Origin of the sequence: Scytonema sp. HK-05, assembly GCF_963872035.1 — a bacterium.
Lineage (GTDB): Bacteria > Cyanobacteriota > Cyanobacteriia > Cyanobacteriales > Nostocaceae > Kalymmatonema.
On the sequence record NZ_CAWMYC010000068.1, the window covers coordinates 65,094 to 122,764 of the forward strand.

43 protein-coding genes, 1 tRNA gene and 3 pseudogenes (1 of these 47 only partly in view) are annotated in these 57,671 nt (G+C 43.3%); 33 read left to right on the plus strand and 14 right to left on the minus strand.

All coding sequences use genetic code 11. From position 1 onward, the window contains the following. A partial coding sequence (locus AACT52_RS09970; RefSeq protein WP_233153901.1) for an NACHT domain-containing protein occupies window positions 1-2,825 on the minus strand: 2,825 nt, incomplete at its 3' end. 490 nt (window positions 2,826-3,315) lie between these two features. On the opposite strand from AACT52_RS09970, the gene AACT52_RS09975 reads away from it, so the two are divergent. Continuing rightward, a complete protein-coding gene (locus AACT52_RS09975) occupies window positions 3,316-3,861 on the plus strand; it encodes a hypothetical protein (protein ID WP_073630520.1) in 546 nt (181 codons plus the stop codon). Window positions 3,862-4,086: 225 nt separating this feature from the next. Here the strand turns inward: AACT52_RS09975 and AACT52_RS09980 are convergent. After that, window positions 4,087-4,245, minus strand: a pseudogene (locus AACT52_RS09980) (RNA-guided endonuclease TnpB family protein); the annotation flags it as partial. Window positions 4,246-4,349: 104 nt separating this feature from the next. Next, window positions 4,350-4,658, minus strand: a complete 309-nt coding sequence (locus AACT52_RS09985; protein ID WP_073630524.1) for a TIGR03792 family protein — start codon at window positions 4,656-4,658, stop codon at window positions 4,350-4,352. Window positions 4,659-4,787: 129 nt separating this feature from the next. On the opposite strand from AACT52_RS09985, the gene AACT52_RS09990 reads away from it, so the two are divergent. Together AACT52_RS09990 and AACT52_RS09995 are read left to right on the plus strand one after the other, a co-directional pair. Then, window positions 4,788-5,111, plus strand: a complete 324-nt coding sequence (locus tag AACT52_RS09990) for a phasin family protein (protein WP_073630526.1) — start codon at window positions 4,788-4,790, stop codon at window positions 5,109-5,111. 76 nt (window positions 5,112-5,187) lie between these two features. Next, window positions 5,188-5,712: an FKBP-type peptidyl-prolyl cis-trans isomerase gene (locus tag AACT52_RS09995; protein ID WP_073630528.1), complete on the plus strand. Its 525-nt coding sequence runs from the start codon at window positions 5,188-5,190 to the stop codon at window positions 5,710-5,712. 119 nt (window positions 5,713-5,831) lie between these two features. On the opposite strand, the gene dnaB is transcribed toward AACT52_RS09995, so the two are convergent. Further along, window positions 5,832-8,555, minus strand: coding sequence for a replicative DNA helicase (gene dnaB, locus AACT52_RS10000; RefSeq protein ID WP_073630530.1), 2,724 nt, complete (start codon window positions 8,553-8,555; stop codon window positions 5,832-5,834). A 133-nt stretch (window positions 8,556-8,688) separates the two neighbouring features. Next, window positions 8,689-9,102 carry a PPC domain-containing DNA-binding protein gene (locus AACT52_RS10005; RefSeq protein WP_073630532.1) on the minus strand — a complete coding sequence of 138 codons (414 nt, stop codon included), beginning with the start codon at window positions 9,100-9,102 and terminating at the stop codon, window positions 8,689-8,691. Window positions 9,103-9,935: 833 nt separating this feature from the next. Between AACT52_RS10005 and AACT52_RS10010 the strand changes: the two genes are divergently transcribed. Both AACT52_RS10010 and AACT52_RS10015 read left to right on the plus strand, forming a co-directional pair. Further along, on the plus strand, window positions 9,936-10,499 hold the full coding sequence (locus tag AACT52_RS10010) for a KGK domain-containing protein (RefSeq protein ID WP_073630534.1): 564 nt from the start codon (window positions 9,936-9,938) through the stop codon (window positions 10,497-10,499). A 1-nt stretch (window position 10,500) separates the two neighbouring features. After that, the gene (locus AACT52_RS10015; protein WP_158054600.1) at window positions 10,501-10,638 is read left to right on the plus strand and encodes a hypothetical protein; all 138 of its coding nucleotides are present in this window, start codon (window positions 10,501-10,503) and stop codon (window positions 10,636-10,638) included. Between the two features lie 96 nt (window positions 10,639-10,734). Here AACT52_RS10015 and AACT52_RS10020 read toward each other — a convergent pair whose 3' ends face one another. Continuing rightward, window positions 10,735-13,470, minus strand: coding sequence for a DUF3536 domain-containing protein (locus tag AACT52_RS10020; protein ID WP_073630536.1), 2,736 nt, complete (start codon window positions 13,468-13,470; stop codon window positions 10,735-10,737). A gap of 570 nt (window positions 13,471-14,040) precedes the next feature. On the opposite strand from AACT52_RS10020, the gene cax reads away from it, so the two are divergent. The 5 genes from cax (at window position 14,041) to AACT52_RS10045 (ending at window position 19,413) form a co-directional block, all read left to right on the plus strand. Further along, a complete protein-coding gene (gene cax, locus AACT52_RS10025) occupies window positions 14,041-15,132 on the plus strand; it encodes a calcium/proton exchanger (RefSeq protein ID WP_073630538.1) in 1,092 nt (363 codons plus the stop codon). A 551-nt stretch (window positions 15,133-15,683) separates the two neighbouring features. Then, window positions 15,684-16,916: a tyrosinase family protein gene (locus AACT52_RS10030; protein WP_339374976.1), complete on the plus strand. Its 1,233-nt coding sequence runs from the start codon at window positions 15,684-15,686 to the stop codon at window positions 16,914-16,916. Window positions 16,917-17,468: 552 nt separating this feature from the next. Beyond that, the gene (locus tag AACT52_RS10035) at window positions 17,469-17,843 is read left to right on the plus strand and encodes a peptidoglycan-binding domain-containing protein (protein ID WP_073630540.1); all 375 of its coding nucleotides are present in this window, start codon (window positions 17,469-17,471) and stop codon (window positions 17,841-17,843) included. Between the two features lie 114 nt (window positions 17,844-17,957). Next, window positions 17,958-18,263: a hypothetical protein gene (locus AACT52_RS10040; protein WP_143172765.1), complete on the plus strand. Its 306-nt coding sequence runs from the start codon at window positions 17,958-17,960 to the stop codon at window positions 18,261-18,263. A gap of 349 nt (window positions 18,264-18,612) precedes the next feature. Further along, window positions 18,613-19,413, plus strand: coding sequence for a peptidoglycan-binding domain-containing protein (locus tag AACT52_RS10045; RefSeq protein WP_073630544.1), 801 nt, complete (start codon window positions 18,613-18,615; stop codon window positions 19,411-19,413). Window positions 19,414-19,459: 46 nt separating this feature from the next. On the opposite strand, the gene AACT52_RS10050 is transcribed toward AACT52_RS10045, so the two are convergent. Beyond that, complete coding sequence (locus tag AACT52_RS10050) at window positions 19,460-21,880, minus strand: sucrose synthase (RefSeq protein WP_073630635.1); 2,421 nt, start codon at window positions 21,878-21,880, stop codon at window positions 19,460-19,462. Between the two features lie 847 nt (window positions 21,881-22,727). Next, entirely contained in the window at window positions 22,728-24,107 is a 1,380-nt protein-coding gene (locus AACT52_RS10055) for an RNA-guided endonuclease InsQ/TnpB family protein (protein WP_073630546.1), read from the minus strand. 55 nt (window positions 24,108-24,162) lie between these two features. On the opposite strand from AACT52_RS10055, the gene AACT52_RS10060 reads away from it, so the two are divergent. Beyond that, on the plus strand, window positions 24,163-24,354 hold the full coding sequence (locus AACT52_RS10060) for a hypothetical protein (protein WP_073630548.1): 192 nt from the start codon (window positions 24,163-24,165) through the stop codon (window positions 24,352-24,354). Window positions 24,355-24,689: 335 nt separating this feature from the next. On the opposite strand, the gene AACT52_RS10065 is transcribed toward AACT52_RS10060, so the two are convergent. After that, window positions 24,690-24,762 (minus strand) — tRNA-His (locus AACT52_RS10065). A gap of 112 nt (window positions 24,763-24,874) precedes the next feature. On the opposite strand from AACT52_RS10065, the gene AACT52_RS10070 reads away from it, so the two are divergent. From AACT52_RS10070 to cobA, 4 genes are all read left to right on the plus strand, one after another. Beyond that, window positions 24,875-25,255 (plus strand): DUF4359 domain-containing protein, encoded by a 381-nt coding sequence (locus AACT52_RS10070; protein ID WP_073630565.1) that lies wholly within the window; start codon window positions 24,875-24,877, stop codon window positions 25,253-25,255. A gap of 196 nt (window positions 25,256-25,451) precedes the next feature. Next, a complete protein-coding gene (locus AACT52_RS10075; protein WP_073630567.1) occupies window positions 25,452-26,135 on the plus strand; it encodes a manganese catalase family protein in 684 nt (227 codons plus the stop codon). A 162-nt stretch (window positions 26,136-26,297) separates the two neighbouring features. Then, a complete protein-coding gene (locus AACT52_RS10080; protein ID WP_073630569.1) occupies window positions 26,298-27,056 on the plus strand; it encodes a sirohydrochlorin chelatase in 759 nt (252 codons plus the stop codon). Continuing rightward, a complete protein-coding gene (gene cobA / locus AACT52_RS10085; protein WP_073630571.1) occupies window positions 27,053-27,847 on the plus strand; it encodes a uroporphyrinogen-III C-methyltransferase in 795 nt (264 codons plus the stop codon). Before AACT52_RS10080 ends, cobA begins: the two co-directional genes overlap by 4 nt. Window positions 27,848-28,069: 222 nt before the next feature. Here cobA and AACT52_RS10090 read toward each other — a convergent pair. The 3 genes and pseudogenes from AACT52_RS10090 to AACT52_RS10100 form a co-directional block, all read right to left on the minus strand. Further along, window positions 28,070-28,831, minus strand: a pseudogene (locus tag AACT52_RS10090) (Hpt domain-containing protein); the annotation flags it as partial. Between the two features lie 566 nt (window positions 28,832-29,397). Continuing rightward, window positions 29,398-29,622 (minus strand): hypothetical protein, encoded by a 225-nt coding sequence (locus AACT52_RS10095; protein WP_083630233.1) that lies wholly within the window; start codon window positions 29,620-29,622, stop codon window positions 29,398-29,400. 1,211 nt (window positions 29,623-30,833) lie between these two features. Beyond that, window positions 30,834-31,904 (minus strand): response regulator, encoded by a 1,071-nt coding sequence (locus AACT52_RS10100; RefSeq protein WP_073630573.1) that lies wholly within the window; start codon window positions 31,902-31,904, stop codon window positions 30,834-30,836. Window positions 31,905-34,123: 2,219 nt separating this feature from the next. Here AACT52_RS10100 and AACT52_RS10105 point away from each other — a divergent pair. From AACT52_RS10105 to AACT52_RS10175, 15 genes and pseudogenes are all read left to right on the plus strand, one after another. Next, window positions 34,124-38,125, plus strand: coding sequence for a tetratricopeptide repeat protein (locus tag AACT52_RS10105; protein WP_073630575.1), 4,002 nt, complete (start codon window positions 34,124-34,126; stop codon window positions 38,123-38,125). Between the two features lie 862 nt (window positions 38,126-38,987). Then, window positions 38,988-39,380 carry a hypothetical protein gene (locus AACT52_RS10110; RefSeq protein ID WP_073630579.1) on the plus strand — a complete coding sequence of 131 codons (393 nt, stop codon included), beginning with the start codon at window positions 38,988-38,990 and terminating at the stop codon, window positions 39,378-39,380. Then, window positions 39,380-40,666, plus strand: a complete 1,287-nt coding sequence (locus AACT52_RS10115) for a hypothetical protein (RefSeq protein ID WP_073630581.1) — start codon at window positions 39,380-39,382, stop codon at window positions 40,664-40,666. The genes AACT52_RS10110 and AACT52_RS10115 overlap by 1 nt, the downstream gene beginning before the upstream one ends. Before the next feature lie 66 nt (window positions 40,667-40,732). Next, entirely contained in the window at window positions 40,733-41,428 is a 696-nt protein-coding gene (locus tag AACT52_RS10120) for a Uma2 family endonuclease (protein ID WP_073630583.1), read from the plus strand. Continuing rightward, window positions 41,425-42,360: an RluA family pseudouridine synthase gene (locus AACT52_RS10125; protein WP_073630585.1), complete on the plus strand. Its 936-nt coding sequence runs from the start codon at window positions 41,425-41,427 to the stop codon at window positions 42,358-42,360. Before AACT52_RS10120 ends, AACT52_RS10125 begins: the two co-directional genes overlap by 4 nt. Window positions 42,361-42,714: 354 nt before the next feature. Further along, a pseudogene (locus AACT52_RS10130) lies at window positions 42,715-42,969 on the plus strand (HEAT repeat domain-containing protein); the annotation flags it as partial. Between the two features lie 696 nt (window positions 42,970-43,665). Beyond that, window positions 43,666-44,187 carry a phycocyanin subunit beta gene (locus AACT52_RS10135; RefSeq protein ID WP_073630587.1) on the plus strand — a complete coding sequence of 174 codons (522 nt, stop codon included), beginning with the start codon at window positions 43,666-43,668 and terminating at the stop codon, window positions 44,185-44,187. Window positions 44,188-44,267: 80 nt separating this feature from the next. Further along, a complete protein-coding gene (gene cpcA, locus AACT52_RS10140) occupies window positions 44,268-44,759 on the plus strand; it encodes a phycocyanin subunit alpha (protein WP_073630589.1) in 492 nt (163 codons plus the stop codon). A 162-nt stretch (window positions 44,760-44,921) separates the two neighbouring features. Beyond that, the gene (locus tag AACT52_RS10145) at window positions 44,922-45,782 is read left to right on the plus strand and encodes a phycobilisome linker polypeptide (protein WP_073630591.1); all 861 of its coding nucleotides are present in this window, start codon (window positions 44,922-44,924) and stop codon (window positions 45,780-45,782) included. A gap of 108 nt (window positions 45,783-45,890) precedes the next feature. Beyond that, window positions 45,891-46,145, plus strand: coding sequence for a phycobilisome linker polypeptide (locus AACT52_RS10150; RefSeq protein WP_073630593.1), 255 nt, complete (start codon window positions 45,891-45,893; stop codon window positions 46,143-46,145). A 10-nt stretch (window positions 46,146-46,155) separates the two neighbouring features. Beyond that, the gene (locus tag AACT52_RS10155) at window positions 46,156-46,986 is read left to right on the plus strand and encodes a HEAT repeat domain-containing protein (RefSeq protein WP_073630595.1); all 831 of its coding nucleotides are present in this window, start codon (window positions 46,156-46,158) and stop codon (window positions 46,984-46,986) included. 127 nt (window positions 46,987-47,113) lie between these two features. Further along, window positions 47,114-47,761, plus strand: a complete 648-nt coding sequence (locus AACT52_RS10160; RefSeq protein ID WP_073630598.1) for a HEAT repeat domain-containing protein — start codon at window positions 47,114-47,116, stop codon at window positions 47,759-47,761. 18 nt (window positions 47,762-47,779) lie between these two features. After that, window positions 47,780-48,619 (plus strand): phycobilisome rod-core linker polypeptide, encoded by an 840-nt coding sequence (locus tag AACT52_RS10165; protein ID WP_073630600.1) that lies wholly within the window; start codon window positions 47,780-47,782, stop codon window positions 48,617-48,619. Between the two features lie 116 nt (window positions 48,620-48,735). Further along, entirely contained in the window at window positions 48,736-49,479 is a 744-nt protein-coding gene (locus AACT52_RS10170) for a phycobilisome rod-core linker polypeptide (protein WP_073630602.1), read from the plus strand. Window positions 49,480-49,600: 121 nt separating this feature from the next. Continuing rightward, complete coding sequence (locus AACT52_RS10175; protein WP_073630604.1) at window positions 49,601-50,365, plus strand: phycobilisome rod-core linker polypeptide; 765 nt, start codon at window positions 49,601-49,603, stop codon at window positions 50,363-50,365. Between the two features lie 752 nt (window positions 50,366-51,117). On the opposite strand, the gene AACT52_RS10180 is transcribed toward AACT52_RS10175, so the two are convergent. Together AACT52_RS10180 and AACT52_RS10185 are read right to left on the minus strand one after the other, a co-directional pair. Next, on the minus strand, window positions 51,118-52,989 hold the full coding sequence (locus AACT52_RS10180; protein ID WP_073630606.1) for an iron uptake porin: 1,872 nt from the start codon (window positions 52,987-52,989) through the stop codon (window positions 51,118-51,120). A gap of 485 nt (window positions 52,990-53,474) precedes the next feature. Continuing rightward, window positions 53,475-53,765: a hypothetical protein gene (locus tag AACT52_RS10185; RefSeq protein WP_143172766.1), complete on the minus strand. Its 291-nt coding sequence runs from the start codon at window positions 53,763-53,765 to the stop codon at window positions 53,475-53,477. 360 nt (window positions 53,766-54,125) lie between these two features. On the opposite strand from AACT52_RS10185, the gene AACT52_RS10190 reads away from it, so the two are divergent. The 3 genes from AACT52_RS10190 to ldpA form a co-directional block, all read left to right on the plus strand. Next, entirely contained in the window at window positions 54,126-55,082 is a 957-nt protein-coding gene (locus AACT52_RS10190; protein ID WP_073630608.1) for a peptidoglycan-binding domain-containing protein, read from the plus strand. Window positions 55,083-55,417: 335 nt separating this feature from the next. Beyond that, complete coding sequence (locus AACT52_RS10195; RefSeq protein ID WP_073630610.1) at window positions 55,418-56,860, plus strand: hybrid sensor histidine kinase/response regulator; 1,443 nt, start codon at window positions 55,418-55,420, stop codon at window positions 56,858-56,860. 203 nt (window positions 56,861-57,063) lie between these two features. Then, window positions 57,064-57,671, plus strand: partial view of a circadian clock protein LdpA gene (gene ldpA, locus AACT52_RS10200; protein ID WP_083630239.1) — the 5' portion only. The gene runs 556 nt beyond the window's last position; 608 of the gene's 1,164 nt are visible here — the first part of the coding sequence; its start codon is at window positions 57,064-57,066; its stop codon lies beyond the right edge, outside the window.

Below are 57,671 nucleotides of genomic sequence, written 5' to 3' on the forward strand. Positions count from 1 at the left end.
GGGAGGGTATCTTTGTCATCTTTGAAGTGGCTGGCTAATGCTTTGACTGCTGCACGTCGCACATTCCAAAAATCATCAGCAGTGGCGCGTTCTTTAAGGATGGGGAGGGTATCTTTGTCATCTTTGAAGTTGCTGGCTAATGCTTCGACTGCTGTACCTCGCACATACCAATAATCATCAGCAGTGGCGCGTTCTTTGAGGATGGCGAGGGTACCTTTGTCATCTTTGAAGTTGCTGGCTAATGCTTGGACTGCTGCACCTCGCACATCCGAATTATCATCAGCAGTGGCGCGACCTTTGAGCCAGGCTAGGGTATCTTTGTCATCTTTGAAGTTGCTGGCTAATGCTTGGACTGCTGCACCTCGCACATCCGAATTATCATCAGCAGTGGCGCGACCTTTGAGCCAGGCTAGGGTATCTTTGTCATCTTTGAAGTTGCTGGCTAATGCTTCGACTGCTGCACCTCGCACATCCGAATTATCATCAGCAGTGGCGCGACCTTTGAGCCAGAGGAGGGTTGCGGGGTCATCTTTCCAAGTCGTTGCAACTGCTGTAACTGCTTGGGTACGAATTTTCCGAGCTAGAATTTTCTTCAGGGAATCACTCGTGGAGTTGTAATAGTAATTTAAGTCGTATTTGGTTAAGTCTTTAAAGCGGCTCAGTAATTGCTGAGCAGTTTTTGCAATTACCGTCCTATTCCTCACATCAGAAAGACACTTAGCCGCCAAAAACAAGTTACTAAATTTCTCCGCCTCGCCATTTTGCGCCATTAAATAATCAAGAATTTCGCCAACAAATTTTGGCTCAATCATTCCTGCAACCAGCCGTAAAACTTCATGCCAAGTTTCATCCCGCCAGTGTTTGCCAAAAACTTCTCTCTTGAGTTCTTCAATTTCCAGCGTACGCGATTCTTTAAACTGCCAAACAAACTCCCAAGCACAGAAATATTCCAAAAACGTCCGATGGACAAAGGCATAGTAATCTGCACCCAGGAAACATAACATAAAGTTGCGAGTCCGTAGTTGCTCCCTCATCACCCTCGCAGCTTCTCTGGCTTTATCAACTTCTATGGTTTTTAGATACTCAGTCAAAATCCTTTCTAAATCATTCGCACTTATCAAATTGCCTGCCAAACCTTTTTCACTGGTTTGCATATGGTAAGCAACTTGACGCAACATTGCTTGCTTATCTTTATAATCAATTGTTTTCGGGTCTAACCTCTTATCTTCCACCAAAGCACGTTCCACATCCCATTGATGAAGCAGCACCCGCGATGCTTGATTGTAAAGTTCTGGTCTATCTCTTGGCAGTTCTTGGTTACGATTGAGAATTGCCATCATTGTCAGCAGCAGGGGATTTCCTGCGAGTTCTGCAATCGATTTTGATGAGTCAATTGCTCTTTGCAGCCGCTCTTTTTTTCTATCTCCATCAACCTTATCTGTAAAAGTGTCAGAATGCCAACGATTGATGAAATCCTGAATTTGTTCAGGTTCCAAATCTTGCAGCATGAAATGCTTAAATTCAGCATCTCGCAGCCGTTGTGCTTTGTAGCCAATCACGCGAGAAGTCACGATAACCTGCACATTGGGGTAGTCATTAGTAAAGCGATGAATATCAGTAATAACATCTTCTCGCCTACCAGGGTCAAAAACTTCATCCAAACCATCAAACATTACCAAGGCATTACCAGCCTTGAGTTGTTCCTGCAATTGATGCTGATTGAGGTGAGCGATCGCACCGCTACATTTATGGAAAAATTCCAGAAAGTTATTGCATTCTTTATCTTCCCGTCGCCGCATATAAGCACGTAATTCAATCAGCAACGGAATCGGCAGATGATTTTTCTTCTCAAGCTGATCAAGTGTTTGTTCTACCCAATCTAATGCTAGGTACTGCAATAATGTAGATTTCCCGGAACCAGGATCGCCCAAAACCACGATATATTTATAATTATGCTTGTCCTCGACAATCTCTTTGACAGAACGCACAGTTTGTTCAAAATAATCTCGCTTGTGGCGTTCTAACTCTTCTTGTAAAATTTCTTCTGCTTCTAGTTGGTCACTTTCTCGCAGTCGTCGGAAATGTTCTTTTGGTAGTTCGTGAACTTGTGGCAAAACTTGGTGAACTTGCCGCACATTTTGAGGGATAAACATTAGCCATAACCGCAATTCGTTATAGGCGTAACCACTGGTGTCTAGGCTATCTAGTTTGAGATTGGCGTAGCGCTCCCGAATGGCTTTTTGATATTTGGGTAAGTTAAAATCGGGAATGATCCCAGCAGTCTCTGTAGTGTTTTCTGCAATTTTTTCAAGATTTTTGGAATCCAGAATAGCTCTTAGTTCCGATGAGTCCTGAATAATCGCTTTGACTTTTTTGACGTAACGCTTGCCCAGCTTACTCCAATCAAATTCGTCTGGAAGAGATGATAAATTCAGTTCGTGCCAAATATGTTGTAAAGTGTTCGTATCTAAAGCTTGACACTCATCATGAAAAGGAGTTCCTAGTATTTCTTGAACTCTTTTATCATTGAGAAATTTATGTAGTGGTTTGTTATAATCTCTAACTTGGTTATCAGGAATATCAGCATCTTGTAATTCTTGCTGCACCAGTGCTAAAAATTCTTTGAGTGCTTTGCCAGCAGCAATGTCTATGTCTTCCTTTTTTAATCGCTGTAAAACTTGGCTGGGAATAGCTTTCAATACATCTTTGAGGACATCTTTTAATAAATCTTTGCCTACATCTTGGGCAAATTGTTTCATCACTGGTTGGAAGAGAAACCCAACAGCAGTACTAACTCCCCAAGCCGTTAAGAAGTCTATAGGCATAATACTTGTGTCTGCTCAGCTTTTGACTACAAGTATATACATCCGCCCCAGTCATGTTTCCTGATTTTAGAGTGATTTCAAAAATATCACACTCAGAGGAATGCGATGATTCACATCCTGTACTATCTATTGACAAAATATAATCATTATGGATAATGCATAGCCAAACACTCAGATTCCCGACTTCTTGAAGAAGTCGGGAATCTTGTTGTTCAAGAGAAAAATCTTGAGGATCTTCAGAAAATCCTCAGATTCTTTTTTTATGATTACTTATGTATTAACGTTCAGATAATTTAAATACCTTATATTTAAAGTGTAAATACACATCTGAGCGTTATCAAATGTGTTCTCTACATCACTAGGGTTCTAGAGTCAGTTCTCCATCATGAGTTGTGCTGCTAATATTACAAGTCCCATTGATGACGGGGCTTTGTTGGTCTAACAATAATCTTTGCAAGGAGACGCAGTGATTTTAATTGATTGGACTAATATGGCTCAATCGGTACTACATGAGAATTGGAAGAATTGGTTGCAACAGCATGGATATACCCTTGTCTTCAGCGAATATGTTGAGGATATAGAAATTCAAATGTTTGCGTCTAATCAAACCATATGTTTTGCTGTGTATGCTCCCATCAGTTTTGGCTTAATCTACATTAATATCCCTACTGCTCAAGACGCACTCATGTTGATAGCAAGGCTGAGACAGTTGCTATTGCTACCGTGGGATACAGTTCAAGATGACGGTTCTTCTCCCGACAAGGAAAGCCGTTCTGAAACCTTTCTAACTATAGGAGGTGGAACAATGCAAGAAAAAATTGACACACCAAAAGCCCAAATCTCTCCACAAGAGATGCAACAGGAAGAGGTCATTGACCAACCAACCGTGCTTCAACTTCAAAAAGATACTGCTATTCTAATCGCCTCCCTCAAACAGATGGCGGAACGTAATATTTGCCCAAAAATTGCGTGGCGAGCAATCAAACTGCTCACTCAGTATCAAAAAATTCTCGATCGCCTGCTGGCGCAGTTATAACGTCTAGCTTTACATACAGGAGCATCGCTCCCTAAGATAGTTTTACGCTAAATATTTTAGGAACATTTCAGGAACGCGCTTACTTTAAGCAAAAGTGTCTGGATCTATCCCTAACTCGCGCAATTTCTCTGCCAACCATTGCGCGCGTTGTTCTGCTGCTCTAATGCGTTCTTCTGGTATGGGTTGACATTCTCCCCACGGCTAAAAGCCGGTGGATTCTAAGAATCACTTCTTAGATTTCCTCTTTCTGTGAGTTGACTTGCTTGAAGGAGTTTCCTCACTCAAGTATTGGTCAGTCTCTCCAGAGGCGTTAGTTCCGACGTGACCCGCCGTACGTAGTGCCTTTTCTAATATGTTCCGTGCAGCGTTCCAATCCCTATCTTCAAAAATTTGGGTCTGAAACCCCGTGCTTGTAGCACGGCTTTGCATTTGAATGCTGGTTTTTAAAGTGAATTAAACTTCAAGGAATCGGTTTTGTTGAGCCTCAACTACTTTTGTGGAAATTTCCGGACTTGATACTCGCCTGACTCCACAATGGGGTAGGATTTTCCCATCGCTGCGGTGAACTTTCGCTCAATAGCTTCTAATTCGGCTTGGGGTATAGCTTTCCAATCCTCCTTCGTCGCCCAGTGAATGACCAAAACCACTTCTGTCGCATCGTTGGGATTAATCCAAACTTCTTTACCAAGAAATCCTGGATGTTTAGCCAGCGCCGCTGTCCAAATTTCGGCATCTTTCTGGATATATTTTTCTCTTTGTTCGGGCGGAATTTTCACCTTAAGTAGTTCGATTATCACACTTTTTATTCCCTGTTCGTTTGTCAGAATAGAGCTGTAACCTATATTAATTATCCTTCCACGATAGGTCTATAGAATAGATTTATGAGAAAGGGTCATTTGATTTGAAAAAAGTGATAGAAAGGGATTATGGACAACAACAACTGGATGAAGCAGTTATTAATGCTTGGTATTGGCACAACGTCCGTAGTTGCAGACAAAGTGCGAGAAGTAAGCGACCAACTTGTTAAAGATGGCAAGCTTGATCCCGAGCAAGCCAAGGCGGTTATGGATGATATGGTACAACAGTTGAAGTCGGAGCAGGGAAGCTGGGAAGGCAACATGCAACGACAAATGCGAAATATGTTGCAGGATTTGGGTGTGGCTCGTCAGTCGGAAGTGGACGAACTGCGCGGTAGAATTGACCGATTGGAGCGTCAACTACGCGATTTAGAAAATAAGCTTTGGCGTTAGGGCGTCGTCTGATTTACACTAAGTTTTGTCCTAGTAGTTATCTCATTCCTAGACTACTAAGTAGAGAGGACTGATTTTGAAAGCGATTTTACTCAGCATCGGCTTCATGCTGGTTTGTGTTTTGGTTTTAGTATTGGCGCAAATTGGCGGTAACAAACAGGATATCGCCGTTGCTGCCCAGTTAAGCGAAACGACTCCAGCACCCATCCAGGTACAAGAAAACAAGACCCTAATTGCGAGCAAAACTATGTCTGAAAATAATGTCGTCACCACGCCCTCTGGGCTTAAGTACATTGAGTTAAAAGAGGGGACTGGGGCGACTCCCAAAACTGGACAGACGGTTGAGGTTCACTACACTGGTACTCTCGAAAATGGTACCAAGTTCGATAGTTCACGCGATCGCAACCAGCCATTTAAATTTAAACTTGGTGTTGGACAAGTCATCAAAGGCTGGGACGAAGGACTGAGTACTATGAAAGTAGGCGGACGTCGTCAGTTAATCATACCCCCAGAGTTAGGTTATGGCGCTCGTGGTGCTGGTGGTGTCATCCCACCCAACGCCACCCTAAATTTTGATGTGGAATTGCTCGGAGTTAAGTGATAGCTAATATAGCAATCCTACTTGATTTGTGTGAAAGTGCCTGCGCTAAGCGCATAAATTGAAACGCTTAGATTCCCGACTTCGTAAAAGTTGTCGGGAATCTTGTTGTTCACTCAGTTTCAATAATTGTTCGGTTTGGCTAAATTTTTAAACTTGGTAAATTGTGGGTCAAACAAGAGTCTAACATTACCTGTGGGACCGTTGCGGTGTTTAGCTACTATGACCTCGGCAATTCCTCTCTCAGGGCTATCGCTGTTATAGTAATCATCTCTGTACAGCATTAACACTAAATCTGCGTCCTGTTCGATACTTCCACTTTCTCTCAAATCGGATAACATGGGACGCTTGTTAGTGCGTGATTCTACTCCTCGACTCAACTGAGATAGAGCAATCACTGGGACAGATAATTCACGCGCTAAACCTTTAATACTTCGGGTAATTCTTGATATTTCTTGCACACGATTATCCCCCGCTCCTTCCATCAATTGCAAGTAATCTATGATAATTAGTCCCAGTTCTGTACCCAATTCCGCTTGCAAGCGCCGCGCCTGACTCCGCATTTCTGTGACTGTAATATTCGGCGTATCGTCAATAAAAATTGGCATTTCCGAGAGCATACCAATAGCGCGGCTTAAAGGTTCCCATTGAGTTTGACTGATGCGTCCACTCCGCAAATAACCACTTTCAATTCCCGCTTCACTCGCCAACAGCCGCTGCACCAGTTGTTCTTTTGACATTTCCAAGCTGAAAACAGCAACTGGTAATTTATAGGAAGCTGCAATATTATGAGCGATATTCAAACAAAAAGCGGTGTTGTGAACACAAATATCATTGGCAACAAAATTGTGGGTAACAGGAATTGTCAAGTCATACACTTGTTTGTATCCCACTGATTCTATAGAAACGATTTCATCCCAATAGACATCTCCTGTGGCTAATTGTTGTAAGGATAAATCTTCTAATGTATTTGCCATCAAAAAATGTTCTCGTGATAAAGCTTGTTTGTCCACATGAATATCTGTGTGTGCTTTAATTTCTGCCCGACGCGCTAAAACTGTCCACGGTTCTTTACCTTTGGCTGCTGTTATCTCCTGGGATGTTTCTACTGCAATGAGATCATACAGCTCTTTGTATTTAAATGGAGTACACCCCTCCCCAACCCTCCCCTTGGTAAGGGGAGGGTGCGCGACAGCGCGGGTGGGGTATCTGTGTACTTCACTAACTTGCAATCTGCTGTAATTAGTTTGATATTTTTTATCAATTAAAGCTGCTTGTACGTGCAACAGGGCAGTTTCTTTGCCAAAGATACCAATTTCTGAGAGAAAAGTTTTAATAGATTGGGCATCAGTTATATCTAGTTGCCAAGCTTGTCTACGAGTGTCTTTGTATTTAACAGACCGCTTGTTCAAAGTCGCAATGATGCCAAACCTCAGCAGCAGATGTTGTACCTGTCTTGCCAGTTTCTCGCTAACAGTGCAATACCCTAATTGTGCCTGACCACTTGCAAGCACCGTAGCCCAACCATCTGTGGCAAACAGGCGATTGAGGAATAAAGAAACTTGCGATCGCTCTAGTTGAAAGATACAAGCAGGAATTCTTTTTTCATCAGCTTTTTTGCCCCATAGCGCCTGATTCTCCAGCCACTCAGTGAGAGGATTGTTTCCCCCTTCACATATAGCAGCATACAGTATTGAGGAACGCTCAGGGCGAGTTTCTATGCAAACTTTCAGTTGAGGAGAAAAGCTGATAACAGCATTTTGGAAATCTTCCTGAATCAAAGGGTTTATATTTGTCAATTCAGGTGTTGTGTCTCTCAAACAACCATCTGCTATAAAGTAGGCAAGTAGTTTGACTTCACATTCACGAATTGTTTTTGTACCAAATACATTTATTCTGCGAGGTACAGCAATTTTATCACCTACTTTCAGTTCTGAAAGTGGACGCCATCCATCAAGAGTCAAATAAGGATGAGTCATGGTAGTTTCAACATATCGCCCCAGTCGAGTTGTGACGCCTAAAACTGGTTTGATACCGTCATCGACAAATGCAGATGGTTGAGCAATCTCTAATTTCCAATCATTTGTTAAGGTTAGTAGATCTGCTTGACGACGATGATAAATTTCTTCGATAGTAGAAATGGAACCATCTGCTAGAAGAATTTCTGTGTTATGTGCTATACATTTCCCCATTGATGGGCGACCAGCAACAATAATCAAATCAGAACGCTGAAAACCACTGGTCATTCCATCTAAATCGTAAAAGCCGCAGGGAATTCCTGGTAAGGCGACACCTTGATGGCGAGTTTCAATATCTTGAAAAGTATTAATTAGGGTGTCAGAAATGTGAACCAGACCAACTTGAGGGCGTTCTTGAGTGACGTTGAACACTTTTTGTTCTGCTTGGTCTAAAACTATTGGTAATTCGGTTTCTGTCTGGTAGCCCAAATGCACTATTTCATTACCAGCTTTGATTAACCGACGCCGCAGGTATTTTTCCATCACCAACTCGGCTAAAGCGTCGATGTTGACGGCTGACACTGTGCGGTCTACTAGTGTTGCTAATTTATTTCTACCGCCAACACGCGTTAGAATATCGTGGTCGTTTAGCCAATTTATCACCGCAAGCAAGTCTGTGGGCTTACCTTCACTGTGTAGGCGTTGCGCTGCTTTATAGATATCTTTATGAGCGTTGATGTAAAAAGCTTCTGGAATCAGGCGATCGTTCACTCTGCTGATTGCTTCCGGATCTAGCAAAATCCCCCCCAGTATCGCTTCTTCCGCCTCAATGTTTTGGGGAGGGAGGCGATCCATACCATTACCTTGAAAGTTTAGTTCTTCAGACATAAATGAATTTAGATTTTAAATTTTAGATTAGGTTCAACTATTATCCTTATAGACCAAAATCTACATTAAGTGTGCAAGAAAGCGCATACGCAGGGTTCCCCAGCTTTTAAAAAGTGTCCAACACAAAGCAGGTTTAAGAAGGAGATAAAGAGAGATTTGGAATAATTTCCAGTTCTTTATAACCTGTTTGTTGGTCTGGCGTTCTGAGAAAGGTGTATTCTTCGCTGATACCGATGACTATTTCGGCGGTTGTGTAGATAATGCATCCATCGTCGAGATGTCCGCCGATGGTTTTTCCTTGTTTGTCAGAAATTGCAATGTGAAGATGAACGCCAGTGGTGGCTATTGTACCGTTAAGAGAAAGAATTTCAAATTTGTCAGATAAGACTGTACTTGTGTCTTGATTGGCAAAGCGAATTGTTGCCACCTTTAAGCTGCCAATCGCAGTTAATATAAACCCTGCTTTAATATTTTCCTGCAAGGTAAAATTCTTTAAACTTTGTTTTAAATCTTCGTCTGGTTTGAGTCTAAAAGCAAATATTTTCATTGGATATTATGGATTCCGGCATTAAATAAATATTAAATTCTAAATGACAATACGCTGGTGAGCCGCATCCTGGCAATATAATTTCTTTATCAATTAGATAAAATTATATGTTTAATTTATGACCGAGTCAATACAGAGAACCTATGTAAGAACACGGTTTCTCAAATATGCTGTTAATACTATACTGTGTGTTTGAGGAGTTTGAATATGTTAGGATGAGTGCTTCAATGCAAAAGTTTGAAAGAACAAGTTGAGTTGATATGACAATTTTGAGAAAAAAAATCGTCATGACGTTTATACGATGTGACTTGCAAAAATCTCTTACATTTGTTAAATAATTTCCCCAAAGTTTAGGATTATGTTTACAGGTGCATTTAGTGGAGTAGATTTATATCAACACGCTTATAGAACGAGAGTAGTTTCTAGTATCAATAACTGTTTATGACCTATAGCAATTATATAATTATCTCTTGTTTGTCATTGGATAATCTGATATAAAAATTCCTAATTGAACTCCTTTTGACAACAATTTAGTCGAGTCAAATGGTGTAGTAAAATCTGGAAAATTGTAGTTTTCAACACGAAATATACATAGACAAATAAAGTACATTAGTTGTCTACTTTAGTCTGTGTACCCTACCCTACGGAAAGCTGTTGCGCTTTCTCGCACGCTGCACGTAATTCGTAGCTCCGACCCAAGACACACGCGTCTACGGAGTCTACGGAAAGTCGTTCTCTAAATGTATGTATTGTTTGTGACAACAATTCAGTGGCTTGGCATAGATTGTAGGACAATCTAAAGAACTCGGGATTAGTACGGAGGATATTTTAATATGTTGCCTAATCAATTAAAACGATTGGAGCGAGAAGATGATGTGATTTTGTTAGAAAATAAAATATTTAATGCGGTTCAAATTGTCAATCAAGTGCTTCAAGATTTTGAACCCAAGGGAAATGATTTAAATTTCTGTTGTAAAGATAAATTTCTTAAGAAATATTTCAAGAAAAGGAATGTCCAAGGCATATTTAATAGAGTAGAATGGCAATTTTCACTCAGACGAGGAATCCAATGTGAACTCCTCCTACCTGGTAATAATGGTAGACAAAAAGGCAAACTTGAGATTAGGATCACTTTAGACTTTTCTCCATCAAAAAAACAATTTTCATCCATGAGTGATGGTGAGAGTATGTCTGACTCTCTATCAATTACAGATAGTAAGAGTTCCAAGAATTTTGAGATAAAAGTTTCGTTAGACTTTTGTCCTGACGAAATGATTTCAACAGAAATGCATGACCAAAACTCCTTGCATTTCTATTCCTCTAACAGTGAGGAAATATATGTTCCCATGCGACCAATATTAATGCCAAATCTGTGGGAAAACTCCAGTAGAAACTAACGTGACTATCGACTATATTATCCTGCTGGCTGTTGGTGGTACCAACGACATTAGTCACTTACAACTTATTCAAGGTAAGACAGCCCTGCAATTAATTGCAGGGCTATTAAGTGAAATACAGGTTATTGTAGGGGCGTAGCGCAAGCATTGCTGCTTTGTAAGAGCCACGCCCGACATCGAAAATCGCTATCTAGTCCCTAAGGGGTAGGTACTTGAGCGTTTTGGCGTGAGATTGCTATCCCAATTGACTTAGCCAAGGACTGACATCTACCGCTAACTTTTGCCCCAGCTTCAACAACTGACGGCACTGAGCGATATCCTGACATGCAGCAGTTTTGGCAACAAAGACTGGCACAATCTGACTGTACAGACAGCTATAGTACAGTTCTTGAGAGCGCTCAAGGGAGACGCCAAGATTTAACTGATTTGCCAGATCAATTAACCGCTCTAGGCGTTGCAAATCTGCATCAAAACTGCCGTTGGGATCATGCAACAATTGCCAGAGACAACGCAATATCAACTGCTCTAAGATCTGCTTACCTTCGGGAATATTCAGATGACAGTGCAGGTGCTTGGCTTCTGTGGCGATCGCCTCTAACTCGACTATGTGATTCCAACTTGATGACGGTTCAGCAATGTCTTGCTCAAGCAAGCGTAAACTCATCATGCACCGATACCCCAAGGCAATTTCCGCTGCAACCTGCAACTCTTGTGGCGCAGGTAGTCCATCGCGGTGGAATGCCATCAACACCCCGTAATTATCACGATATGCTTGGGTATAAAGTTGGTCTAAACGTGACAGGGTTTCTTGACTCAACAGGTGCATGAGTCGGTGGCGTTCTTCAGCAAAGAGATTTTGTAAGCTAAAAGACTCTTCGCCAAATAGCTGCGTCATCACTAGGATCATGTGAGCTGCACTAGCCTGTTGCAGCGCTCCAAACAGCTTTTCTTTTAACTGAGTGTAGGCACGTCGTCCCTGGAAGGGTTGAATGCAACAGTGGAAATCCCAGCCACCAAGATGCAGAACAGCAAACACCAACTCTTCGCTTTCCCAGGTAATTTCTGACACTAGGCTCAAATTTCCCACTGCCAGAGTCAATGATCCCATCCGTTGCAATTGGTAATCTACCTCGTTAGCGGTGTAGCAATAAACCCGCTTTTGGTATGGATGAGAATGTTTGATGGAACAACTGTGTCCATTTTGTAGAGATGTTGGATGCAACGCCTCTACAGGCTTATGATTGGCAAACAGTGAAGTCAGGGCGTACTGGGCTGCAACTTGTTTAAAGCTGACTTGAGCTGTTAGTACCAACTGGCGATACACTTCGCCACCGTGTTTGAACAAATCAACATTACTAGCTGCTTGGTTTAGGCGTTTGACAAAGCCTTTTTCCAATTGCACGCCAGCCACATCCCCTGCAAGTTCTAAAGCACGGGCAGCGTAACGCAGAATTTGCGTTCCTTCTGGACGCGAAAGTTCTTCAAAAAACCATCCGCAACTGGTGAACATCAGCAAAGCATGACGTTGCATTTCCAGTAGGCGTAGGGCGTCTACTTGTTCAGCAGATGAGAGTTTATGAGTTTGGTGACGCGAGAGGAACTTACTCACGTTTTCTGGAGAGCGATCGCGTATCACCTGGATATACTCATCGCGTGCTTGCCAGGGATCGCGGAAAAACAGTTTGCCATGTTCTTCATACACCAGAATCAGGCGATCGCGCAGCCAATTCAAGGCATCCCGCAAGGGGCGACGCCATTTTTGGTGCCATGTGCCACCACCACCGCAACCACAATCATCCTGCCATCTATCGACACCGTGGGCGCAACTCCACGCTGTGACTGGCTTTAATTCCACTTCCCATGTGGGAGTATTCAAGCTGAGGTAGTGGGCAAAGTTGGTGACTGTCCAACCCCAATGAGGAAACTCTTTTGTAAAGGCGTAGGCTAATGTTTTCTCTGTTCCTCCCTTATGATGTCCAAACGTTTCCCCATCTGTGCCAACAGAAATTAACTGTGCAGGGCGATGATCCCCACGCACTGCCGAACCAATGCGTCCTGCTAAGTGACTGGAATTGAACAGGACATCACTAAAACCCATATCCCGCGAGATGGGACCATCGTAGAAGAAGATATCAATATAGGGTCTGTCCTTTGTCATTTGTCCCTTGTCATTTGTCCTTTTTCCTTCGTCTGATAAAGGATCAATGACGAATGACGAATCACTCTCTTTCAAGAAGCAGCGATAAGGACGTGTGGGATCAATCTGATTTCCGCCAACTTCGTGCCACTCAGGGTTGGGATTATCCTTGGTGGGCAACAGACGGCAACGTTGTGCTTGCGATGGTGCAAGGACAATAAAGCGAATTCCTTCGTCCACTAATGCTTGCAAAGTTGCATAGTCTACAGCAGTCTCTGCCAGCCACATTCCTTCGGGATCGCGTCCAAAGCGGGATCGGAAGTCTTCTTTGCCCCAGCGGATTTGAGTGTATTTGTCGCGATCGTTCGCTAGGGGCATGATGATGTGGTTGTATACTTGCGCGATCGCATTGCCATGCCCGTTGAGGCGATCGCTACTCTTGCGATCCGCTTCCAAAATTCGCTGATAAACCTCTACATCGTGGCGTTCTAGCCACGACATCAGGGTCGGTCCAATATTAAAGCTCAAATACTCATAGTTATTTACGATCCCCACCACTTCGCTTCGGTCATTTAATACCCTGGCAAAGGCATTGGGACGATAGCATTCGTGGTGAATTCGTTCGTTCCAATTATGGAAAGGCGCTGCACCCGCTTGACGTTCAATCGAGTCTAGATAAGGGTTTTCGCGTGGTGGCTGGTAAAAGTGCCCATGAACAGTGACGTAAACACCTGTAGCTTGTCTCAGGGGATCAAGCATTTTGGTGTTTTTGATATTTTCAGGTGGCGTCAAATTTGAACCAGCACTAGCTGGCAGTTCAGCAGCAGAAGTCATGGAGTATTTCCAAAAGAATAAACAGTCCTTGCAGTTGCGTCCAAGATAATGCTTACAAACCTTCCTACAGCGGCATTCCAACAACAATTGGTACAGACAACAACTATGAGATAGAACCAAATTTCGAGGTAGCGGTTTTCGTGTTGGGGGTAATCTGCATTATCCAGCAGTCATTTGCCCTGTGCAATCAACCATCGACCAAACCCATATTAAGGGTTTTGTCGTTGGTGCTGCCAAAAATTTAATCGTCTTTTAATATATTAAACCGCATCCTTGGTGTAGAATTTTGGGTTTATTGGAAACTTTTGCAACAAAAGATTGCAAATTCTACTCATACCGCAATCTTATTTTACAAATCTCGCTCTAGAAAGCAAACAGTACAATCTTGAAACCGCTCAAAGAGAGGGTTGGGAGTATTCTAGAGTCTGGTCTACACAAGTGCTGAGTGCTAAGTACTGAGTGCTAAGTGTATATTGTTTGTTACTTAACACTTCTTACTCATGACTCAGAACTAGTTGAGGACTACCTCCTCACGCAACTGTCTCTAATACTTTCAGCTCAAAATAACAAATGTCAGGTAAAAACATTGTATTTTTGGTTCTGTTACTGTTTATTCCGGTTTCCATCGCGGCTCATTACTTGAAGTGGGGAGACCTAACAGTTTTCATCACAGCGAGTTTAGCCATTTTGCCTTTAGCAGCTTGGATGGGCGCAGCCACAGAAGAAATTGCTGTCGTGGTTGGTCCATCGCTGGGGGGGTTGTTAAACGCCACTTTTGGCAATGCTACGGAACTGATTATTGCCCTAGTTGCCCTAAATGCGGGACTGGTGGATGTGGTCAAAGCCAGTATCACGGGATCAATTATCGGCAACTTACTACTGGTGATGGGTCTTTCGATGCTTTTGGGCGGACTGCGCTACAAAGAACAGACATTTCAGCCGATAGTGGCGCGGGTAAACGCTTCTTCGATGAATCTGGCGGTGATTGCGATTTTACTGCCTACAGCGATGAAATTTAGCGCTCAGGGAATTAGCCAAAACACACTGCAAAATCTGTCCCTTGCTGTTGCTGTGGTACTGATTCTCGTCTATGCTCTAACTCTGTTATTTTCCATGAAAACCCACTCTTATCTTTACGAAGTGGGGATCGTAGAAACAGTGGAAGACGAAACCCATCACGGCAAGCCAAATATTTGGTTGTGGACTGGGGTGTTGCTAATATGTACCCTTTTAGTGGCATTGGAATCAGAATTGCTTGTCAATTCTTTAGAAGTCGCCACATCCCAGTTGGGTTTGACGGCGCTGTTTACAGGGGTCATCCTTGTGCCGATTATTGGTAACGCTGCTGAACACGCGACAGCTGTGACTGTGGCAATGAAGGATAAGATGGATCTTTCCGTTTCCGTGGCGGTGGGATCAAGTATGCAGATTGCCCTGTTTGTTGCTCCCTTTTTAGTTTTAGCAGGGTGGGCATTAGGTCAACCGATGGATTTGAATTTCAACCCGTTTGAATTGGTGGCTGTGGCTGTAGCGGTGTTGATTGCTAATAGTATTAGTTCCGATGGTAAGTCAAACTGGTTAGAAGGCACATTACTATTAGCGGCATATACAGTATTGGGGTTTGCTTTCTACTTCCTTCCAGTTGTTGATAGTCTGGGGTAGTTGTCACGCCGAAGCGTATCAGCAGCATTTTTTCAAATGTTTGCGACAGATAATCCCCCCGCCCCCTAGTTGAGGCTTTGGGGGGATTGCTTTTGTCAAGTGGAGTATTTCAGTTGTTCAACAAAAGCCGTTTGCCAATGTTTTTCTAGTCATGGAATGTATGCATTTGTAAAAATTTCATTCACAAAGCAACTCCAAACATAATAATATTGATAGCTTTTTGTCAATGCGTAAGTTTTAGCCGTTATCAGCAAGCTTTCGCTGATTGCTTTTGCGATTCAGCCTATGAGTGATTTGCTTACATTCTTTTCCATTTCTATCTCAAAAGTGCATAAGTAGATTTTTCTTACATCTATATAAAACGGGAACTCTGCGAACTTAATTTCCCTTCAGCAACTCTAGTTGGGCTTTTGCACATAATCGAACTTCTGGTGTAAGCCCTAATGAAAACTAAAATTGACACTTTTGTTAACACAGACAGTGGAAAAGGTCATATGTTGAAACTACATTTTAAACGAGCAGACAAGACAAAGAAGCTTATGCAAACAATCATGACAACATTAGGTGTTGCCATGATTATTATTGTGATGACTATGTGGCAAACTCCAGCAATGGATGCCACCTTAGTCAGAAAAAACGTTGTTGACTTGACTCCACAAGAAAAAGCCGACTTTGTGAATGCTGTTAAAACATTAAAAAACACAATCCCACCAGGCAGTAATGTCAGTCTCTATGACCAGTTTATTGCAGTCCATCTGGGAGCTATGACATTCTCGTCAATGCTTCCCGGAGGCATCGATGTACAGAACCAAGATATGACCTTACAAGCCTCCGGATCTGCAGCAGGAGCTGATGCGGCTCATGGAAATGCGGGATTTCTGCCTTGGCATCGAGAATATTTAAGACGATTTGAAATCGCTTTGCAGTCAGTCAATCCTAGTGTCACCATCCCCTACTGGGATTGGACAGATCCTAAAGCCCTAGACGTTATCTTTCAACCCGATTTTTTAGGAACGAATGGCTCAGAAGTCACAATCAACGTTCCAGGTCAAGGTAGTTTTGAAGGTGGTGCTGTGCAGTCGGGTAATTTTTCCGAAGCTAATGGCTGGGTTCTCAACGAGGACTTACATATTAACGTATTTACAAACGAAACTTTGGGCAAGTCACTCTTACGCTTTCTACAAGTACCTCCTTTTGAGAAGTATCCCCTACCGCAGGCAGAAATAAATACGTTGCTCAACATCAATGACTATATTACGTTTCGCCGCGCCCTAGAAGGAGAGATTGCCCTTAATCAAAACAGTAATTATACTTTTGAAGTATTTGCAGATCCATTCGGTAATCAATTTGGATTAGTCACTCATAACTACATTCATTCATTAATCGGTGGGGCTCTTTCTGACTTAACTCAATCTCCGCCGGCTTTAATTGCACCATTAGGTACCATGAGCCAGATTCCTAGTTCGCCGTATGATCCAGTTTTCTGGCTGCTTCATGCTAACGTAGATCGTCTTTGGGCTGAATGGCAAAAGAAAGGTCACAAAGGTAGCGATTTTTACCCATCAGCTAATCAGCCTTACGGGCACAATCTCAACGACCGAATGTGGCCTTGGGACGGAGGTCAATCCACTCCAAGAAATTTAGGTCGGGTGGACGTAAAACTCTACTTACCAGCTTTTGCACCTGATGATATTGTTACACCAAGAGACACTCTCAGTGTCCGGAAGTACGGCTACACTTATGACACTCTTGTAAAAAAATTTCCAAATCAAGTTCAACATTAGGTCTTTTTGGTTTGGGTGCTTTGGGTGCAGCTTTTCTATGGCGGTGCAAATGGTCATATTAAGGCAATTCATTCCATAGAAAGAGCTATTCTCTTTATAGAGAAGTGAACAGCGCTACAGGCATCCCCCTAGCGGGTGAGCCAATAGAGGCAAAAATCTAGCCAAGGGAGTAGGGAGAGAAAATTCTTTTCCTACCTCCCCATATTTCTCATATAAACTTAGTGCGATTTCGGTATATGAGAATATGATGGTTTTGCGGTGTAGCGGAATTATTATCCGTTACCTTCTTACCTACTGAGATACTACCCCAACAGGGTACTGCCAAAGCGAGTCCGTTAACATTACCCTAGAAACGTGGAAACAAAGTTCATGAGCATGAATAATATCCGTAGAATATTACCGAGCAACTCATGAGTGTTTATGTGGGTATGGACTGCCACAAGAGCTAAAACAACCCGATTGGGTAAGTTAATTCTTTGGCAATCCAAATACGGTTGAAATGTGTAAAAAATAGTTTTATAAATTATAAAAATAGTTTTATAAATTAATTGTATGGAAGAATCTAAAAATCAACCAAAACCTGAAGAGCAACGTAAGGCACAACCTGAGGCAAAGCCTAAATCACAATCTGAGGCACAACCTGAGGCAAAACCTAAATTACAACCTGAGGCAAAACCTGAATTACACTCTCTAATCAAGCCGACTGCCATCAGTTCTGGTTCTGGTCTGCCAACTCTACGGTTTGGTGACAGAGGTGATTCTGTAAAAGCCCTACAGCGACTTTTAGTGTCTAATGGCTACTTTGTTAAAATCGATGGAGTTTACGGTGCGCTCACAGAGGCTGCTGTTAAAGCCTTTCAAAGTGGGCGTGGTCTCAGGGCGGACGGAGTTGTTGGTCCAAGAACTTGGGGCATTTTGACAGCCTAGTACCGCTGCCTTGGAATTCATGCATTCAAAAAGCTTACATCATAAGCTTTTCGCTTCCTTTGTGTAGACGCACAGCGGTGAGACAGCGAGCAGTTCTGAGGAGGAGCCAGCGCTATGCAGGAGGGTTTCCCTCATGTGCCACTTCCGTGCGGGGGTTCCCCCCGCCCTTGGAAAGTGGCGTCAGGCGACTGGCGTTGGTTTCCCTCCGGGAGAAACTGCGGTGCTACAGGAGGGCTTCGCCGTGAGCCTCGCCGAACTCCGAACGGTTTCCCGAACTCACAGCGACTGCGTAAGCGCAAAGCGCAGGCGCAGGCAACGCGTAGCGTGTCCGTGCCTCCTCCTCCCTTCGGGAGAGCAACGCTTACGGAGGAGCAACGCTTACGGCGCAGCCGTGCCGCACCGCGAGGGACTCACCCGTAAGCGCAAAGCGCTTACGGGTATAGTAGCTTTCTTGCCGCCCGACGTACTAGTCAGAAAATGAGTCAATCTATTGTCAGTTATGAATTATGAAAGTTTTTATAACTCATAATTCATAATTTTTTATCAGTTCTACTTCACAATCTTTAAGAAAACTTTGCTAATTTGTAAATGATTTATATTTCATGCTTTTTGTTTACACCTTTAGGAAGGATAAATACTTAAGTATTCTATTTCACTGATTCTTTGAAAAGTATTTATTAGATTTTTTTATTTTTAAGTACTGTCTATTCCGGAATCGCAGCAATTTTTCCTGTCAAAGGAAACATGGGTGTTAGTAAAATGAAATACAATGACAGATATTGCCCTGCTGATGACGGGCGTGTTAACAACAGGACAACCATCCCCGCCCATTGCACCGGAACTTCCACTCGTTCAGCGAGACAGTGATCACAAGAAGTCAACACAATGGCAGCTATCTCAGATAGTTCCAACTGCTCAAATTACACCACCTGAATTTATGCAGCCTGAAGCGACTGCCCAAGCTGCCGCGTCAATAATAACTATAAAAAATGAAAGTACACTTAATCCAATAGAAATAAATATTCTCTCTGAAATCTCTTGCCTAGTTGGCTCTAGGAATTTTCAGGTTTTAAGGAAGGACAATAAACATGTCATTGCACCTTTGAGCTTTCATGTGTGTCCACCAGAAATGCTTTTGTCTAGTGAGCCTATCCCGAAATTGGTAGCCCAGTGGGGAAACACTGTCCGAAGTTTTCAAAAAAGCCCGCTTAAAGAAAGTAAGAAGATTATGCTTGCTTCTACTTATTTTGTCGGATTCCAACTAGCATCGGACAATCTCCCGACCACGGTTCCTTCTCGGCGCGCGCAAAGACCTACTGGCAAACAAGGTAGTGATCAGATCAGGACTCAAATGTATGATAGCCAATCTTTGCCCGCTTTGGGTTTTGGTGACTCGGGTGTTGCTGTCAGAGTCCTGCAACGACTGTTATTGTCTAGTGGTTATAGTGTTCGAGTTGATGGAATGTTTGGTGCCCTAACGGAGGCTGCTGTCAAAGCCTTCCAAAACAAGCGGAATTTAGTAGTGGATGGCATCGTTGGTCAAAGAACTTGGTACGAGTTGACAAGATAGTCATTAGTCATTAGTCATTAGCAAATGGCTAATGACTAATGACTACTTAACGATACTTATGCTGCTCCAATAGTTGTTGCGCTCTTGGCTTGTAAATTAAATAGAACAAAGCCTCGATATAACGCAGCAAATCTTCCCGGTTTTCTCTGGAAATAAAGTTCCAGAACCCATAAATTCGCGCCAAAGATAACAGCTTGGAAGTATGAATTTTCCATGTATAGGTACTGTAAACTCGGTCAATGGCTCGCTGGGAAATTTCATACCAATAGTTGGGATTTTGTTCGCACTTGTCGAGAAAAACAACAATTTTTTCTGCTGTTTCTTCTAAGTTGGTTGGGTTGATGTAGAAGCCATTGACTTGATCTTGAATAATTTCTAAAGGACCACCAAATTGCGTCGCAAAATTTGGCAATCCCGAAATCATCGATTCTAAAATTGTCAAACCAAAAGCTTCAAACAAAGCTGGTTGCACAAATATTCCCTGGTGGTCAGCAATCACCCGATAAATTTCTCCAGAGTCAGATTTGGTCAAACGCACACCTAACCAACGAATCTTGCCGTGGAGATTGTACTCCTCTATAATCCGGTACAGTTTGACAATTTCATCACGTTCTTCGTTGTCACCTGATTCTTCTGTTCGCAATTTACCGGCTACCAAAATGAGGTTGCATCGCTCCTGCAATTGTTTACTCCGACCAAAGCATTCCGCTAAACCAGTGAGGTTCTTAATGCGGTCAAGACGCGCCATTGAGAAAAGCGGACGCTTGCTTGGGTCATCGAGGGTACCAAAAATTTGGGTTTCGTCTTCCAGAGTGAAGAGCATTTCTTCTAATCTGGTGCGATCGCTCTCAACTCTGTCTTGCGTACGTGTATAAGGAAAATACGCTTTCTCATTCACCCCAGGCGGTACCACGTTAAACTTGGGACTAAACAGTTCAATCCCATTGACGACGTGGTAGAGTTCCGGCATGGTGAAGCACTTGAGAGATTCGTACTGTCCTATACTATCCGGCGTTCCCACAATTTCTTGATAGGTGCTGCTGATGATGAAATTGGCAGCATTCATCGCCAACAAATCAGCAGTGAATTGTAAGGAAAAATGATATTTATCCTCCAAATCTTGCCAGTAGAGGTTACTGAACAAGTATTTGGACTTTTCTAAAGCGTGGGCAATGTTACATTGCGTTACGCCAAGGCGGCGTGACAGCAAAAATGCTACCAAATTTCCATCAGTATAGTTGCCAACAATTAAATCTGGTCTACCTTGAAATTCTGCCAGCAGTTCCTTTTCAGCATCAATGGCGAAGGTTTCCAGATAAGGCCAAAATTCAAACCGCGAAATCCAGTTTTGTGTCAGATTGGGATTGAATTCCCGCAAAGGCACTCGCAAAATCCAGGCATTCTCAGTATCGTAGACTTTTTCTAGGCGCTGGTTACAAAGGGTGCCATCACTGTTAGGGATGAGGCGGGTGAGAATAATCACCTTCGGCTGGACATTCAGTCCCCCTAAACCAGCCAATGTGGCATCTTCTTGCAGCTGCTTTTCCAGATTCTTCGCTTGGTCGAGGACGTAAACCACTTGACCGCCAGTGTCCGGACGCCCCAAAACTCCCTCTTGCCCAAACCAACCATGAGCAGAGACCAAGAGGATTCTAAAAATCATTGGAATGCGAGAGATGAAGGCTTCCAGAGTCTGAGGATCGGGAGAGTCAACCAATTCATCCAGAATGCTCAAGGTTTCTTGAACTTTCTCGACGGTGTTCCCCCAACCCGGTTCAAAGCCCATTGTTTGCAGGTCAAAACGAAATTCTTCGTAGGGTTGCTCACTTGGGCGAGAACTCACGAAAGTTATGGCTTTTTTGACTTGTTCAGAGAGTTGCTGCTGTGACTTAATACGCTCGTTGATCAGCAATTGTACGCCATTGTACTGGTGTAGGCGCAAGAAGTTAAACAAGGTTTCTAGCCATTGCTTGGGGTCAGCAAACAGCTTGCTGGATAGATAGCGGTTGAGAAACTGCACACCCTTGCCAATGTTTTTCGGGTCACGAATCACCGGGGTGTAGTCATAAAATGGACCAAAGTCCAACTCCAAGAGGTCGCCTTCGTTGGGGTTATATCGGTTGACAAAGCGATCGCGCAAATCCAACAGTTCCTGAACCGTCATCGACTCAATACTCAAGTCGCCTGTCAGTCGGTAAACTTCTTCACTGGCAATCTTTGGGCGGATAATGAAGCAGAGGCTTGATTCCTCTTGAATAATTTCTTGAGTGTAGTAAATAAGTTTGCCTAAAGCAGAGGCAGTGTAAAACGTCTCAGGCTTTTCGTACTTAGAGCAGTATGCACTATACAGGTTGAGTATATCGTTCCGCAGCAAATACTTTTTTTCTTGCTGCCGTAACTCACTAATTAAGGAACGCAAATCACTTTTCTCTTCACTATCCAGAACGGCTTGAAGTAATTCAGACATGGCAATCTTGAGATAATTATAGATTTCGGATTCAGCGTTTGACTGGGCAATAGCTAATACCCAACTGCCCATCGCTAATAGTAAAAACAACTACTAGCAATTAGCAATTAGCAATTATTACTACTGTTACTACCCTTAAACCTCTCTACCTTTTTACGCTAATCTTATCTATGAGTATTTTGCACTCTAACTAAGGGCGTACTCTTTTTTTATTTTTGTTACAAGAAAAATAGCCAACATCAAACTAGTCTGATATTTATTGTAACTATAAACACCTAGAGCCATTCTCCAAAAAGCTTATCTAAATGAAGAAGGCAGAGGGTGACTAGCTTTGAAGCTTATGATTTTAGGGGTTTCAGTTTCCTGAGCGCCTTTTACTATGGGCAATAGAAAATAAAATTTAATAATATACTTAGTACCAAGACTGTTGCGCGTGTTGCCGTGGGCAATGTGTCGAGAGTAGCTACCAAGCGTCTTTTTGACCCCTACAGTTTCAATACTTTTCGGATAATACTTGATCCCCCCGAGCAAGCCTTAAAAAGGGGGGGAACTATCTGCCCCCAAGGGATCGGGGGTTGGGGAATCTGATACAGCGGAAACATCACTAACCGAAATGTATTGCCTACAGTTTCATCGTGGCAATGACTGAAACAAAAGTTTATTTTTTGCTTTTTTAGTCACCCATGAAGATAAACTTAATTGAATTAAAATCAAGCTTCTTATTATACCAATCAAAATATTTATCCAGCTATTTATAATTTCACCAGAGTCTTGAAAACAAGGTGGTTTTATATGGCTGAACATCCACAACAAGCAACAGTTCAAGACCACAGTATAGGCAACATTATTATTGTGCAATACAAAACTTACACAAAACGCTCAAATCATATAACTCGAACACTTTGAAGTTTGCGGGACTGCTTCTACCAGGGGAGTCGGCTCCTAACCTGTCCACAGGCGTTAATTCCGCGCTTGCCCTCCGGGTATGTCTTCGACACGCCTCCGGCGAACGCAGTCGCTTCAAGCCGGGGAACCCGTCCAACGCGCTGCTCACCGCACGTACTCTATTATTAGGGCAATTCTTTAAGTTAACAGCAGCGTTCTCGTCTCGGTCTTGAGTATGCCCACACTTTTGACACCCATACACGCGTTCAGACAAAGGCATTGGTTGTACATGACCACAACAGGAGCAAGTCTTAGATGAAGGATACCATCTGTCTACTATTTCTACCTTGGTTCCAAAGAAAACTTCTTTGTAAGTCAACATTGCCCGAAACTCGTAAAAACCTAGGCTTGAAATAGCTTCCGACAGCTTGTTGTTAGCAATCATGGCGGACACATTCAAATCCTCAATCCTCATCCGATAGTATTTGCGACTAATCTCGGTTGTGGTTTTTTGCAAAAAGTCTTTTCTGACGTTGGCAATGTGTGCGTGTCTTCTAGCTAGCTTTTTGAGATATTTCTTACCATTGTTGGATGTTTTGACACCTTGAGGACGATTGCCAAAGCACTTATTTCGGTTGCGCCACTGTTCCTTACTGAGCTTGGTTTTCGCTATTTTGAGTGAGGGTGGCGCAATAAGCCTAGAACCGTCAGATAAGGTGGCAAAGCATTTAACGCCCAGATCAATACCTACGGATTCAACTTCATGAACACTCGTCGGAATCTTTTGTGCGTCTAGCATAAAAGAAATATACCACTTATCTGCTGTTCTAGAAATGGTGAATGTTTGACTAGAACAGGTAAAAGGTATGGGTTGCCGTAATTTAAATTCTCCTAGCCCAGGAATAGTGATACGTTTTCCAGGGAAAAGAACTTGTCGATTAGAGAACGGCAACATTGCCTCTCCCTTGGCAGGATAGACTCCAGATTTCTTGAGAACCGTGAAACTATCGCCGCGCTTTTTGGATTTCATTGTAGGGAACTTTGAGCACCCCTTGCGCCACCTGTCCACTGCCTTAGCCAAATTACGAAAAGCACAGGAATAGATAGCGGATGGATAATTCTGCATCCAAGCGAAATCTGGATGAGTCTTGACATAGTTTGTGAAGACTTTTTCAATCTTGTGCAAGCGCTTAGAATCACTAGCCTTAATGTTCTCAAAATCCCAGGACGCTTGCAGCATCGACAACCCAAAGTTGTATACAAACCGCGCAAACCCTGCACACCCCGCAAGCTTAGAGCGTTCTAAATTGTTCAGTTTTAACTCTAATTTTAGGGAATACATCAAGAGCGCTTTGTTATACTTATGTCAGTATACTAGCTACAGTGCTCACAAGACAATGCCATTTCAAAAAGAAAACAAGTATCGAATATCACCTAGAGAGAAGGTACCCTTAGATAAAAATCCTCTGCAACTAAAACTTAGGCAGGGGATATTGGAAAGGATAAAAGCAATGCCTGGATGGCAAAGTCTTTTGAGAGAAAAAATAGAGCAATGGCTAGAAGAGTGGGAACGAACTGTGCAGAAATGAGCGTTTTGATGATATTTTTGGGTACTTGGTAACACGTCTCTTTACTTGCCTTATGTGGATTCACTTTCATTTTTCTGCTTGGCATCTTTTAGAGAGAATGACACAATTCTTAATTTTTTCAACTCGTTTCTCAATAGCAGCGTAGAAAAAGCTGGAACAGGCACTCATACTCTGCGATGAGTTGTCGCAGATGTTCTGGTTGTTATGAGGCGTAGGGATGCCCGATAGTTTTAAAACTGTTATAAATTTAATCCCCCGAACTTTAAGTTGGGGGATTTCGCGTTGATGACTGATTCAGGTTACTGTCAACCCGATTGTTACTCTTTTAACTGCAGGGCGAACGATGGGAGTCGAACCCACCAGTGGAGGTACCACAAACCTCTGCCTTAACCGCTTGGCTACGCTCGCCATTACTATCCATAGTATAACACTGCTGCTGAATAGATCAAGTGCTTTTGCCAAAGGAACGGACTCAGTTAATCTGGAGTCTAATTACTACGGCGAATAGCAATTATGAAAAATGAGAGCCTTTACTATTATTGCATGTGTGGGAGTACTAGGAGTATCAGTTTTGGGTCTGGCGATGGCGAACACAAATCCTAGTCAGGCGAGATATGAAGAGTATGCAGTGGAAAGGCTGACCGAATACTTGAAAAGCAGTGTTTGTAAGAAAACTACAAATTTATTAGAAAATTTAATACAAATGAACTGCGATAAATTGGTAGACGTAGCAAACCCGCGTATCAGGGAAGTTATCTCAATTCGTACACAAAAACAAGATTTCATCCTTTTTAGTGTTTACCGTACAGATTTAAAACTCAATAATTGGATACCCTCTTATAAATTTGAGACGGTGGGAGCGTTGGACAATTTCTATACATACAGTGCCCAAAAGCAATAGCATGGCCAGATAATAACAACTTTGGATAGAGCTACTCAAATAGCAAGTCTTACTCAGGATGCAGGTTTCAGCGAACTGCCACCCTTAACATTTGTGGATGGGTGCAGAAAATTTCCAGCTTTCAACAAGAGTCCGAACCACAAAACTTACTCTTAAGGAACTGGAATAAATAAATCAAAAAAAAAGGAGCAGAGTTGTGTTTTTTCACAAAAAAGAAACAATTAAACCTGTTAACATCGCTGAACCAAATCCACGTTTTGCCCAACTACTTTTAGAGCAGTTTGGTGGTGCAACAGGTGAACTAACAGCAGCTTTGCAATACTGGACGCAGTCCTTACACTGCGAAAATCCTGGAATTCGGGATATGTTGCAAGACATTGCGATCGAAGAGTTTAGCCATTTGGAGATGGTAGGCAAACTCATCGAAGGTCATACCAAAAATGTAGACCAAACCGAGGCTTACAAAAGCACTTTGTTTGCTGTGCGGGGTGTGGGACCTCACTTGCTAGATAGCCAAGGTCAAGCTTGGACAGCAGCTTATGTCAATGAGGGCGGAGATGTTGTACGCGATTTGCGAGCTGACATTGCTGCTGAAGCTGGCGCACGTCAAACCTACGAAGAATTGATTAAGCTCGCTTCTGATGACGCTACTAAAGAGGTACTCGTTCATCTTCTGACTCGGGAAATTTCTCATACCCAAATGTTCATGAAGGCGTTGGATTCTTTGGGTAAGTTAACTGACCCATTCTTCGGTAATATCCAACCTGATACCACTGTGGACATTTACTACAACTTGTCTAGTGATGGTAAGGACGAACGCGGTCCTTGGAACTCTGAACCAACTTTCCGTTACGTTGCTGATCCCGTTGCAGAAAAGTAAGTAGAGAAATCAACTGACATCTGACGACATTGTCAATTAATCTCCACAACAGCCAGGAACTTACAGTTCCTGGCTAATTGCTATTTATCTGCTGCGATATAGTGAGCCAATTGAACTCAGGTTATATTTAAGAAACCAAACATTTGAGTGACGTCCTTGTCAATGGCATCTGCGTATCTGCTGGTATCCCACGGAAGTCGCGATCCGCGTCCGGAAATTGCTATGCAACATCTGGCTGGGCTGTTATGTCATAACAGACAAAGCGATTTACTTTATATTGCAACTGGGGACGTAGCTTCCCTGTCAAAATGCGAAACCTTGGTCGGTACAGCATACTTGGAATTGAGCCCCGATCCCTTGCATGAGCAAATCATAAAATTTGGCAAGAATGCTTTGGATTCTGGATGCAATAGTCTGAAAATCCTACCGCTATTTCTGCTGCCAGGAGTTCATGTGATGGAAGATATTCCAGCCCAAGTCGCACTGGCAAAGCAAATTCTCGGTCAAGATATCAAGATATCCCTACAACCATATTTGGGAACCCATCCTGATTTAGGGCGCTTGCTGGCGAAGCAAGTGGTTGCTACAAAAGCAGAAGCGAACATTCTTTTAGCTCATGGTAGTCGTCGCCCTGGAGCTAACGATCCAGTCGAAGCAATTGCAAGAGAGATAGGAGCAGTGGCTGCTTACTTGGGTATGCCTCCCAGCTTGGAAGCGCAGGTGCAAGAGTTGATCAGCGCTGGGTACAGGAATTTGTTGATAATACCATACTTCCTATTTGCAGGTGGAATGACTGATGCTGTCGCTCAAAGGCAAGAAGAGTTAAAATTACAGTTTCCTGAGGTGAGTTTTCAACTGGCTGAGCCTTTGGGAACACGTGCAGAATTAGTCGAATTGATTTGGGATTTGTTGGAAAAATGAACCGCGAAGACAACGGCGGGCAAGATGCCCACCCCACAGAAGATACAAGGTGTTTGGGTAAGGTCTACCTAGTGGGCGCGGGACCGGGAGATCCGGGGTTGATGACTCTCAAGGGTAAGGGATTGTTAGAGTGTGCGGATGTGGTCATCTATGATGCTTTGGTTAGTCCGGCAATTGTAGCGATGATTAATCCTGAAGCAGAGAAAATTGATGCTGGTAAGCGGCGGGGGCGTCATTCGATGATTCAGGACGAAACGACAGACCTGCTGATTGCTAAGGCGCAGGATAATGCCATTGTTGTGCGGCTCAAGGGGGGAGACCCGTTTATATTTGGTCGCGGTGGTGAGGAGATGGAAGAATTGGTAGAAGCTGGAATCCCTGTAGAAGTTGTGCCTGGTATTACTTCGGGAATTGCTGCTCCAGCTTATGCTGGTATACCTTTGACGCATCGGTTGTATAGTTCGTCTGTCACTTTTGTGACTGGACATGAAGCAGCAGGTAAGTATCGTCCCGCAGTAAATTGGAATGCGATCGCCCACGGTTCAGAAACGATTGTGATATACATGGGTATTCACAATCTGCCTTATATCGTCGAACAGTTAACCAAAGCTGGGTTGGGTTTAGAAACGCCTATTGCTCTGGTGCGTTGGGGTACACGACCAGATCAGGAAGAATTGATTGGTAAGCTAGGAACAATTGTAGAGCAAGTCGAGGCAACTGGGTTTGGAGCGCCAGCAATTGTTGTCATTGGCGCAGTAGTCAAGATGCACGCTCTATTTCGCAATTTGTAATTTCTTGAGCCAGCCTCGTAGGGAGGTTTCCCCCTGCGGCGGCGATTTGGTAATTACGAATTTTGACTATTAGGCTTGGGAAAGGGCAATATTTCCCCGGACATAATTTTTCGGTCTTTATTACCCAATCCCCAATTCCCAGTCCCCAATTCCCAGTCCCCTTTACCAGTCTGAGGTTAGCTGTTGGAATGTAAATTGGTATAAAGTGTGGAGATTGTGGGTAAGCTCTGTTGGCAGACTATCACTCTGATTTGTAAGTATCAAGGCTTGCGATCGCCGCCATGCTTGCAATGCTAACCGAGCAATTTCTTCAACTTTTTCTGCTGCTTCTAATTCTTCGGTTATTGACTTGCAAAGCTGAGTAAAAGCTTGTATCTGGAGCATTTCCCCCAAACCACCCAACTCAGTTGCCATCATAGCAACTTCGGAGTGCAAAACAGACTGTTCGCCATCTAAAATCAAAGATTCTAGGCGTTGCAGACAGTCTTCTACTTCTGTTTTAAAAAGTAAGGAAATAATGTCTTGTAACCCATTTTCTGGTGAGAAAATCGTTATGGTATCCTCGGAAACAAAATAGTACAAACGTTCTTGCAACTCTTCAAAAACTGGATAACAAAAGGTTGCTAACCACTGCTCATCAATAGCATAACCTTCTGAATGTAGTTTCACTATCTGACGCAGCCAATCTACTCCAGCTAGGAGTAAACTTTGCAAGTCAGTGTCAAGTTCTAAAAAGTTTTTTTGAGTTGTCAAAACTTTAAAGGAATCTTCTAAGCGGTGAGCCAAAGCACTTAAAGTCCGAAATCCCACCATGCCTGCGCCGCCTTTTATAGAATGAGCAGCTCTCAGCCCGTCATTGATTTTTGGTAGAGCAATTTGACGATTAAATTTGACTTCCAATAAGACAGTTTCTAGAGTATTGAGAGAGTCAGTTGCTTCCTCTAGAAACTGCAACTGGGTTTCTAGTTTCTTGTCTCGTAACATAGTGTTTATTCGTCAATAGTCATGATAGTGCCACTGCGTGAGAGATTCAGTACTGTAGGAGGAGATACCCGAAGGGGTTTCCCAACCTCTAGGTAACTGGTGAGTTCTACCCGTACGCGAGTGCGTCTGGGCTACTGAGAAGGGCTTCCCGCTTTGTTAGCAAGTGGCGTTCATTCGTCATTAGTCATCTCCAATTGCCAAAGAAAAAATGACTAATTTTTGTAGCTATTAAGCAATTCTCAAGGGTGATGTTAGTGAGCTACTAAAATGAGATAATTTATAATAGCAAATATTAGGTGATGTGAAGAATTGAAGAAGGCAAAATAGCTTTGAAATATCAGACTAGTCACAATTCTTTATCTTAGCAAACACACCCTCCCAAATAGGGAAATAAGCTTAGTAGTACTTGTGAACTAGGAGATTTCCTGGTATCTGTGGATAACCTATTTGTACCTTTTCTTGCTGGCACAACTAAGCCTAAAAGCACAGTTTCCTTACGAACAATTATCACATTGTACTGCCGAAACCTATTGTTAAAGTCTTTTATATTAAGCATTCTTGGCAAATCAATCACCCAAAGTATGCTCCTTTTGCCAGTTCATCAATCTTAGAATGTAGGCGGTTATATTTAGCATCAATGCCACAGACTCAATCGGTGCTATAAGCACTTCTTGGATGTCGTTGATTGGTATAAAATCAGAAGTCTGTTGATGAAGCTGAAACTTTAGATAGCTGTATTCTAAGTTATTCTGGGTTTGTGTGAGGGCAAGTGTAATGTTTGAACTATTCATACTTCAATTCAAATTCACGCTGCCATTCATTAAATTGCATACAGTACTGTTTACCTATCAATTGTTTAGCTCGACTTTATCCAATTCAGCAGCGTAAACCTTATTATCTAGCAAAAGTTCTAGCTTTGTGGCAAAAACTTTTTCCTACGTCACTAATTTTGCCGAGAGCAAAAAAGTCAAAGTATAGGTTCAATAAGGGTTTGAGCGTATGCGATCGCCTTTATGCGGGGCTTTGCCCATCGCGTAAGCCTGGCGTGTCCTCTGGACTCAGCGGGAGAAAAGCGCCATTGGCAATGCCTGTGCCCCGAATCGCAATCGCGCCTTGCAAAGGCTCCAAAGGAGCATCGCGTTGCTGGAAAATGGATAAAGTCGAGCTTAGTTACATAGGCATTACTTACTCTGCTTGAGCTTTCACAAACAGTTAATTGATTGATTTTTAGAACTGCACAGAATAGATACTTAATTTTTGATGACTCTGATATATTTTGCAGCAAACTTAAAAAGCAAAACTGCTCATAATGAGCATTCCTCCAAAAGAAATTATCAAGTTTTGTTTTGATGATAAAAGTATTTCCATAGCCGATTTAGCATGAGTGACTTTTGCAATTTTGTAACCAATGCTTCTGAAACAGAATAATTCTTTGTTCAATGAAATGCATCTAGCAGTTGAAACCGCATTTACGGACAAACAGACTAAACCTACCGCGAGCAGGTTATCCTACGGGTAGCGCATATTCTATTCGCTTGGGGTTGGTGCAAAATTTGAGCCTAAACTTCTAGTGATGCGCCACTAGCTTTGTTTGAGGGGTATCTAGTGAGCGCAAAGAGCGCTCTATTAAAGCACGAAGCGTGCTTACTACGAACCCTATCAAAGTTAATGTGCTGAACTACTAGCCTTGTTAGGAGAGAAGTTCAGAGTTGAGGTGTCAGAACTGACTGAATTTAACCGCAAACTGTTAAGTAGGCGGACAGAATTTTTTGTAGGATGCGTAGCCTTTGAGTACAGCATCAATCGCAAAGGACAGCATGGGTTACGCTTCGCGCTACAATCCTACATTTATTAACGTCGAGCTACTTATATTAATTCATTATTTGCAATAAAAAAAATTATAATGGCAACAAGTGCGCTAAAGCGAGTAATACTCAAAGCTTTGTATATAAAACAAACTAAAACAGGTAAAGTTTAGTACTAGTTTGGCTTGACTCATAGATTACTCAATGTGTTGATAGACGACTTTTAGTAAATCTACTTGTGTGAAAGGCTTGGTTAAATAACCTGTAGCTCTAACAATCTTTGCTTTTGCTCTGTCTATCAATCCTACTCTGCCTGTAACCATAATTATAGGTGTATGGTGAAAGTACGAATGCTTACGCAACAAGGAACACAGTTCATAACCGTCTAAATTTGGCATTTCAATATCTAGTAAAATGAGATCCGGTTTGACGCGGATAATTTGCATTAAAGCCTTTAAGGAGTCATCAATTCCAATCACAGAAAACATTTTGTCATCTAAAAAGTTAGTAATGGAATTGATGATGACAGGGCTGTCATCAATGCAAATGATTTTGTAAACTTTTGTCTCAGATGATTTTCGGCAAAATTGCTGCTGTTTATCATCGTTACTGTTGGCTTCTGCTGTTTGATGACTGTTTTTGTTTACAAATTGTTGCTCAGTTTTTGTTTGAAACTGCCGTACTTTTGATGACAAAGAGTGAAGGCGCTCTTGTATACCTCGTGATTTAGTATTTTTCTGATTTGGGGATCGACTTTGACACTTTTCGACTAGTAAGCGCAAATCTAAATGACAGAACTTTGGCAGATCATCTAGAAAACTCTCCGAGGTAAATTCATAACTTCCCTCTTTTATCTTCAGAAATTGCTCAAGAATTTCTATCGCCAATTCCTCTATCAGCATCCCGGCTTGCTCAGGACTGATATACTTTTGATTAACTAACCAGCAAATAGCCAAATAATCTGGATTCGGTATTGTTTGATTGACAAGTCCCGTTTCAAATACCGCCTGCAACTGTTTATCAATTCCACTATGGAGAGTAGGAATTTGTTCACTCAAACGCTGTAAATGTTTGTAAAGCAAATCAAACATTTTATCTGCAGAGCAGATATAAATCAGTTTACCCTCCTCTAGATAAATTGACCAAGAAGCTGACGGGCTAAAAACTTGCCAACAACCAGTAAGAGGCTTACTGGTCATTTTTCCTAATACAGATAATGGCTGTAATGTCTGAAAAAATCTGTATCTACCAATAGGAAGTGTCGTCATATTCATGGCTTTGGACTTAAATCAACATTTTCAACTGAAAGAATGATAAAAATATGAACAGAGGTACTCATGGCTAAATAGTAGAAAAATCATGCTATTAGTAAATAGCAAAATGGCTCTCGATTGTTGCCACGCTCTTTGTACTTTCTGTTATTAAGAAGTAGTATTAGCACTACTCCCACTTGCTTGCAGAAAGCTAACACAGAGCATAACAGACCTGAGATTGCAGTTACTCAATCACAGAAAACAAAGAGCGCTCCCCAACACAAGAGCAAGCAAAGGAGATGCCTAATTCCTGGTAAATGCGGTAATTATGCACCTTCAGGGTTTTGCTTAGGTTCTATTGCTTCTTCTTATAGCAATAGAGGAATTACAGATGGCTTATGCAGAGAATTTCAGATCTTATCTAACTGTTGTTTTGAGAACCGTATCTAGCAGTAAAGTTTGTGCCATTATCAGGTATGATGTGTTGACTAACTCAACAACTGTTTCTCAAACAAACTTTGATAAAGTATCCTTGAATACAAAATATTTCTTGGTTTACTGATATATTTTTCAACCAGGAGAAGCATATTTTGACTCTGCCTGCCATTTCTAGAAAACGCTTGTCCGCTAAGTTTTCTCTCTCGCCCAAGCAGAATATTTGTTTGAACCACAAGAATGGTAAACTCCTACAAGTGGTGATAGTAATAACTGATACAGCAATGCTGTATCATTAGACGCGAAAGCGACTGTCTCATAAGAAGCTAATTTCTTCATATGTATCGGTAACAAAATATAACGTTATTTCGTAATGAATCGTTACCCTGGGGAGTTCTAAGTACCACCTTCAGGAATTTCTTGCGAAAGTCAAGAAGTTGAGTACATACCTAAAAAATAGAAAGTTCAGTTAGGGGTAGATGATAAGTAAATTCCTTACTAACATTTAGATTACTATAATTTTCACAAAAAAGTGAAAAGATGTATGAAAACTACTATGAGTAAGTGAAAGATTGGGTGAGAAAGCGCTTTGGTTCCAACAGGGTTTGTAAAAAAGATTTGAAAGTCTCATTGTTTCAGCGCTTCTACTTAATCTAATCAACTGAATTCATGAAACTTTTATGTATTAAGATGCAAACAATCAAAAAAGAATAAATAAATACTGAGCAATTAAGTTTTTAATGCTACATACCAACAAGAAGAAATAAATACCCATACCACATATACATCTACAGGTGAAGCAATGTACGGTTGACTACAACTGCCTTTGCATCCTTCGTAAGATATAAAGCTCTGTGCAGAAGCAAGACGTTAGATGTATTTCTTAGCAACAAACGCGAAGTGAACCATAAGGAAAAATTTATACTGCCGTAAAATCTGCCCTGCTAAAGGTGACTTGCCAATATTATGTAGATTTGATGAAGTTTATATAATTTAGGAACTTTTTAGATTTACAAATAGTCTTTCCATCTGATACATAGCCTTTTTAACAGAAAAAATTATAATACTATTGCGTTTTCTGTTTCTTGGCGGTTTGCCCTGAAGGCTAAACAACTTTAGCCAAAAATTGATATAAGAAATTACTTGACAAGTGGAACCGTGCCGAAAGGACATATCTTGGAGTTCACAGCCCTTAGATTAGAAGTCTAGGGCTATACTGACAAAGCCTACCCGGATGGACGGGCAGGATGCGATTGGTGTCAACAATCACGTTTAAACCTTTATTCCACGTTGATTTACCCCACACGCCAGTCGCCTGCGGAGGGAAACCCTCCTGCAGCGCTGGCTCCCCTTAATCCCCTCCCCTTGGTAAGGGGAGGGGAGGTTTTGGCGTTAGGCAAAACCGGGGTGGAGCGAGAATTGTGGGTAAGATGAGAGCATGATCTAACGTAATTACAGCGTTTTCAGCTTAAGTTGACAGGTATGGCAGGATGCCCATCCCACGAAAGTCTAAAACTGTGTTCTCTTGAATTGAGAACGGCTATATAAACAAGAAGAGACAAGAATTGAAGTCAATTTTAATACACCTTATACCAAATCCGCTTGTCTAACCCTTTTTTAGCCCAGGCGATTAGAAATCGCGACTACACAAACAAAGTCCGCCTACGCGGACTAAATTATAAAGGGGGTATTAGATCCGGATTTGATATTAGCTATTAGCTCGGAGTTAAAAATCCGGAGTGGCAATGATACTGATGTAGAAGTTAAAATAGTCACTAAAACAATCAGACGGTTGGAAGATGACGCCAAACGCCAGCGTAGCAAGTTTACTAGAGCAAGGACACCACCAACTGGATAAGGGAGATTACGCAGCAGCTTTAGAAACTTTTCACCAAGCTGCTACGCTGGAACCGCAAAACCACCAGGTGTTGTATGGCTTGGGTTTAGCTTGCTATCGTCTGGAACGATATCAGGAGTCCGTGGAATTCCTGAACCAAGCTTTGGAAATTAAGCCAAACTACATTTTGGCACTAGCGCGGCGGGGTTTGGCTTACCAAGAACTGAAGCAAACACAGCAAGCACAGGCAGATTTTGAGCAAGCTATTGTATTTGTACCCGAAGATGCAGAGGATTGGCATGGTAGAGGGATTGCGTTAGATGAATTGCAACGCTATGAAGAAGCGATCGCCTGCTTTGACAAAGTCATAGAAATCAAACCTGACTACTACTTAGCTTGGTTCAACCGGGGTATTGCGCTGCGTAACTTAAAGCGATATGAAGAAGCGATCGCCTCTTATGACAAAGCAATAGAAATCAAACCTGACAACGACTGGGCTTGGAACAGCCGGGGGGCTGTGCTATGCGATCACTTGCAACGGTGTGAACAAGCGATCGCCTCTTACGACAAAGCCATAGAAATCAAACCTGACGACGACTCAGCTTGGTTCAACCGGGGTAATGCGCTGGGTAACTTAGGGCGATATGATGATGCGATCGCCTCCTACGACAAAGCGATAGAAATCAAACCTGACAACGACTCAGCTTGGAACAACCAGGGTTATGCGCTGGGTTACTTAGGGCGATATGAAGATGCGATCGCCTCCTTTGACAAAGCCATAGAAATCAAACCTGACAACGACTGGGCTTGGTTCAATCGGGGTAATGTGCTGGGTGAGTTAGGGCGATATGAAGAAGCACTAGCCTCCTTTGACAAAGCCATAGAAATCAAACCAGACAACGGCTCAGCTTGGAAGAACTGGGGTTATGCGCTGTATAACTTAGGGCGATATGAAGAAGCACTAGCCTCCTTTGACAAAGCCATAGAAATCAAACCAGACAACGACTCAGCTTGGAACAGCCGGGGAGGTGCGCTGTATAACTTAGGGCGATATGAAGAAGCACTAGCCTCATTCGACAAAGCCATAGAAATCAAACCTGACGACGGCTCAGCTTGGTTCAACCGGGGTTATGCGCTGGATAACTTAGGAAGGTATTCTGATGCACTCGCCTCATTTGACAAAGCCATAGAAATCAAACCTGACGACGACTCAGCTTGGTTCAACCGGGGAGATGCGCTGCGTCACTTAGGGCAATATGAAGAAGCAGTAGCCTCCTATGACAAAGCCATAGAAATCAAATTTGACTCCGACTCAGCTTGGAATAGCCGGGGGGCTGTGCTATGCGATCACTTGCAACGGTATGAAGAAGCGATCGCCTCGTGTGACAAAGCCATAGAAATCAAACCTGACAATGACTCAGCTTGGAACAACCGGGGAGTTGCGCTGTATCACTTAGGGCAATATGATGATGCGATCGCCTCTTATGACAAAGCCATAGAAATCAAACCTGACTACGACTCAGCTTGGAACTACCGGGGAGTAGCACTAGATAACTTAGGGCGATATGAAGATGCAGTTGCATCATTCGACAAAGCCATAGAAATCAAACCTGACTACGACTCAGCTTGGAACAGCCGGGGAGATGCGCTGGGTAACTTAGGGCGATATGAAGATGCAGTTGCATCATTCGACAAAGCCATAGAAATCAAACCTGACTACGACTCAGCTTGGTTCAACCGGGGAGATGCGCTGGGTAACTTAGGGCGATATGAAGATGCAGTTGCATCATTCGACAAAGCCATAGAAATCAAACCTGACAATGACTCAGCTTGGAACAACCGGGGAGGTGCGCTGGGTAACTTAGGGCGATATGAAGATGCAGTTGCATCATTCGACAAAGCCATAGAAATCAAACCTGACTTCCACTTAGCTTGGTTCAACCGGGGAGATGCGCTGGGTAACTTAGGGCGATATGAAGATGCAGTTGCATCATTCGATGAAGCCCTTCGCCTAACAGATTATCAGGATTGGCAAGCTTGGAACAATCGGGGTAATGCGCTGGGTAACTTAGGGCGATATGAAGATGCACTAGCCTCATTCGATGAAGCCCTTCGCCTAACAGATTATCAGTATTGGCTAGCTTGGGGTAATCGCGGTATTGCACTCCTCAAATCCCAAGGCTACAAAGCTGCGGTAAAAACCTGGGATGATGGTATCAAGGCGCTTAAACCCCAGACTCCTGACTATGAAGAAGGTTGCGGCGAGTTGCATCGTCGCAAAGGGGAAATCTTGTACGAATACGCTAAAGACGAACCAAACCCTTTCCCCGACTGGTTTGAAGCGAAAGCAAGCTATGAACAAGCTTTGAATTTCCTGAGTTTCGAGAAGTTCCGCCTGCGACACTTGCAAGTATTGGAAGAATTCCTGAAAGTGTGTTCTGCTTTGGGTGACAAGCAGACTTTCGCGAGACGCTTGGAAGAGGGGACACAGCGGTTGGAACAGTTGGTGCGAGAGTGCGAATTTAAAGGAGAGAAAATTTCCTTAGCGCGGAAATTTGCGGCTTTTGATCAATTGCGGGTAGATATCCGCCTCCAGTCAAACCAATTTAACAAGGAAATAGCAGCTTTGGAATTGGCGGAGAAACGTAAAAATACTTGTCTTGCTTGGTTGCGGGAAGGTTGGGACTATCAGCCGCCGCAGTTTCATTACAAGGATATGCAAAAACTGCTTAATCCCAAAACGGCGGCAATTTACTGGCACATCAGCCCTGTTGCTATTACTACTTTTATTATTAAGCATAACCAGCCGCCTAAGGTGCTATCCCCGGTGTCGCATTACCCCACCCCTAACCCCTCCCCGCAAGCGAGGAGGGGGAAAGTGCAAGGGGAGGGGTTGTATTTAGCGCATCTCCACCAACTCCAGCGTTTTGAAGGTTGGATGCAAAAGTGGAAACAAGGTTATCAAGATTACTGCCAAGGAAATTATACAAGTGCAGCGAAAGAAACAGCCCCTTGGCGGCAAGACATGGAAGATACGTTGCTGAATCAACTCCGCGACATCTTAGAAATTCATCGCCTCAGAGACTATCTCAAAGATGTTGACCATTTGATTTTAATTCCCCACCGGGAATTACACCTACTGCCTTTAGATTACCTGTTTCCTGAACGCTTCACTATCACATATTTGCCCAGTTTCCAGATTGGTTTAAAACTTCTAGCGCAGCCGTTTAACCAACCACTCGGAGATGATCCTACAAATATAGTGAATGTGGGAAACAGTGAGTTACCCTTTGCCAATATTGAATCAGTCGCCCTGGCTTCGCTGTATCCAGGTTGTCGTCAGTTGCAAATTCCACCCGTCAAACAAAAAGCGTTAATTGATGCTTTACGAGAGAATACGGGTTTCTTTCATTTTACCGGACATGGCGACCACATACCAGAACAGCCGCGAGAGTCATTTTTGATGTTAGCAGAACCGGATAAATTGACTTTGGGGGATATTGTTGATGATGACGAATTAGATTTGAGTCAGTATCAATTAATTTGCCTTTCTGCCTGCGAAACAGGAATTACCAGTCAAGAAAGTTTGGTGGATGAATATGTCGGTTTAGTGAGTGGTTTTCTTGCGAAGGGTGCGAACTACGTTGTTAGCACTTTGTGGAGAGTTGATGAACGTTCTACTGCTATATTAATGATTAAATTTTACCAGTTGCTTAAGCAAAAGGAAAGCCCTGCTGCGGCGCTGAAACAAGCAAAGGATTGGCTGCGTCAGTTGACTTATGAAGGTTTAGCAAAGTGGTATTGTGATTTAGCTAAAGATTTGGATGAACCCCTGTGTAGAGAGTACTTGGAAACGGAGGCGCAAATTATAGAAAATGACCGAGATAGGATGACATCTACTAAACCTGTTTATGCCCATCCTTATTATTGGGCTGGGTTTATTTTAACTGGTAAACCTGTGTGAAAATACATCCGCATTACCCCACCCCTAACCCCTCCCCGCAAGCGAGGAGGGGAAAAATAGCACTCGTTTGTGCAAGCCAGGAGGGGAATCATAGCACTTTTGTGAAAATACATCCGCATTACCCCACCCCTAACCCCTCCCCGCAAGCGAGGAGGGGAAAAATAGCACTCGTTTGTGCAAGCCAGAAGGGGAATCATAGCACTTTTGTGAAAATACATCCGCGTCACCCCACCCCTAGCCCCTCCCCGCAAGCGAGGAGGGGAATAATAGCACTCGTTTGTGCAAGCCAGGAGGGGAATCATAGCACTTTTGTGAAAATACATCCGCATTACCCCACCCCTAACCCCTCCCCGCAAGCGAGGAGGGGAAAAATAGCACTCCTTGGTGCAAGCGAGGAAGGGAATCATAGCACTTTTGTGAAAATAGATCCGCGTCACCCCACCCCTAACCCCTCCCCGCAAGCGAGGAGGGGAAAAATAACACTCCTTTGTGCAAGCGAGGAGGTAAATCATAGCACTTTTGTGAAAATAGATCCGCGTCACCCCACCCCTAACCCCTCCCCGCAAGCGAGGAGGGGAAAAATAACACTCCTTTGTGCAAGCGAGGAGGTAAATCATAGCACTTTTGTGAAAATAGATCCGCGTCACCCCACCCCTAACCCCTCCCCGCAAGCGAGGAGGGGAAAAATAACACTCCTTCGTGCAAGCGAGGAGGAAAAAATAGCACTTTTTCGTGTAAGCGAGGAGGAAAAAATATCACTCCTTCGTGTAAGCGAGGAGGGGAATAATAGCCCCCCTCTCTGCTGGCGGAGAGGGGGGTTGGGGGGTGAGGTTCTTTCTTTTAAAACAACCCACTAAATCTTATGAACCAACTACAAACAGTCACTCTACGCGCCTTTTTAACAGCTTTGGTAGAATTAGATTCTCCCTTACCACCAGAGCTACAACAGGAAATTAACCAAGTTGGTGCAATATTGGCAGACACACCAAATGTTGCTATTAACCGCTTGTTAGAATTGGCAAAAAACGACTGTATTCAGCAATTTTACCAGGAAGCTCGAATCAATATCCAAAAGCAATATGAAACTCAAGAGCGCAACAAATACGATAAACCCAGCCAGCAAAATCAACCCACTCCCACTCCCTCAGAACATCTGGCAAATATTGCAATTCCGATTTTGAAAGCTTCAGACTCTAGTGCAGAAGCGAAAAAACAAAAATCAGAAATTATACCAAATAACGCAAAAGATTCTTAATGAGCAAAATAAAGTATCCCACCCTAGATTTATTTGTTTACAACCTTGGAGAGGGATTGGCAAGCAAGATAGAAGATTATTGGGTGAAGCTGCCGGATAAACTTAAAGAAAAGGGATACTCGACTAAAATCAATGATGAAGATTTACAACGTCTGGATTTTTGGAATACAATTTCTGCCGCTGTTGATGGTTCTTACAGTCGGGTGAATTTTGAAGATACAAATTGCCTGCGTTATTGCTGCTCTCTTGATCAGGAAATTGAATTATCTGATATTGCATTAAACATTACTCAAATCAAAGATTTAGCGATTCTGCCACAAGTGGAAGATTTGCCAACATGGAGACTTTCAGACAAGGGCTTTCTGGGGCAAACTTGGATGATATCAGGATGGACAGATCCCGCTCATACCCCAATTTCTGAAAGTATAGCTCATGAAGCTTACAAAGCCTTAATTCCTCTAGGTCATCAACATCAACAAGTGGGAGAATTTTTAGGCGCTACAGTCTATGAAATGTGGCGTGGTGAAGGACGGTGGGATGGAATTGCAAAAGACAGCCATGTGATCATTATTTTCTATCCCGATGAAGCAACATTTGCCAAAGCTGCTAATTATAACAATGACTGGCGATATTTATTTTATTGTAGGCATAAAATACTTTGGGCTTATGAGCAGGGAAGAGAACTCAAATTACGGTTATTAGAAAAATATAAACATAGTCTAATAGATATTAATAGTATATCATGTTTATCAAAAAAAGGGTTATACGAATTAAAAATTGAATTACAAACAAACATTAATACTGTATCTAGATACGTGCAAGAAATAAATTTACTGCAAACTCAACAGCATACAGTTGAAGTGAATTGGCGTAACTACGAAAACAAGCGGTGTAAAGAAGACTTTTTTAAAAATGAGAAATTTTTAGAGGAATTTAGCAAAGTAGCTAAGGATAAATATCAGGTGCAATTAGAAAAAGACTATCTCAGTCTGAATCCAGGATTAGTCATATTAGAAAACGTAACCGCGACTATTCGCGGGATGGTGGAGATAGAGGAAGCACAGAGAGACCGAAATCTCAACAATACTGTGGCGATCGCAGGTGTTGGATTAGCAACCAGTCAAATAGCATCCTCTATCATTGTTGCCCAAGAAACCCCACCCAAAAATATCCCCTTTTTCCAAACAAGTGCTTTCTGGACGAGTATTGCAGCTGGTATAGTTGCTAGCCTGATTCTCTGGAGTCTGCTGCATTTGTATCGCCTCATTTCTCGCTTTCGCTGCTAAATTCCTGCCTTCCTCGGTGATTCGTTAAAATTAACAATACTACCTGTAAAAATAAAACTTACAGCAATGGTTACTCAGTTGTCATCTTCCAACAAAAAAGATATCATCTATCCCGAAAGCGACGGACAGCCAATCGCAGATAACACCAAGCAGTTTGAATTAATTGTATGGATGAAAGATAATTTAGAACTGCTGTTTGACAATGACCCCAATGTGTTCGTTGCTGGAGATTTACTGTGGTATCCCGTTGAGGGCGATAACCTCACCCGCAGAGCGCCTGATGTTATGGTTGTCTTTGGTAGACCAAAAGGAGACCGAGGTTCTTATCTACAGTGGCGAGAAGACAATATTCCCCCACAAGTCGTGTTTGAAATCCTTTCGCCCAGCAATAGCGCCAAAGAGATGATCAGTAAATACAAGTTTTATGAGCGCTATGGCGTGGAAGAATACTACTTGTATGATCCAGATACAGGTGAATTAACTGGCTGGCTACGCTCTGGTAATGAATTAACAGAAATTGACCAAATGATAGGTTGGATAAGTCCCCGTCTTGGCATACGCTTTGAATTGTCAGACGGCGAACTTCAGATTTATCGTCCTGATGGACGGCGGTTTCTTACCTATTCGGAACTCGCGCAAGAACAAGAACAAGCTGAAGCCAGGGCAAAACAGGCTGAAACAAGAGCAGAACAAGCTGAAGCTGAATTACAAGCACTCCGTGCTTTACTTCAAGAACGAGGAATTAATCCAGACCAAGTGTGAACGAAATTAATTTAGAAGTCAAACAAGACGGCGATCGCCTAGACCGCTATCTTTCCGAAGAATTACCAAACTTATCGCGATCGCGCATCCAGCAACTTATAGAACAAGGTCACGTCCAACTCAATGGTAAAGTTTGCACGTCAAAGAAAATAGCTGTCAAAGCAGGCGATCGCATCTCCATAGAAATACCAAAAGCGCAACCCCTAGAACTCGAACCAGAAGATATCCCTCTTGACATTCTCTACGAAGACGACCAGCTCTTAATTCTCAACAAACCTGCTGGGTTAGTTGTCCATCCCGCACCTGGTCATCAAGACGGGACTTTAGTAAACGCTATCTTGGCTCACTGTCCCAACCTACCAGGAATTGGGGGAGTCCAACGTCCGGGAATTGTCCATCGACTCGATAAGGATACAACCGGGGCGATCGCTATTGCCAAAACAGAACTTGCCCATCAACATCTACAAGCTCAATTAAAAGCAAAAACCGCACGACGAGAATACCTTGGCGTTGTCTTCGGTTCACCCAAAACGGAAACCGGGACTATCGACTTACCTATCGGTCGTCATCCAATTGACCGCAAAAAAATGGCAGTTGTTCCCGTAGAACAGGGCGGACGACCTGCGGTGACGCACTGGAAAGTCAAAGAACGTTTAGGCAACTACACATTAATGCACTTCCAGCTAGAAACGGGACGCACTCATCAAATTCGCGTTCACAGCGCCCATATAGGTCATCCTATTGTCGGCGACCCCGTCTATAGTTCCAATCGTTCTGTGGGAGTCAATTTACCTGGTCAAGCACTCCACGCTTGGCGACTCAGGGTACAACATCCAGTATCCGGCGAGTGGATTGAAGTGACAGCACCCCCTCCCCAAACGTTCACAACTCTGCTTGAAGTTCTCCGCCGGAGATTTGCTATCTCTCCCTAAATTGGAAAATGAAAAATTTTTATTCAGCAGCCCGATTACGATGATTTGTTGAGCCAGCTTTGATATTGGCAAATGAGGAACAAAGAATGGCGAATAAAAATTCTTCATTCTTGTTTCCCTTTTGATATCTATAGCCATCCTATTTAATTTATGAAAATCGAAATGCTGACATTCCCGACTTCTTTAAAAAGTCGGGAATCTTGTTATTCATTGTTGTTCAATAAATAACAAGATTCCAAAAAATTAATCTCACAATTAAAACACGCCTCATATCATTTCACTTTATTGTTAGAACATGGCGGGCAAGCAGGCGGAGTGAAATGTATCAGTATTTTCAAAGCAAGGGTATGATCTCCAACAGATGCTATCTCTGCAATAACTGCAATATCTGATAGTGAAACAATTGAAGCAGGAGCGATCGCTACACTTATTCAAGCCTTAAGTCATCATCATCCATCTGTGAGAAATACGGCGGTTGAAACTTTAGTCAAGCTTGCACCAGCCACTGTAGAACCACTCATTGCTGCCTTTTTACAGGTGGCACAAAATCAAGACTCAGATAAAGTTGTGCATCGGATAACACTCGCCCTAGAGCAGCTGACATTTTGATGAGGGGACGAACCAATTCGCTCATTCAAAATTCGCTCATTCAAAATTCAAAGTTTCTCCCCTGCTCCCCACTCTCCACTCCCTAGTCCCTAGTTCCTAGTCCCTAGTCCCCACTCCCTGCTCCCTACCTCCCCCTGTCGTAAAGAATTTTAGAAACTAAAAGCTATATTTAGAGCTTCTTTGTTAAGAATTCTTTACACAATTTGGTGTGGCTACAGATGAAATGGGAAACTTCAATATATCGCCCTGTCGAGGTTATTTAAATAATTAAAAAAATATAAATAAGTTCAAATCACGCTTTGGTAAAAATGATTGTAAAGTATTGTTACGCAAAAAATGCCCTTTTCTCAGGCACAGCCCTTATATGTAAAGGATTTGAGGCTTTTCTTATTGGTCTATCTCATTTATTCATAATTTGTAACAGATAATGCCCCTATAGCATTGTATAAACATAAGCTGGAGGGGTTAAATGACAGACAAAAGTTAAACAAGGCAATCAATTCGTAAAGTTTGCCAGTTTCTCATAAAATCACCCCAAGTTCTCATATTTCTCGTTCCTGCTAGGAACACAATCAGAATGTGAGACGAGTTGAGAAACAGTTTTCTGTACTGTCTGTTGTCAGCCATTCCAAATTGATAAAACAAAGCCAGTTTTAATCAAGACAGCACTCAACTAAGGAATTAGGAGTCAAATCCATGGCATATGACGTTTTCACCAAAGTAGTTGCTCAAGCCGATTCTAGAGGCGAGTTCCTAAGCAGCGATCAAATTGATGCTTTGGCTAACGTGGTTAAAGACGGCAACAAGCGCTTGGATGTCGTAAACCGCATCACCAGCAATGCTTCCCAAATCGTTACCGACGCTGCTCGCAGCTTGTTTGAAGAGCAACCCCAGTTGATTGCTCCTGGTGGTAACGCTTACACCAACCGTCGCATGGCTGCTTGTCTGCGCGATATGGAAATTATCTTGCGCTATGTAACCTACGCCGTCTTAGCAGGTGACGCTAGTGTCCTAGATGACCGCTGCTTGAACGGCTTGCGCGAAACCTACCAAGCTTTGGGTACTCCTGGTTCTTCCGTAGCAACTGGCGTTCAGAAGATGAAGGAAGCTGCAGTCAGGATTGCTAACGATCCAGCTGGTATCACCAAAGGCGATTGCAGCCAACTGATCTCTGAAGTTGCAAGCTACTTTGACCGCGCGGCTGCTGCAGTTGCGTAAATAGCACTAAAAAGAGCCCAAATCCTAAAACAATAGGTATCTAGGCAAAAAATTACGAAATACTAAGGAGATTTTAGATCATGGTTAAAACACCAATTACTGAAGCTATTGCAGCTGCTGACACTCAAGGTCGTTTCTTAGGCAACACTGAACTGCAAGCTGTTAACGGTCGCTATGAGCGTGCTGCTGCTAGCTTAGAAGCTGCTCGCGGTTTGACTTCTAACGCTCAGCGCTTGATTGATGGTGCAACCCAGGCTGTGTATCAAAAGTTCCCCTACACCACCCAATACAACGGTCCCCAGTACGCCGCTGATTCTCGTGGTAAGTCCAAGTGTGCTCGTGACGTTGGTCACTACCTGCGGATTATCACCTACTCGTTGGTAGCTGGTGGTACTGGTCCATTGGATGAGTACTTGATTGCTGGTTTGGATGAAATCAACCGCTCTTTTGAATTGTCCAACAGCTGGTATGTAGAAGCTTTGAAGCACATCAAAGGAAACCACGGTTTGTCTGGTCAAGCTGCTAACGAAGCCAACACCTACATTGATTACGCAATCAACGCTCTTAGCTAGATAGCGATCCGGCCCGGAGAGGGGTGCAAGTGCTGGATGGAATCACCTAGCAGTTGAATCAAGCTCCGGGCATTGTTTTATCTTGGGATAGATAAAAAAAATTTATCAAAGCACGCTGTGGATAACAGCCGACATAGTGCAAATAAATAGGGGGTAATAAAAATGGCGATTACAGCAGCAGCCTCGAGGCTGGGAACAGAGGCTTTTAGCGATGCACCTCGAGTTGAATTGCGCTCTAACGGCAGCAAAGAAGAGATTGAATTGGTGATCCGCGCGGTTTATCGGCAAGTCTTGGGCAATGATTATGTGATGGCATCGGATCGCCTGGTGAGTGCAGAATCACTGCTGCGGGATGGCAACTTGACAGTACGAGAGTTTGTACGTGCTGTTGCTAAGTCAGAACTCTACAAAAAGAAGTTTTTCTACAACAGTTTTCAAACTCGATTAATTGAACTCAACTACAAGCATTTGTTGGGTCGTGCTCCTTATGATGAGTCTGAGGTGGTTTATCACTTGGACCTGTACCAAAACAAAGGATACGATGCCGAAATAGACTCTTATATTGATTCTGAGGAGTACCAGAACAACTTCGGCGATAACATTGTGCCTTACTATCGCGGTTTTGAGACTCAACCCGGACAAAAAACCGTGGGATTTAATAGGATATTCCGGTTATATCGGGGTTATGCCAATAGCGATCGCGCTCAAGTCGAAGGCACAAAACCCCGTCTAGCACGTGAGTTGGCAACGAACAGCGCCTCCTCGATTATCGGTCCTTCTGGTAACAACGAAAACTGGAGCTACCGCGCATCGAGTGATGTTGCTCCTCGGAAAAATTTGGGGAATGCAGTCGGAGTTGGCGATCGCGTCTATCGGCTTGAAGTCACAGGAATTCGTGGTCCTGGCTACCCCAGCGTACGTCGTAGCAGCACCGCTTTCTTTGTGCCTTACGAGCGACTTTCTGATAAACTCCAGCAAATTCAGCGCCAAGGCGGCAAAATTGTCAGCGTGACACCAGCATAGTGAACCAAAATTTGAGATTTTGGCTCACAGAGCAAGCGCTTCAAAAACCCAAAATCCAAAATTAACTTAGTTGTCTTTAAACTAACACGCTTAGGAGAGATTGGAAAAATGTACGGTCAAACTACGGTTGGTAGTGGTGGCATTTCTACATCTGGTAGCCGGATGTTTCGTTACGAAGTAGTCGGCTTGCGGCAAAACTCAGAAACAGACAAGAATAAGTACGATATCCGCAACAGTGGAAGCGTGTTTATTACAGTGCCATACAGCAGGATGAATGAAGAAATGCAGCGTATTACCCGCTTAGGCGGTAGAATCGTCAAAATTGAGCCTTTGACCGCCGAAAGCGCTGCAGAACAAAACTAATGCGTTGGTAATGATAGAACCCAGTACGGAAGAATTTTCCGGAGAAAATGCACCACCGCTAACAACAGAGCAAGCGCTCGCCAACCTGCAGTCACCAGATATTAGTCTGCGGTATTATGCTGCTTGGTGGCTGGGTAAGTTCCGTGTGAAATCTTCAGAAGCTGTAGACGCCCTAATAGCAGCGTTAGAAGATGAAGATGACAGAACAGAACTTGGAGGTTACCCACTACGACGCAATGCTGCAAGAGCGCTGGGTAAATTAGGCAATGCCAAAGCCGTACCAGGCTTAATTCAGTGCCTGGAATGCTCCGACTTCTACGTGCGGGAAGCAGCCGCCCAGTCTTTGGAAATGCTGCGTGCTGATAGTGCTGTAAGCGCACTGGTGCAACTGCTAGATGGGGGTGTAGCAGCTGCGGTGCAAGTACCCGGACGCCCGCACTTAACCCAGCCATATGAAGCGGTGATCAAAGCCTTGGGAGCCATTGGAGCAACTGAGGCTATTCCCCTGATTCAACCTTTTCTAGAGCATCCAGTTCCACGGGTGCAATGCGCCGCAGCCAGAGCAATGTACCAACTGACACAAGACCCCATGTACGGGGAGCAATTGGTGAAAATATTGGACAACAGCACTCTGCAATTGCGTCGCGTTGTCGTAGGAGATTTGGGTGCAATAGGGTATATGGGTTCCTCGGATGCGATCGCTAACGCCACGGTAGAAAATAGCTTCAAACTTTTTGCCCTCAAAGGCTTGCTAGAGCATCAACTCAAACAAGAGTTCGATGCATCTCCCCTTTGTGATAACGCCATCAAGGTTATGAACTTGATGGATTCTCTGTTGTAGTCCTTTGTCATTTGTCATTTGTTAGGGAATTTGATAAATGGCAAATGACTCATGACTAATGACCCTTCGGGTTCGCCAGTCGCCTACGGAGGGAAACCCTCCTGCAGCGCTGGCTCACTGATGACTGATGACTAATACCCAACAATTAATTCGCGCCGTTACCGAAGCGGACTCACCTACGAAAATGGTGACGGCAGTACAAAAATTGGCAGCAGCGAAAGATACAGCGGCAATTCCCACCTTAATCGCCGTGTTTGGTTATAACAATCCACCGGCAGCAGTGGCAGCAGTTGCTGGACTGACAGAGTTGGGAGAAGTCGCAGTGCCACAGCTGCTAGCACAAATAGATGATTATAACTATGGCGCACGGGCATACTCGATCAGGGCATTAGCTGCGATCGCTGATCCTCGCGCCTTAGATCTATTGCTTGCAGCCGCCACTACTGACTTTGCCCCCAGTGTCCGGCGTGCTGCTGCCAAGGGATTGGGAAATATATCCTGGCATCAACTGGATATTTCAGAACGCCACACAGCCCAAAAAAGAGCGCTGTCAGGCTTGCTTGCCATTTCCCAAGATTCCGACTGGTCGATTCGTTATGCTGCTGTTGTTGGTTTGCAAGCGCTAGCGAAAGTACCTGATTTGCACGATCCAATCCGGGCTAGATTTGAGGAAATGCTGGCAACCGATGATGAAAAAGCAGTCCGCGCTCGCGTGCAACTAGCTCAAACAGAGGCGAGCAATGACGTTTCTCTAGTCCGGCAAAGTTTACCATAAAAAAAGGTAAAAGTAAAGATGACAATACCACTGCTTGAATCTACACCAACAACCCAAAATCAGCGTGTCGAAGGCTACGAAGTGCCCAACGAAGATACGCCGACTATCTATCGGTTAGCAGATGCCACTTCAAGCACAGATATTGATGCCATTATCTGGGCAGGGTATCGGCAAATTTTTAGCGAACATTTAATTTTAGAGAGATATCGTCAACCCTTCCTAGAATCTCAACTGCGGAATCGGGCGATTAACGTTCGAGACTTTGTCCGGGGATTAGGCAAAACCGAAGTTTACCGAGAACTGGTGGGAGAAACTAATTCCAACTACCGCTTGGTTGACATCAGTTTCAAGCGGTTTTTAGGACGCGCTACCTACGGCAAAGACGAACAGATTGCTTGGTCTATAGTCATTGCGACAAAGGGATTGCATGGTTTTATCGATGCACTGGTAGATGGCGAAGAGTACCGCCAGAACTTTGGCGATGACATAGTACCCTTCCAGCGCCGCCGATTTAAGGACAGACCTTTTAATTTGGTGAATCCCCGTTACGCTGATTACTGGCGTAATCGTGAGTTGTCACAATACTTAGGAGGTCGTTCCTACTACCAAGTTGCCGTTTCAGGGCAATCAGGAAAAAGGGGAATTGCTCAAGGGATTCCTTCTACCTTTTTAGCAATGGCTGCTAGTATCGCGCCTGGTGGGCTGAATTACCAGCGTACAAGCGACAGCGCCAGAAACTCTATCTCTTCCGTAGAGCTTCCTGAAGCGTACAGTTCAAGCGGAGCAGCGCAACCAACCGTGAAACCCACAAAAGTTGCCTTGCCTTATCGTTACATTCCTGGAAACAAGACGACCTAAAGAGTCATGAGTCATGAGTCATGAGTCATTAGTCATGAGTCATTAGTGGAACCAATGACATAGGGCGAATGACAAAGAACAAATGACAAAGAACAAACGACAAAGGACAATTAACTATGGCAATTCCTTTACTAGAATACAAACCCAGTTCTCAAAACCAGCGCGTTGAGGGCTACGAAGTACCCAACGAAGACACTCCTAGGAGTTATCGCCTAGAAGACGCGCCTTCTGCTGCTGAAATCCAAGAGTTAATTTGGGCGGCTTATCGCCAAGTTTTCAGCGAACACGAAATCTTGAGTTTTTACCGCCAGAAGAATCTGGAATCCCAGCTAAAGAACCGAGCAATTTCTGTGCGCGACTTTATCCGGGGTTTGGCAAAGTCTGAAGCGTTTCGTCGCCTAGTGATAGAGACAAACTCTAACTACCGCGTCGTAGAACTTAGCCTCAAACGGCTTCTAGGTCGTGCGCCTTACAATAAAGACGAAGAAATTGCTTGGTCGATTAAAATTGCCACCTTGGGTTTTGGCGGTTTTGTCGATGCTTTATTAGACAGCGAGGAATATCTCACCAACTTTGGTGAGAATACAGTCCCTTACCAACGTCGTCGCTTTAAAGACAGACCTTTTAACCTAGTAACACCTCGCTATGGCAATTACTGGCGCGATAAGCAAGAAACCGAGCGCTACAAGTGGGGCGACATCAACAACTTCGTGGAAATGGCGAATTCCATCAAGATTAATCCCGTGAAATACACACCAGTTAACACGGCAAACATTCAAATTCCCGACACAACACAAAAGACAAAGCCGCAAGGTGTTCCCGTTTCCATCAGCCCCACTGCAAGTTTCCCGTTGCGGTAGACCAAATGCGGGAAAATAATAAAAGATAAAAGAATGAAGATGTTGAGCAATCAAACCTCTTCTATTTTTCATCTTGTGCTCTTTGTTTAAATAGTTGATAATTTACGAGGAAGAACAGAGCATGGCACTGCCATTACTTGCATACAAACCAAGCAGCCAAAATCATCGCGTCAACAGCTTTGGTAAAGCTGACCAAAATGAAGATACACCGTATATCTACCGTATTGAAGATGTCAGTTCTTACACTGACATTCAAAACATCATTTGGGCGGCTTATCGCCAAATTTTCAGCGAGCATGAGATTCTCAGGTTCAACCGCCAGGTAACTCTGGAATCCCAGCTGAAAAATGGCTCGATTACAGTGCGCGACTTTATCCGTGGTTTAATCAAGTCTGAGGCTTTTTACCGTTTGGTAGTCTCGGTGAATAACAACTACCGTCTCGTAGACATCACCCTCAGGCGTTTGTTGGGTCGTTCATCTTACAACAAGGAAGAAGAAATTGCTTGGTCGATTGTGATTGGCACCAAGGGCTTCGGTGGCTTTGTTGATGCCCTCATCGACAGCGAGGAGTACACTCAAGCTTTTGGCGATAACACTGTGCCTTACCAGCGCAAGCGCTTAGAAGGACGCCCCTTCAACTTGGTCACTCCTCGCTACGGCGAAGACTTCCAAGAAACAGCTGGTACTGTCAACACCGACTGGCGCTTTACGCTGGAGAAATTCTACAGCCGCAAGTACCAAGAACGGCAATTGGCAGAAGGCGATCCACGCAAATACCGCGACGTCGCAGAGTCTATCAATCCCAAAGTCAACTACGCTCAACGCGTTTCCGCGTTTGACCTCGATTATCTCAACCTTGTGCCAAACCGTAGCAGACGCTCATAGTATTTCAACTCTGATTCCCTAAAATTTCATACTGGGTCTGGTACCCGCGTTGATGTAACATACAGGTTGACATTCTCTGTTAACTGGGTGTTGCGTTAAGTGGAGACTAGACCCAGTAATTTTTATACGGAGTTGCATTCAAAGATATTACATAGGCGATCGCCCGTAAGGGCGCTGGCACCTGTACAATCGCCAAAAATCTTTCTTGAATAAGAAATATCAGCGTTTACTAGAGATTTTTGTTTTTAGTAACTTGTTGACAGTGTTCTCAATGATTTTGGCGATTGGGCAAGGAACAGGAAGGGAGGCAATGCTCCCAGAGGGCGATCGGTACGCCTCTAATCATTGAAAAAATGGACAAACGTTAAAAACGAGTACCGAGCGCGAACCCCTTGCGGGGTTGAACAAGTAGAGGAGTAGTACTTGTTCAACTTCCCTGTATGCCAAGAAACGCCTTGCTACTCCAGTTATGTTTTCCGAACCTAAGAGGTTCCGCTTCGCTAACGCCAATGTTTTAAGGGCTTGTAATGTCAAAGACACGAGCGCGCGCTAAATACACTTGTTTAATCTTTGGCGACAGTTGCTACAAGCTGGAAAGTACTTGTAGGTGTCATGACCCTCAAAACGTAGTCAATTAAGACTTAGGCTGGCTATCTCTGTACTAGACAGTACTGGTTGTCCAGTCTTGTCCATTACTTAGCGGATAGCTTTCCCTGCCCAATGTAAGTTGTAGCGACCCACTTACAAATATTCTAGAAAGTGAAAGTGGTGCGGAGTACACCCACTGTTGTTGTGTCGTTTCTACTATCACTTTCAGGATTGAACAGGACAAATGCTCCAGGTGTAATGCTGATATTGTCGCTGACCTTAAAGCGGTAGTAAGCCTCTAAATGGTAAGGAGTACTTCTGCGCTCACCAGGAAGTTTAAACCTGGCATCACCACCGGCATCAGTCACAAAAAGTGGCTGTCCAAAGATGATACCCGCATTGTTACCCTCTTTAAAGAGATCCGTGAAATGAAGACCTGCCATCCAACTGGTGAAGGTCGTGGAAGCATCAACGCGACCTGAAGAATCTTCAACGAAGAACGCCGAGCCGTATGTGGAGAAAGCAATCTTCGGAGCAAACCGCCAAGTCAAAGTCCCACCCACCGAGTTAATATTGACGGGTATTCCAGCAGCAACCCCAGGCAAAGCTGCCCCAATATCCTTGGCAACTAATCCTGTACCCAGAATATTGATTTCGTGATAACTGTGGGCATAGTTAAGACCAATATCTAAACTTTTGCTGGGTTTGAAGGTCAGTTGCGCCGCAGCAATACTACTACCACTAAAAAAGCCTGCTCCCAATGGTGTACCAGAAACTCCTGGAAGTATATCAGGAGCTTGAGATGGAATGGCTGCATTCACACTGGCGTAAAAGGCTGCTAAGTTCAGTTTGTTCGAGAGATTCCAACTGAAGCCTGCAGCAGATGCCAAACCATAACCAGAAGTCCCTCCACTGAGGCGAACCACAGGGTTATAGCCTGCAAACCGAGAGATTGCTTCTTGTCCTTCATTCGCAAAAGGGGTAATTGCGGGAAAAGCATCTGTTGATTCAACTCGAGGAGCAACAAACAGAGTCAGACTGTTAGCGACTGGAAATAAGTAAGCCAACTTATAAAGGTGAATGTCGTTGGAACCAATAGGGGATAGGTTCGCAACGTCAACGTCAGGAAATTGCGGTTCAAAACTCAGGCGAGCACTGCTAGCACTCAGAGGCTGCAAAGGACCACCTGGTACTAAGCCTAAAGCACCGCCGATACTGTTAGTACCGCTCCCTAAGTTATAAGCTTGCAGACCAGTAATCAGTAAGTCTTTACCTGTAAAGCTGGTGGTAAGATTCAACCGCACTCGATCAACCAGGATGGTATTAGGATTATCCCTGTTAGGAGCCCCTCCACCAGCGCTAACTACTGAAACAATAGCCTCACCACCCAGTTTTGTTGTGGTAGAAAACTGATTAGCTTGCAGCTCAGCAGTGCGAGCTTCCAGAACGTCCACACGACCTCGCAGCGTGGCTAGTTCAGCCGCAAATTCTTGTTGTAATCTCTGAAGCGTGGCTAAATCTTCTTTTCTTACCAAATCACTTGTTGCGGCAGCAATCAGTTCATTAACGCGATTGAGACAGGCATTCAAACCTGCGGCAAACTCATAGCGAGTCATAGCCCGATTGCCCCGATAGGTGCCATTCGGATAGCCAGCAATACAACCGTAGCGCTCTACCAGAGATTGCAGCGCAGCAAAAGCCCAGTCTGTTGGCTGCACGTCTGAGAGTTGAGATACAGAAGTTACCTGTTCCTTCGTTGAGTTTGATGACGCTTTTGGGCTGCCAATGCTTTGAGCGTTGGTTTGTTGAGATAAAAGTTGAGGTACTTTTGGATGTGAGGCAGAGTCTCTTGCTGAAGAGGCAGATGGAGATATGGTAGGGATGGTGTCGCCAGAGGTTGCTAATTTTTCAGCAAATTTGATGGTTGAGCTATCAGTGACCTTTGCCAGAGCCGCCATTGCTTTCAAAGGTAACGAGCCAGCAAGTAAGCATACGAAACTTACTCCACTAGCTTTTGCTAGTTGAAGTCCTTTCATGACCAGTCCTCACACAATAAACTTTAAGACTATCGACTGTAGTCACCCAGGTGCTTTACCACGGCTAATGCACCCGCTTAACCTACTTGACAGGCATCTCAGCGAGCCAAGGTCGATATACATTTCATCATTAATATCATGTATCAAATGTTCACACAACTGGCTACCAAATGCAAGGCTTATGAATGCCTTTTTAATAGTGATTACTAAGGAATATCATTGAAACACTGGAAGGTTTTGAAGGCACTGGAAAGCACATAAATAAAAAAAAAGCAATATAAGAAAAATCCAAAAAAAACATACACCACCTTGTTTGGCTATTGGAAGATGAGGTGATTTTACAGATTAATCAGGTCAAAGATGCTGAAAAGCCATATGACGCTTGGGTTAGTAGGGAATTTGTAGAGCAGTGGGCTAGTTCGCTTTCTTTATAAAGTCTGTGTTTTCTGAATACAAGCTCTTGGGAAGGGGGGAAAACACAGCATTTACTGAACTATCAAACAACAGAACATCGGCAGTTCTAAGACATACCGACATAGTTGAAGAAAGATTGGAATGTGGCGATGAGCTCGCCTTGCCTTTTGGGCGATTGGCAATGCCTGTGCCCCGAATCGCGATGGCACTCTGTGCCCCGAATCGCGATGGCACTCTGTGCCCGCCTGCGGCGATCGCGCCGGGCGCGGGGACTCTGTGCGATTGGCAATGCCTATGCCCCGAATCGCGATGGCACTCTGTGCCCGCCTGCGGCGATCGCCCAAGCTTCGGCGTGCGGACAAGGGAGCATGAATCTTAGCATGCTTATTGTAATAAATCTATTGCAAAACAAATTCTTTTGGAAGTGTCTGGAATCGACAGACAAATTTTTGAAGAAATTGTAAGTAGGTCGTAAAAATAAAGTTAACTAGTGTTCACGCGCAGCGTCTGGTGACAGGAGAGGGCTGTCATTAGTCATTAGTCATTAGTAAGAGTAAGAGTGCGCATTTTTCAGGCGTTATTACTTTTGTTAACGTAGTTCTGTTTATTCCTACCTACTCAAGCAAATTTTTTAAAGTATACTGTCAAAGGGAATCCATCAGCTTTCAACTGATGTTTTACCTGCATTAAACAATGTTATTCAATGATAAAAATTGGTGAATATGACTCAACAACCCAAGGGAGTTTGGATTTGGAATCTTTCAGATATTCGCAGCGATTATCTGGACAAACTTGTAGAACGCAAAGTTCAACGAATTTATCTCAAAGTTTTTGATGGTAAATTTCAAGGTAAACCTACTTTTTGGGATTGGCAGTGTTCTCCAGAAATTATTCAGGATTTTAAGTCTCGTAATATCGAAGTTTATGGGTGGGGATATCACTACGGTACTCCTGACATCGCCAGACAAGTCGTCAAAGTCAGGCAAGCTCTTAATTGTGGACTGGATGGCTATATCATTGATTTAGAAAAAGAAGTAGAAGACACCAAAACTCACACAAATGTAGATAAACTTCTTTCGGCTCTGCGTATTATCATCAACCAAGGAACTTTTGGATATACAACTTTTGGAAATCCTCAACTCCACCCAAATGTTCCTTGGCAGATTTTAGATAAGTATTGCGATATTGCTTTGCCACAAATTTATTTTGAAAAATTCACTTTCAAGCCTACGACTCCAGAAGAAGTTAAAGATTGTTTGGATGCTTATAAAAAGTTAGGCTTGAAAAAAGCAATTTTGCCTATTTGGGGTTCGGAAAGTGATACTGCAAAACCCGCAACAGCCGCCGAACTTCAAGATTATTTGAACTACTATCCTGGTTCGTCAATTTGGCGTATTCCTAACGAAGGTGAACGAGGAGAAGCTTGGAATTTAATATATTCTGGCTTTGAACTACCAATCCTCAGACGCAACCTTCGTCAAGGAAGAGTAGGAGATGATGTCAAGGCTGTGCAAAAAGTGATGAATGCCAGAGGATACAATGCAGGCAAAGTAGATGGGGATTTTGGTTCTCAAACCGAAGCTGCTGTCAGAGCATTCCAGACACAAGCAGGTCTTTCTGTAGATGGGGAGGTTGGTAAACTGACTTGGACAGCCCTTGGTGGTAAGTTTGAGGGATGATAGTAACGGGCAGTTTTCAATCTTACTGCCCTAAAATTTCTTACCCGTGCCAAGTATTGAATTGAAGAAATCCAATTACCGTTTCGCGATGCTGTTTTTAAACTGCGATCGCCCAAAGCGATTGCCTTTGCCACTGCGCCGTTCGGACTTCGGCGTGAGGCTTGGGCGATCGCTTTAAAGTCGTGAATGATTTCGTTGCTAATTTTATAGGAGCAATAAGCGTGGTGATTATTTTAATCTCGTTGTATGAAAGTTAGATATCAACTTGAAGTTGTCTTCTTATGAGGTATTGAATATTATTATTGACTATAAGCAATAAGCATAAACTTTTGCAAATGGATTTCAATAAAAAGAAAGAGTATAAAGGCAATATTCTAGTAGTTGATGATACACCAGACAACCTGCGTCTGTTGTCTGCAATGCTCACTGCACAAGGTTATGAAGTTCGTAAAGCCTTGAATGGCAAAATGGCACTGACTGCATGTCAAATGGTTTTGCCTGATGTGATTCTCTTGGATATTAATATGCCAGGGATGGATGGGTATGAAGTTTGTCAACAACTCAAGGCTGACGATAGAACTCGTGAGGTTCCAGTGATTTTTATGAGTGCCTTAGATGATGTATTAGATAAGGTAAAAGCCTTTGATGTAGGTGGTGTAGATTATATCACTAAACCTTTTCATGGGGCAGAAGTTGTCTTGCGAATTGAAAACCAAATTCATTTACGTCTGTTACAAATTAAACTTCAAGAAAAGAATTTTTTGTTGCAAAATGCTCTTGACGATTTAAAAGCTGCTCAGGTGAAACAGATTCAAAACGAGAAGATGGCAGCATTAGGGCAGTTGGTTGCTGGGATTGCCCATGAAGTTAACAACCCAATCAGTTTTATCTATGGCAATCTTGAATATGTTGGGCAATATGTGCAAGAGTTGGTGAATGTAATTTCGGTGTATCAGCAGGAATACCCAAATCCCACACCTCATATTCAGCAAATGGTCAAGGATATAGACCTGAATTTTTTGATCAATGACCTAAGAAACCTCATAGCTGCTATGTACAGAGGTTCTGATCGCATTCGGGAAATCGTACTGGCGCTCCAAAAATTTTCTCGGCTTGATGAAGCCGAGATGAAGTCGGTGAATATCCATGAGGGTATAGACAGCAGCTTGGAAATGTTGCAACATCGACTGAGGCAAACAGCATATCGTCCTGGCATTGTTATTGTGAAAGAGTATGGTAGTTTGCCTCCAGTCACTTGTTATGCTAGCGAACTTAACCAAGTGTTTATGCATATTTTGAATAATGCGATCGATGCTTTGGAGCGGCGAGTGGGCGATCGTGAGTGGGAGAGTGTCTCACCGACTTCACATGGACAGATGGGAAGATGGGCAGATCACCAGAGGCTTTCTGATGGACAGATAAGGTGGAGATGGGAATTGGAGGAGAGGATGACACAGAGTCACCCTACGCCAACCTCCATCACTTGGGCTCCTCAGATTCGTATTCGTACAGAATTGACAGGAAATCATACTGTCAAGATTAGTATCACCGACAATGGACTTGGTATGGATGAGTCGGTGCGATCAAGAACCTTTGATCCATTTTTTACGACAAAGCCTGTTGGTCAAGGCAGTGGGCTCGGATTAGCAATTAGCCATACGATTGTAGTACAAAAACATCAAGGACAAATTAGTTGCAACTCTTTACCAGGGCAAGGAGCAGAGTTGCTGATCGAAATTCCAGTCAAGCATGCAAACGCCGAGGTGGATGCTGAGTAAAAACAAATACAATCAAGCTGACCGATTGATAACTTGTCCCTCACAATACAAGCTTGTCATAAAACTCAAAAAATATAACTTCAACTAGAAACTCACAAAAGACTTGAAAACAGAACGTTTGTGGGCGTACATGGAAAAACTTAGAACTCAAAACTTTTCTGATTTACGTTCTACATTTTTCTGTCGCATAGCATAATAGAGATGTGACTGATCTGCTAGACCCTTTACGATTAGATCCTTTACGATCCCTTAAGGAAGGTCACTGGTTCAAGCTCATTTGCGGAGCCAGCTACCAACATCTGCCTGCGGTTAGAAATTTAACATTAGCCTACACTTTGGCTGGTGCTGACTGCATAGATGTTGCTGCCGATCCCTCTGTGATTGCCGCAGCCCAACAAGCGCTGCAAGTTGCCGACCAGTTGGCAAGAGTCGCTCGGCAGCGAGGTATGGAGTGGGCAGGAAAATCCCCACTGTTGATGGTTAGCCTCAACGATGGAGAAGATCCTCATTTTCGCAAAGCGGAATTTCATTCTACGGAATGCCCCATAGAATGTAATAAACCATGCGAAAAGATTTGTCCAGCGCAAGCAATTGTTTTTCAAAGTATAAAAAACGACTATTCAGGAGTTTTATCCGAAAAGTGCTACGGCTGTGGTCGTTGCATACCAGTTTGTCCATATGATATAATTTATACAAGATCATATGTATCAACGCCAGGAGCGATCGCACCATTGATACTATCATCTGGGGTGGATGCCGTAGAAATTCATACCAAAGTTGGGCGTTTGGCAGAATTTAAAAGATTGTGGCA

Excerpts from the sequence above, each read along its gene's own strand:
- AACT52_RS09975 (WP_073630520.1), top strand. The coding sequence starts at position 3,316 with ATGGCTCAATCGGTACTACATGAGAATTGGAAGAATTGGTTGCAACAG.
- AACT52_RS09990 (WP_073630526.1), top strand. The coding sequence starts at position 4,788 with ATGGACAACAACAACTGGATGAAGCAGTTATTAATGCTTGGTATTGGC.
- dnaB (WP_073630530.1), bottom strand. The coding sequence starts at position 8,555 with ATGTCTGAAGAACTAAACTTTCAAGGTAATGGTATGGATCGCCTCCCT.
- AACT52_RS10005 (WP_073630532.1), bottom strand. The coding sequence starts at position 9,102 with ATGAAAATATTTGCTTTTAGACTCAAACCAGACGAAGATTTAAAACAA.
- AACT52_RS10010 (WP_073630534.1), top strand. The coding sequence starts at position 9,936 with ATGTTGCCTAATCAATTAAAACGATTGGAGCGAGAAGATGATGTGATT.
- AACT52_RS10020 (WP_073630536.1), bottom strand. The coding sequence starts at position 13,470 with ATGACTTCTGCTGCTGAACTGCCAGCTAGTGCTGGTTCAAATTTGACG.
- cax (WP_073630538.1), top strand. The coding sequence starts at position 14,041 with ATGTCAGGTAAAAACATTGTATTTTTGGTTCTGTTACTGTTTATTCCG.
- AACT52_RS10030 (WP_339374976.1), top strand. The coding sequence starts at position 15,684 with ATGACAACATTAGGTGTTGCCATGATTATTATTGTGATGACTATGTGG.
- AACT52_RS10035 (WP_073630540.1), top strand. The coding sequence starts at position 17,469 with ATGGAAGAATCTAAAAATCAACCAAAACCTGAAGAGCAACGTAAGGCA.
- AACT52_RS10040 (WP_143172765.1), top strand. The coding sequence starts at position 17,958 with ATGCAGGAGGGTTTCCCTCATGTGCCACTTCCGTGCGGGGGTTCCCCC.
- AACT52_RS10045 (WP_073630544.1), top strand. The coding sequence starts at position 18,613 with ATGACAGATATTGCCCTGCTGATGACGGGCGTGTTAACAACAGGACAA.
- AACT52_RS10050 (WP_073630635.1), bottom strand. The coding sequence starts at position 21,880 with ATGTCTGAATTACTTCAAGCCGTTCTGGATAGTGAAGAGAAAAGTGAT.
- AACT52_RS10055 (WP_073630546.1), bottom strand. The coding sequence starts at position 24,107 with ATGTATTCCCTAAAATTAGAGTTAAAACTGAACAATTTAGAACGCTCT.
- AACT52_RS10060 (WP_073630548.1), top strand. The coding sequence starts at position 24,163 with ATGCCATTTCAAAAAGAAAACAAGTATCGAATATCACCTAGAGAGAAG.
- AACT52_RS10070 (WP_073630565.1), top strand. The coding sequence starts at position 24,875 with ATGAGAGCCTTTACTATTATTGCATGTGTGGGAGTACTAGGAGTATCA.
- AACT52_RS10080 (WP_073630569.1), top strand. The coding sequence starts at position 26,298 with ATGGCATCTGCGTATCTGCTGGTATCCCACGGAAGTCGCGATCCGCGT.
- cobA (WP_073630571.1), top strand. The coding sequence starts at position 27,053 with ATGAACCGCGAAGACAACGGCGGGCAAGATGCCCACCCCACAGAAGAT.
- AACT52_RS10095 (WP_083630233.1), bottom strand. The coding sequence starts at position 29,622 with ATGAATAGTTCAAACATTACACTTGCCCTCACACAAACCCAGAATAAC.
- AACT52_RS10100 (WP_073630573.1), bottom strand. The coding sequence starts at position 31,904 with ATGACGACACTTCCTATTGGTAGATACAGATTTTTTCAGACATTACAG.
- AACT52_RS10105 (WP_073630575.1), top strand. The coding sequence starts at position 34,124 with ATGACGCCAAACGCCAGCGTAGCAAGTTTACTAGAGCAAGGACACCAC.
- AACT52_RS10110 (WP_073630579.1), top strand. The coding sequence starts at position 38,988 with ATGAACCAACTACAAACAGTCACTCTACGCGCCTTTTTAACAGCTTTG.
- AACT52_RS10115 (WP_073630581.1), top strand. The coding sequence starts at position 39,380 with ATGAGCAAAATAAAGTATCCCACCCTAGATTTATTTGTTTACAACCTT.
- AACT52_RS10120 (WP_073630583.1), top strand. The coding sequence starts at position 40,733 with ATGGTTACTCAGTTGTCATCTTCCAACAAAAAAGATATCATCTATCCC.
- AACT52_RS10135 (WP_073630587.1), top strand. The coding sequence starts at position 43,666 with ATGGCATATGACGTTTTCACCAAAGTAGTTGCTCAAGCCGATTCTAGA.
- cpcA (WP_073630589.1), top strand. The coding sequence starts at position 44,268 with ATGGTTAAAACACCAATTACTGAAGCTATTGCAGCTGCTGACACTCAA.
- AACT52_RS10145 (WP_073630591.1), top strand. The coding sequence starts at position 44,922 with ATGGCGATTACAGCAGCAGCCTCGAGGCTGGGAACAGAGGCTTTTAGC.
- AACT52_RS10150 (WP_073630593.1), top strand. The coding sequence starts at position 45,891 with ATGTACGGTCAAACTACGGTTGGTAGTGGTGGCATTTCTACATCTGGT.
- AACT52_RS10155 (WP_073630595.1), top strand. The coding sequence starts at position 46,156 with ATGATAGAACCCAGTACGGAAGAATTTTCCGGAGAAAATGCACCACCG.
- AACT52_RS10160 (WP_073630598.1), top strand. The coding sequence starts at position 47,114 with ATGACTAATACCCAACAATTAATTCGCGCCGTTACCGAAGCGGACTCA.
- AACT52_RS10165 (WP_073630600.1), top strand. The coding sequence starts at position 47,780 with ATGACAATACCACTGCTTGAATCTACACCAACAACCCAAAATCAGCGT.
- AACT52_RS10170 (WP_073630602.1), top strand. The coding sequence starts at position 48,736 with ATGGCAATTCCTTTACTAGAATACAAACCCAGTTCTCAAAACCAGCGC.
- AACT52_RS10175 (WP_073630604.1), top strand. The coding sequence starts at position 49,601 with ATGGCACTGCCATTACTTGCATACAAACCAAGCAGCCAAAATCATCGC.
- AACT52_RS10180 (WP_073630606.1), bottom strand. The coding sequence starts at position 52,989 with ATGAAAGGACTTCAACTAGCAAAAGCTAGTGGAGTAAGTTTCGTATGC.
- AACT52_RS10190 (WP_073630608.1), top strand. The coding sequence starts at position 54,126 with ATGACTCAACAACCCAAGGGAGTTTGGATTTGGAATCTTTCAGATATT.
- AACT52_RS10195 (WP_073630610.1), top strand. The coding sequence starts at position 55,418 with ATGGATTTCAATAAAAAGAAAGAGTATAAAGGCAATATTCTAGTAGTT.